Below are 56,891 nucleotides of genomic sequence, written 5' to 3'. Positions count from 1 at the left end.
GTGCGATCGAGATCCCCGGCGGCATCCTGGTGCGCGGACGGGGCCTGCGGCGTCCCGCGCCCGGAGGCCCGCCCCCCGAGTTCGGGCTCTACCTCGGCTCGGACCGCCTGCGGCGGCGCCATGAGGAGGCGCTGCCGTGGCCGCACCAGTGGCTCCGCTGGCCCGACTTCCTGCTGCCCCTCGACCGGCAGGCCGCGGCCGCGGCCGTCACCGGCCTGCGCGAGCAGGCCCTCGCCGGCAGGCGGGTCGAGGTGGCGTGCGGCGGCGGCGTGGGCCGCACCGGCACGGTTCTCGCCTGCCTGGCGACGCTCGGGGGCCTGCCTCCTGGCGAGGCGGTCGCCTGGGTGCGCGCGAACTACCACCGCCGGGCGGTCGAGACGCCGTGGCAGCGCCGCTGGGTCGCCTGGTTCTCCGGGAACACCCCGCCCGCGTCCGATTTGTGACGCCACATCATCAGCGGGACGGAAAGAACCACCGAGGCGGACGAGAAGAAATACCGGTCGAGAATGCCGGTAAACCGCTCCACAGCCTGATGCGACCCTCTCTCGACATAGCGTCTGACCTGCGAGGACGGCATCCATAACCGCTCGGCATCGATAACGGATAGAGCAATCTGCTGATTGTTCTCGTTATATCCCGAGCATGGGTAATGATCGCCTTATTAATCTTCGGAGCGTTTTCCTGACGAATGGGACGCACCCTCAAACGTCCCGGGGAAAGGAGCTCCATGATCTCCCGAGCACGGCGCCTGACCATCCCCCTCGCCGGAGCGCTGCTCGCGTCCGGCGTGGTCGGCGCCACCCAGGCGGCCCCCAGTGCGGCCGCCACCACAGCCGCCGGCGGCGGCGTGACCACGGTCCACGCGGGATCGGGTGACGTCACCACCAAGGCCGCCTCCGGGTCGACGAGCGCGGCGGTCGCGTTCTGGTCGCCGGACCGCCTGCGGGCCGCCAAGGACTACACCGAGGATCTCGGCAACTCGGTGAAGGGCTTCGGCAAGGTCAGCAAGGCGACGCCGGACGGCAAGGCCGGCACGGTCCCGCCGATCGGCCAGGAGAAGGGCAAGGCCGGCACGTCGAAGCAGGTCAACCTGCCCAACACGGTCGGCCGGGTGTTCTTCACGCTGCCCGGCAAGAACCCCCTCGACCCGAAGAGCTGGAAGTACTGCTCCGGCACCTCGGTCCAGGGCAAGTTCCACAACGTCGTCGCCACCGCGGGGCACTGCGTCTACGACCCGGTGACCAATCAGTTCTACGACAACTGGGTGTTCATCCCGTCCTACTGGGACGGCAACCAGGCGTGGGAGGGCAAGGCGCCGTACGGCATCTACCCGGCCACCTGGTTCCAGGCGCACGACGACTTCGTGGTCAAGGAGGACTACGACTACGACTACGCGTTCGTCAACGTGGCGTCCGGCTTCAAGATCAAGTGGGAGAAGGTCGGCAACACCTACAAGGCGACGAAGACCCCCGTGGGCCGGCTCGGCGACAACGTCGGCGGCCAGGGCTTCACGTGGAACCGCAGCACGAAGGTCAAGGTCTTCTCGTTCGGCTACCCGGCCGGCCCCCACCCGGACGGCGACCGCCCCTTCACGGGTCGCACGATGAAGTGGTGCTACGGCCAGAGCACGCCGATGCCGGCCGCGCCCAAGTACAACATCCAGGAGCACATCGGCTTCAAGTGCGGGATGACCGCGGGCGCGAGCGGCGGCCCCTGGCTGCTGAACTACAAGAGCAAGAGCCGTACGGGCTACCTGAACGGCATCAACAGCGTCGCCTGGGACACGGACGGCAACGACCGCTACGACAGGATCTCCTCGCCGTACTTCAACGGCGAGACCTACGACGTGTACAAGGTGGCCGCCAACCGGTGGACGTCCTGACGCGCGCCGCCTGACCGCACGGCCATTCGGTCGGGCTCGGGGGCCCGGTGGCACCGCCACCGGGCCCCCTTCCGTTCCTCCCCTTTACGCTGCCCGTACGGACAGCGCGGTCAGATGTCGAATACGCCGTCGCCGACGGACCGCTTCTCGCAGCTGCTGGCGAAGGTGCGCTGGTACCAGACGTACCTGCCGTCCCAGATGCCGTTGGCGGTGACCGTGACCGGATCCCAGATGAGCGGGCAGACGAGGTTCGGGTCCGCCTTGAGCCGGGCCGGGTCGCCCTGGACCTTCTCCAGGGTCTGGCAGGCCTCCACGGCGCTCGGATGGGTGCCGGTGACCGGATCGCAGGTCAGCAGCGCGAACCGTTGCGCGGGACGCGGCTGCTCGCCGCGGCTTACTGTCACAATCAGTGTGCGGCCGGCCGCGTCGCGCGCGGTGGTCGCCGTGTTCCCACCCGCGTGCGGCGTCCAGGCGGGACGCGGCGGAGGAGGAATGTGAGTGAGCGCGGACGGACCGGCCGCGATCACCGTACCGGCGAGTAGAGCAAGGAGTGGCTTCATGTCGATCCCCCCGTTTCGGCTGGTCGTCAGCCTCGCCAGGGGAGCGCCCCCGTTCAAGCGCCCACTCCGCGCGCTGGGTCAAATCTGACGTCCCGTCATTCACCCTGGTTCCACTGGTTTCATAACGAGCTGGCCAAGAAGCTGTGCCGCAACCGTGTGGATCTGGAAAAATCACCCCTTACCATCCATTTCCCCACGTTGAGAGGTCTCCGGTGGCCAGGCAGCTCGCACTCCTCCTCGGCGGCGTCGCCGCCGTCGCGAGTGCCGCCGCCATGCTCTGGACCCAGGGAGCCTCCCTCCCGGCCTCGGCCGCCGCGCCGCGCACGGCCCCGGCCTCCGCCGTGTACGAGGCGGCCTCGACGGCGATGCCGGCCGCCGGCCCGTCGAAGAACGGCGTGAGCGCGTTCCCGCTGGCGCCCACCGACGCCGACATGCAGCGGGTCGCCGCGTACTGGAGCCCGGAGCGGCTCAAGCAGGCCAGCAGCTACGAGCCGAGCACGAAGCCGTCGCCGCCGGGGAAGAGCGCGTCCAAGAGCCCCGCGAAGGCCGAGGTGAAGGGCCCGGCGAGGGGATCGGCCACCACGTCGGCGTTCGAGGTCCCCAAGGGGCCGGCGACGGCCTCCGGCCGGGCCCCCCTGAGCGCCCCGGCCCCCACCGCGCCGCCGATGGTCGGCAAGGTCTTCTTCAAGGTCGGCGAGAAGGAGTACTGGTGCTCCGCCTCGGCCGTCCACTCGCGGTACCACAACCTCGTGGCCACCGCCGGGCACTGCGCGTACGCGCTGGGCCAGGACAGGCCGGTCGAGAACTGGATTTTCATCCCCTCCTACCACGACGGGGTCACCAACGCCGGGATCTTCGTCGGCAACACCCTCTACATGCAGGAGGACTTCGCGGGCCAGGGCGACTTCGACCGCGACTACGCCTTCGTCACCGTGCACCGCGGGTTCACCTGGCAGGCGTACAAGGACGGCGCCCAGGTGAAGTACCGGGCGGTGAGCGCGGGACGGCTGGAGGACAAGGTGGGCGCCTTCCAGTTCTCCTCGAACAAGCCGATCGGGCGGCCCGTCGACGCCTTCGGCTATCCCGCCGGGGCCAACCCCGACGGCAGCCGCCCCTACGACGGGCAGACGGTCAAGAGCTGCGCCGGGACGACCGAGAAGAAGTTCGTCAGCGCCCCGACCTGGCAGCTCGAGCACGGCGTCCGGCTGCCGGGCTGCACGTTCACCTCCGGCGCGAGCGGCGGCCCCTGGGTGGTCGGCTACGACGCCGCCAAGCGCACCGGCTACCTGATCGGCGTGACGAGCCTGACCTGGAACCTCAACGGCGGCGGCAAGCTCGACGCGATCTCCGCGCCCTACTTCAACACGCTCACCCAGCGGGTCTACCTCCAGGCCGCCCGCCAGTCGACGAGCTGACCGTCTCGCGGCGCCAAGAGGATTAGACGTAGTCGATCGCGCCGCGGTGCCATCGAATAAACGTGATCCTCGTCACATTCCCCCTGTCGGCTGCCACCCTTGGTGATCGCGTTCTGACTGACGGATCACGCGAGGCGACCTGCGCGATCGTCACAAGACGATCTCGAAGCTGACATCGGTTGTGGAAGATCACGGAAAAGTCACGGCCCGCTGTGTGCGATCACCAGGTAAAGCAGGCGTAAATCGGGAGGGTAGTGTCTTGACTATCCCTTTACTGACCAGTGGGACGCGTGGGGCGTCTCACGACAGCACAGGAGTTTCATGAACACCCGAGTCAAGCGCCTGATCCTCCCCCTCGGGGGCGTAGCGGCCGCCGGCCTCATCGGGGCCACCCTGACGGTGCCGGCACAGGCCGCAGGCGACACCGCCTCGGACCCGCTGGCCACCAGTGGCATCGCCGCCAAGAACGTGGTCGCCTACTGGCTGGGCCAGAAGGCGGCCAACCTCGTCAACGCCTCGCCGTACGAGACCCAGGTCGTCGCCAAGCACATCTCCACGGGCGGCCCCTCCGCGGACAGCAAGCCCGGCACCGTCCCCGCCATCGGCGACGAGAAGAAGTCCGGCGGCACGTCGAAGAACGTCAACCTCCCCCGGACCACGGGCAAGGTGTTCTTCCGCGGCGCCGACGGCCGTCCGCACTGGTGCACCGCCACCTCCGTGCAGTCCCACTACCGCAACCTGGTCGCCACGGCGGGCCACTGCGTGTACGACACCAAGAGCAACAAGGCCACGCTCGACCGGTGGGTCTTCATCCCCGGTTACTACCAGGGCAAGGCCCCGTGGGGCATCTACGTCGGCAAGCAGGCGTTCACCCACTACGACTTCGACGTCTACGAGGACGGCGACCGCGACTACGCCTTCGTGACCGTTTACAACGGCCTCAAGGCCGGCCACGGCAGCAACCTCCGCGACACCGCCGAGTGGAACTGGAAGCAGGTCGACAAGGCCACCTACGACAAGTACGACCGCCACATCCGCGCGGCCAAGGGCGGCAAGTACTACATCCTCAAGTTCGTCGACGCCGGTCGCCTCGGCGACAACGTCGGCGGCCAGGGCCTGGCCTACAACCAGAAGCTCGGCAAGTCCGTCTACGTCTTCGGCTACCCGAGCGGGTCGCACCCGGACGGCAACCACGCCTTCACCGGCCAGACCCTCAAGTGGTCGTACGGCAAGACGTTCGCCGCCAAGGCCCCGTCCGTGAAGGCGGAGGAGCTGGTGGGCGTGAAGTCCTCCTTCACCGGTGAGGGCTCGTCGGGCTCGGCCTGGCTGCTCAGCTACAAGAACAGCCGCCGCCTCGGCTACCTGAACGGCGTCACCAGCGGCGTCTCGGACACCGACGGCAACAAGCGGATCGACACCAGCGTCTCCCCGTACTTCGACGGCGAGCTGTACGGCGTGTACAAGGCCGCGGCCGGCGTCTGGTCGGGCTCTATCGCCTAGGGACACGACCCCCGTTCCCAGCACCCCCCGAAAGGGCCCGGTCGCCTCGCGCGGCCGGGCCCTGCCGCGTTCCAGGGCATTGGAACGAGCACATTAGACGTAGCCCATCGGGAATCGGTGCCATCCACATTGTGTGATTTACATCACATCGGATGGTCATGACCGGGCGCACGGCGCCGTGGTCTCGACACGACGGTGGCGGTTCGTGGACCGTGACCACCTGCGCGAAATCACGAGACGATCTCGCATCCGACAAGTCCTGTGAAATGTCACAGAAAAGTCACGCCTCGCAGGTGCCATAAAAGGTCGGATAACACCCCACCACCTGCAAGATCGTCGCAGTAGTGTCCTGACATCCCTTTACTGACGCATGGGACGCATGATGCGTCTCACGACAGCGCAAGGAGCACCATGAACACCCGAGTCAAGCGCCTGGCACTCCCCCTCGGTGCCGCCGCCGTCACCGCCCTCGTGGGCTCCAGCCTCACGGCACCCGCGCAGGCCGCCGGTGACACGTCCTCCGACCCGCTGGCCACCACCGGCATCGCCGCGTACAACATCGCCGCCTACTGGTTCGCCGAGGAGTCGGCCAACCTGATCAACGCCTCGCCGTACGAGACCCAGGTCTCCGCCAAGCACATCTCCACCGGCGGCCCGGCTCCCGACAGCAAGCCCGGCGTGGTCCCGGCGATCGGCGACGAGAAGAAGTCGTCCTCGAAGTCCAAGAACGTCAACCTGCCCCGGACGACGGGCAAGGTCTTCTTCCTGGGCGCCGACGGCAAGCCGCACTGGTGCACCGCCACCTCGGTCCAGTCGCACTACCACAACCTCGTCGCGACGGCCGGCCACTGCGTCTACGACACCGACTCCAACAAGACCACGTTCGACAAGTGGGTCTTCGTCCCCGGCTACTACCAGGGCAAGACGCCGTGGGGCGTCTACGTCGGCAAGCAGGCGTTCACCCACTACGACTTCGACGTCTACGAGGACGGCGACCGCGACTACGCCTTCGTCACGGTCTACAACGGCCTCAAGGCCCCGCACGACGGCATCCAGAAGGACAACTGGGACACGGTCGGCACCTGGAAGGAGGTCGACAAGGCGACGTACGACACGTACGACCCCTACGTCCGCACGGACAGGGACGTCCTCGACCTCGACAAGGACGGCAACAAGAACGAGGCGTCCGGCGGCCACTACTACGTCTTCAAGTTCACCGACGCCGGTCGCCTCGGCGACAACGTCGGCGGCCAGGGCCTCGCGTACAACCAGAAGATCGGCAAGAAGGTCTTCGTCTTCGGCTACCCGAGCGGCTCCCACCCGGACGGCAACCACGCCTTCTCCGGCAGGACCCTCAAGTGGAGCTACGGCAAGACGTTCGCCGCCAAGGCCCCCGCGGTCAAGGCCGAGGAGCTGGTCGGCGTCAAGTCGTCCTTCACCGGTGAGGGCTCGTCGGGCTCGGCCTGGCTGCTCAACTACAAGAACAGCCGCCGCCTCGGCTACCTGAACGGCGTCACCAGCGGCGTCGCCGACACCGACGGCAACAAGCGGATCGACACCAGCGTCTCCCCCTACTTCGACGGCGAGACCTACGGCGTCTACAAGGCCGCCTCGAACGTCTGGTCCGGCTCCATCGCCTGACCGGGCACGCGGTGCGCGGCGTGAGGAGGCCGCGCACCGGCTGAACGGGAACTCCACCCTCACAGGAAGGCCCGGCCGCTTCGGCCGGGCCTTCCTGCTGCTTCTCAGGGCGCCGCGGGGCCATTTCCCTCGCCCGGCGCGTACGGCATCCCCTGGCCCGCCCCACCCCCTCGCCGCGCGGCCTCTCGGACCGTCGCCGCGGACGCCTTTCCGGCCGCCCCTTTCAGTTTCCCCGGTCAGTGCGGTTTCCCGATGTCGCCCCACCCCTTTCCGCTCCCGGAAGGCGCCGCGTCGGAAAAATTCTCCGCCTCCGTGTAAACCGGCGGGCCAGGTCGAGCGACTGGGGCCCGGCCGCCACTGCCAGGGCGAAACGCCTGGTCATCGGGGGTTCGCTGAGCGTTTTCTGTGTGACCTTCGTCACAGTGCGGACCTTTGCCAGGGCATCCACAAGGAGTCAGCAAACGCCGGAAAACGTCCGGAACTGCGGCAATGGTCCGATTGCGAAATGACAGCCGAGGCTTCCGCCCGTCAACCCGCGCCGCAGCCTCGTCTCCCGCCGATCGCCGCCTTCGGCCAGCCCTTAAATGCCGATTTTTTGAGCTATGTTGCTCCCGATCCCTTTCCTGACGCATGGGACGCAAGAGGCGTTCCACGACAGACCAAGGAGCACCACAATGAAGCGCACCATCGCCTTCGGTGGCCTCGTCGCCACCGCTGGCCTCCTGGCCGGGGGCCTCGCCGCCCCGGCTCAGGCCGCCGGTGACACCGCCAGCGACGCGCTGGCCAACAGCGGCATCGCGGCCTACTCCGTGGCCGCCTACTGGAAGGCCAACAACGCGGCCAACCTGATCGGCGCCACGCCGTACAACGTCGAGACCAAGACGGTCGCCAAGCACATCAGCAAGGGCGGCCCGGCTCCCGACAGCAAGCCCGGCATCGTGCCGGCCATCGGCGACGAGAAGAAGACCGCCGCCAAGTCGAAGAACGTGAACCTCCCGAAGACCACCGGCAAGGTGTTCTTCAAGGGTGCGGACGGCAAGCCGCACTGGTGCTCGGCCACCTCTGTGCAGTCGGCCTACCACAACCTGGTCGCGACCGCCGGTCACTGTGTCTACGACACGGAGTCCAACGCCGCGACGCTGGACAAGTGGGTCTTCATCCCCGGTTACTACCAGGGCAAGACCCCGTGGGGCATCTACGTCGGCAAGCAGGCGTTCACGCACTACGACTACGACGTGTACGAGGACGGCGACCGCGACTACGCGTTCGTCACCGTGTACAACGGTCTGAAGTTCGCGCACGACGGCGTCGTCCGGCCCTTCACGGACAACCCCGGCGGGTGGAAGGAAGTGTCGGCCGCGACCTTCGCGAACTTCCCCCGGTGGTTCCGTGACTGGGACAACAACGGCACCTACTGGTGCAAGCACGACGACAAGTACTACGTCTGGGCCTTCGAGGACGCCGGTCGCCTCGGCGACAACGTCGGCGGCCAGGGCCTGGCGTACAACCAGAAGGTCGGCCAGCCGGTCTTCGTGTTCGGCTACCCGAGCGGGTCGCACCCGGACGGCAACTACGCCTACTCCGGCAAGACCCTCAAGTGGAGCTACGGCAAGACCTTCGCCGCGCAGGCCCCCGCCATCAAGGGCGAGGAGCTCGTGGCCGTGAAGTCCTCCTTCACGGGCGAGGGCGCGCTGGGCTCCTCCTGGCTGCTGAAGTACAACAACGGTCGTCGCCTGGGCTACCTGAACGGTGTGACCATCGGCGTCTCCGACACCGACGGCAACGACCGTTTCGACACCAGCGTCTCCCCGTACTTCGACGGTGAGCTCTACGGTGTCTACAAGGCGGCCTACCCGCTCTGGTCCGGCTCGATCGCGGTTCCGTTCGAGTCGCCGGTTCTGCACTAGTAGTACCGGTTCAGACGTCGCACCTCTGAACCGGACAGCTTCACCCGGAAGGGCCCGGCCATCGGCCGGGCCCTTCCCTTTTTCCCGGGAAAAATCTCTCGCGCGCCGGTAAACCCGAACGGCCCTTTGAACGACGCTGCGCCTTTTGCCGGACCCTTAGACGGGACGCGGCGCAGACTCGTGCCATACAAAGGGTGTGATTTGCATCACAGGCGTTCGCCGCCAAAAGCAGCCGGAGCATGGGCACGGTCCACGACGGAAAGACAGCAGACGGGCCGCCAACTGCCTTTACTTCCCCTTTAACGGGTTGACTCCACAGGCTTGCGGCATGTCATTCAGATAACGCGACGGTCTCGGGGCCTGCGGGGTCAGGGGAGATCACAAATGGGGCATCACACCCCGATCACCGCGCTGTATGTTTCTCCCGATCCCTTTCCTGACGCATGGGACGCAAGAGGCGTTCCACGACAGACCAAGGAGTTCCCCATGAAGCGCACTCTCGCCTTCGGTGGCCTCGTCGCCACCGCCGGCCTGCTGGCCGCGGGTCTTTCGGCCCCGGCTCAGGCTGCCGGTGACACCGCCAGCGCCCCGCTGGCTTCGACGGGCATCCAGGCCAAGAACATCGCCGCGCTGTGGCTGGCCGAGAACGCGGCCAACCTGGTCAACGCCACGCCGTACAACGTCGAGACCAAGACGGTCGCCAAGCACATCAGCAAGGGCGGCCCGGCTCCCGACAGCAAGCCCGGTGTGGTTCCGGCCATCGGCGACGAGAAGAAGACCGCCGCCAAGTCGAAGAACGTGAACCTCCCGAAGACCACCGGCAAGGTGTTCTTCGCGGACGGCTTCAAGTGGGTTGCCGGCCCCCGTGGCCACTGGTACCCGCAGGCCGTCAACCCGCACTGGTGCACCGCGACCTCGGTTCAGTCCGCGTACCACAACCTGGTCGCGACCGCCGGTCACTGTGTCTACGACACGGAGGCCAACAAGGCGACGCTGAACTACTGGGTCTTCGTCCCGGGTTACTACCAGGGCAAGACCCCGTGGGGCATCTACGTCGGCAAGCAGGCCTTCACGCACTACGACTACGACGTCTACGAGGACGGCGACCGCGACTACGCGTTCGTCACCGTCTACAACGGCATCAAGATGCCGCACGACGGCTTCGCGGGCTACTGGCAGCTCATCAAGGACGGCAAGTGGGACGAGCTGAAGTCGTACGCCGACTTCAAGGAGACCGACAAGGCCACCTACGACGCCTACAAGAAGGAGGGCGTCCTGCCCGCCTTCATGAAGGACGGCAAGTACTACGTGTACAAGTTCGCCGACGCCGGCCGGCTCGGTGACAACGTGGGTGGTCAGGGCCTTGCCTACAACCAGAAGATCGGCCAGCCGGTCTTCGTGTTCGGCTACCCGAGCGGCTCGCACCCGGACGGCGACCACGCCTTCTCCGGCAAGACCCTCAAGTGGAGCTACGGCAAGACCTTCGCCGCGCAGGCCCCGGCCATCAAGGCCGAGGAGCTGCAGGGCGTGAAGTCCTCCTTCACCGGTGAGGGCGCGCTCGGCTCGGCGTGGCTGCTGAAGTACAACAACGGCCGTCGCCTGGGCTACCTGAACGGCGTGACCATCGGCGTCTCCGACACCGACGGCAACGACCGTTACGACACCAGCGTCTCCCCGTACTTCGACGGCGAGACCTACGGCGTCTACAAGGCGGCCTACTCGCTCTGGTCCGGCTCGATCGCCTAACTCTCTCTCTGAGAGACCACGCGGTCAGCTCCTGTTCGACCCGAATGGCCCGGCTCTTGAGCCGGGCCATTCGGCGTTTTCCGGCATTGTCCGCCGAAAAGAGGGCCTGCTTTTCGTCAGGTCCGGGAAACGCGCGGAGGTAAACCTCTCGGCCTCCCTAGACGTCGTCCCCGGAATCGCCGCCATGCCGTTTCCGCGGGTGAGGTCGATTCAGCGGGACGGGTGGCCGCAATGGTGCCGCAGAAAGCCTGTGAAGCCATTCATCAATGGCCGGAGCTGCGGCGATGAACCGTTCCAGGAAGGTGACCGTTAGCTTTGCCAACGGTCATCGAGACAAAGAGAGCGTCACGACGCGGGCCGGTCCCACGACGCGGAGAAAGAGGGCCTACCGGACGCGAGCGCGTGCCGGCGGCCCCGCTCCCGTCAACACGCCGGGGTCGCCGACGTTCATCCGTTCCACCCCGAAGGGCCCGGCTTCCACAGTCGCGGCCCTTCGGCGTTCCCGCCCGCGGAACGCTCCACCGGAGCGCCTCCCCGTCGAGCCATGACGGCCGAAGCGGAGAAAGTTAGACGGAAAAGATGCCGATTCGGCTCCCTGATCTTGATGTGATTTACATCACATCGCGGACCTCGGAATTCGATCATCGATGATCCGGCAGCTAGGGACCACTACGCCCCCGAACTGCACACTCATCCTGGATCGCGGTGCTTCGACCTCCCTGGAAGCACGGTAACGGCTCGATAACGACCGATGGACCGGTCCCCCGGCTCGCCCGATCGTCGTCGAACTCCAAGGTTCGCCCGCTATGTTCCCAGCGATCCCTTTCCTGACGTTTGGGGCGCATGAGGCGTTCCGCGACAGACCAAGGAGTTTCAACCGTGAAGCGCACCCTCGCATTCGCTGGCCTCGTGGCCACCACCGGCATCCTCGCGGCGGGCCTGGCCGTCCCGGCGCAGGCGTCCGGCACCGTCTCCACCGACACCCTCGCCACCTCGAACTACGCCGCCCAGCAGGTGGCCGCGTTCTGGTACGGCCAGCGTGCCGCCAACCTGCAGAACGCGACGCCGTACAACGTGGAGACGGCCGTCACCACCAAGCACGTGTCGACCGGCGGGCCCGCCGCCGACAGCAAGGCCGGTGTGGTGCCGGCGATCGGCGACGAGAAGAAGTCGTCCAGCACCTCGAAGAACGTCAACCTGCCCAAGACCACGGGCAAGGTGTTCTTCCAGGGCGCTGACGGCAAGCCGCACTGGTGCTCGGCGACGTCCGTGCAGTCGACCTACCACAACCTTGTGGCGACGGCGGGTCACTGCGTGTACGACACCAAGTCGAACAAGGACACGCTGAACTACTGGATCTTCGTCCCGGGCTACTACCAGGGCAAGACCCCGTGGGGCATCTACGTCGGCAAGCAGGCCTTCACCCACTACGACTACGACGTCTACGAGGACGGCGACCGCGACTACGCGTTCGTCACCGTCTACAACGGCGTCAAGCTCGACACCACCAAGACCGGGTGGGTGAAGAAGTACACCGACGCGACCGCCGACGACAAGGCGGCGGCCGACGCCAAGAAGGCCGGCTACCTCAGCTGGACGGGCAAGGACGGCGTGCGGTACGTCGAGTACCTCCCGCTGGCCGACGCCGGTCGTCTCGGCGACAACGTCGGCGGCCAGGGCCTGGCCTACAACCAGAAGATCGGCCAGCCGGTCTTCATGTTCGGCTACCCCGACGGCAAGCACCCCGACGGCAACCAGGCCTTCACCGGCAAGACCCTCAAGTGGAGCTACGGCAAGACCTTCGCCGCGCAGGCCCCGGCCATCAAGGCCGAGGAGCTGCAGGGCCTGAAGTCCTCCTTCACCGGTGAGGGCTCGCTCGGCTCCTCCTGGCTGCTGAAGTACAGCAACAGCCGCCGCCTCGGTTACCTGAACGGCGTGACCATCGGCGTCTCCGACACCGACGGCAACAAGCGGTACGACACCAGCGTCTCCCCGTACTTCGACGGCGAGACCTACGGCGTCTACAAGTCCGCCGCCTCCACCTGGTCCGGCAAGATCGTCTGATCTCCTCGGAGATCGTGCCGATCATCGGCGTGACCGGACAGGGCCCGGCTCATTCGAGCCGGGCCCTGTGCCGTTCCCCGTCCTTCCGGCGTGAGATCGCCGGAAGTGGACGCGAGCCGGCCCGGCATGTGTATGCTTCCGACTGATCAGAGGGCTCCGGCGCGTGCGCCGGAGCCTTCGGCGTATCCGGGGCCGTTAGACGCGCGAGGGCCGGTTCCGGTGCCACAGGAGAGGTGTGATTTAGCTCACACCACTACTTTCGCTCCTGCCACAGAAGTCCCAGGGTTTTCCCAGGCTTCACTGTCCGTATCTGACCCGTGATCTGCGCATACGTCGGTCAAGTCAGCAAAGATCCGTCATGTCGGTCAATGTCACGGAACGATCACGCCGCTTCAGGGGTGCTCGGCGGCAGCTCGAACGGCTTCCGCAGCCGAAGATCGCCCATGTATGGTCCTGGCCATCCCTTTACTGACGCATGGGACGCATGAGGCGTTCCACGACAGACCAAGGAGTTCCCCCATGAAGCGCACTCTCGCCTTCGGTGGTCTGGTCGCCACCTCCGGCCTGCTGGCCGCCGGCCTCGCCGCCCCGGCCCACGCCGCGGGTGACGTCGCCAGCGACCCGCTGTCCGCGACCGGTATCGCCTCCCAGGCCGTCGCCTCCTACTGGTACGGAAACCACGCCGCGAACCTGATCGGCGCGACCCCGTACAACGTGGAGACCATGGTCACGTCGAAGCACGTGTCGACGGGTGGCCCGGCTCCCGACAGCAAGCCCGGCATCGTGCCGGCGATCGGCGACGAGAAGAAGACCGCCAGCAAGTCGAAGAACATCAACCTTCCCAAGACCACGGGCAAGGTGTTCTTCGAGGGCGCCGACGGCAAGCCGCACTGGTGCTCGGCCACCTCCGTGCAGTCCGCCTACCACAACCTGGTGGCGACCGCTGGTCACTGTGTCTACGACACGGAGTCCAACGCCTCCACCCTGAAGAACTGGGTCTTCATCCCGGGTTACTACCAGGGCAAGACCCCGTGGGGCATCTACGTGGGTAAGCAGGCCTTCACCCACTACGACTACGACGTCTACGAGGACGGCGACCGCGACTACGCGTTCGTCACCGTCTACAACGGCCTCAAGACGCCCCACGACGGGATCGGCGACAGCAAGGACGCCAACGGCAAGGTGATTCCCGACTGGTACGCCGTCGGGGACTACAAGGAGGTCAGCGAGCAGGACGCTGCCGCCTACGCCAAGGCCGGGTACTACAACGTCTACTACACGACGGACAAGGACGGCAAGAAGCACTGGTACACCTGGAAGTTCGTTGACGCCGGTCGTCTCGGCGACAACGTGGGTGGCCAGGGCCTCGCGTACAACCAGAAGGTGGGCAAGCCCGTCTTCGTGTTCGGCTACCCGAGCGGGTCGCACCCGGACGGCAACCACGCCTACTCCGGCAACACCCTCAAGTGGAGCTACGGCAAGACCTTCGCCGCCCAGGCCCCGGCCATCAAGGGCGAGGAGCTCGTCGGCGTCAAGTCGTCCTTCACCGGCGAGGGCGCCATCGGTTCGTCGTGGCTGCTGAACTACAAGAACACCCGCCGTCTCGGCTACCTGAACGGTGTGACCATCGGCGTCTCCGACACCGACAAGAACAACCGGATCGACACCAGCGTCTCCCCGTACTTCGACGGTGAGCTCTACGGTGTCTACAAGGCGGCGTACTCGCTCTGGTCCGGCTCGATCGCCTAACTCCTGGTCTTCCAGGACAACAGCGATCGGCGGTCAGGGGTCCAAACCCTGACAACCTGCTTCACACAGGGCCCGGCTCTCCAGCCGGGCCCTGTGCCTTTTCCGGGCCTGTCGGCATGCTCCGCCTACCGCGGCCGTGGGCGTCCTGACACGAGGCGCCGCGCGCGAACGCCGCAACCCCGACGCACGAGAGCCGACTTCGGTGCCCGCAGATCCCTGTGATTCCGGTCACACCAATAATCACAAAGGCACCAGATGCCCCCAAACTCCCAGGATCCTCCCAGAGTTCCCAGGAGCGTTTCTGTTCTGTGATCTGCAAGGACGATCACATGCGTCACAGTGACGTCACTAAAAGCAATGATCACGATCAGATCTCACAGCTTCACGTGTCCGTTCCGAGGCGAATCGGCGGGTTCCTGCGCCCAAGATCGCCCCTGTATGGTCCTGACCGTCCCTTTACTGACGCATGAGGCGCATGAGGCGTCTCACGACAGACCAAGGAGCTCCACCGTGAAGCGCACCCTCGCCTTCGGCGGCGTCGTCGCCGCCACCGGCCTCCTCGCGGCGGGCCTGGCCGTCCCGGCGCAGGCGTCCGGCACCGTCTCCAGCGACAACCTGACCACCACGAACTACGCCGCCCAGCAGGTGGCCACGTTCTGGTTCGGTCAGCGTGCGGCCAACCTCCAGCAGGCCACGCCGTACAACGTGGAGACGACCGTCTCCTCCAAGCACGTCTCGACCGGCGGCCCGGCCCCCGACACCAAGCCGGGTGTCGTCCCCGCCATCGGCGACGAGAAGAAGACGACGAGCACCTCGAAGAACGTCAACCTGCCCAAGACCACGGGCAAGGTGTTCTTCATCGGCGCCGACCACCGGCCGCACTGGTGCACCGCCACCTCCGTGCAGTCCTCGTACCACAACCTGGTCGCCACGGCCGGGCACTGCGTGTACGACACCGCGAGCAACAAGGCCACGCTCGACAAGTGGGTCTTCGTCCCGGGCTACTACCAGGGCAAGACCCCCTGGGGCATCTACGTCGGCAAGACGGCCTTCACCCACTACGACTACGACGTCTACGAGGACGGCGACCGCGACTACGCCTTCGTCACCGTGTACAACGGTGTCAAGCTGGGCGCGGACCAGTACAAGTGGGTGAAGTACGACGACGCCACCGCCGAGCAGAAGGCGGCGGCCGACGCCAAGAAGGCCGGCTACCTCGTCTGGACGATCAGGGGCGTGAAGTACATCGAGTACATCGCGCTCGAGGACGCCGGTCGCCTGGGCGACAACGTCGGCGGCCAGGGCCTGGCCTACAACCAGAAGGTCGGCGGCTCGGTCTTCGTGTTCGGCTACCCGAGCGGGTCGCACCCCGACGGGACCTCCCCCTTCACCGGCAAGACCCTCAAGTGGTCGTACGGCAAGACCTTCGCCGCGACCGCGCCCTCCATCAAGGGCGAGGAGATGGTCGGCGTGAAGTCCTCCTTCACGGGTGAGGGCTCGATCGGTTCGGCCTGGCTGACCCAGTACAAGAGCACCCGCCGTCTCGGCTACCTGGACGGCGTCACCGCCGCCGTCTCGGACACCGACGGCAACAAGCGCATCGACACCAGCATCTCCCCGTACTTCGACGGCGAGACCTACGGTGTCTACAAGTCGGCCTCCGCCACGTGGTCCGGCAAGATCGCCTGACGTCGCGGCACTCGCGCTGACTGATCGCCTCACACAGGGCCCGGCCTCCTTCCCGCCGGGCCCTGTGCCTTTTCCGGACCGGTTCCGCGAACCGTTTCCGAAGTGAAACCCATGCGCTGTATGTTCCGTTGCATCCCTTTACTGACGCATGGGGCGCAGGACGCGCTCCACGTACAGCGCGAGGAGTCCCGTTGAAACGCATCCTCATCCCCGTGTGGGGTGTGGTGGCGACCGCCGTGCTGCTCATGTCGGGCACGCCGGCCCCCGCTCAGGCATACGACATCTTCGTCACCCGGGTCCTGTCCACACCGGCCGAGGCCGGGACCACCCTGGCCTACTGGCTCAGGGACGACGGCCGCGCCCTCACCGAGGCGGCGCCGTACACCCTGACCACCCGGATCGCGGCGCTCCCGGCGGCCGCCCCCGTCCCCGACGGCAGACCCGGCCTCGTGCCTGCCGCCGGTCAGGAGGGCAGGGCGCCCGTCACGTCCAAGAACGTGAACCTCCCCAGGACCACCGGCAGGGCCTTCTTCGTCGGCTCCGGCGACCACCCGTACTGGTGCGCGGCCACCTCCGTGCAGTCCGACCACCGCAACCTGGTCGCGACAGCCGGTCACTGCGTCTTCGACATCGCCTCAGGCACGGCCTTCCGGCGCTGGATGTTCGTGCCGGGCTTCGCCGGCGGCGGCGCGACCCCCTGGGGCGTCTACGTGGGCAGCCAGGCCTACACCCACCACGACTTCGCCGCGTACCGGGACCTCGACCGCGACTACGCCTTCGTCGGCGTCCTCAACGGCGTCACCCCCACCCGCGTGCGCCTGCCCAGCCTGTCGCGGTACGCCGCGTTCGCCGGGGGCCTCAAGTACCGGGTGACCGGCGCGGGCGTGACGAGCTACGTCGGTGTGCGGCTGACCGACGCCGGCCGCCTGGGCGACAGGGTCGGCGGGCAGGGCCTCGCCTACAACCTCCGCGTCGGACGACCCCTCGCGATCTTCGGCTACCGCTCCGGACCCGGTACGGCCGCCCGGTCGGCGGGCACGCCGTTCGCGGCCCAGGACCTGTCGATCAAGGCCGAGGAGCTGGTCGGGATCCGGGCCGCGGCCCCCAGCGTGTCCGGGTCGTCCTGGCTGGCCGGCTACCGGAGCGTGCGCGGCCTCGGCTACCTGAACGGGCTGACGATCGGGCAGTCCGGCGCCACCAGCCTGTCGCCGTACTTCGACGGAGAGCTGGCCGCCGTTTACGGCGTCGCGCGCGGCATCTGGACCGGCTCCGTGGACCTGCGTCAGGACCTGTGAGAGCAGCCGCCGGGGGGCGCGGGTGCACGCGCCCCTCCCGGCGGCTGACGAGCGCCCGAATTAGCCCCTTTTTGGCAATTCCGACAGCCCATAGCCGCCCTCGGCCCACCTAAAACCCGAAAAACCCAAATTCCCCTTGAGTCTTCTTATTTCCGGCTTATCGACAGGTGCCCCGGTGCTGTAGGTTCCTGACATCCCTTTACTGACGCATGGGGCGCAAGTGACGTCCCACGTACAGCGCGAGGAGCGAACCCCTCATGAAGAAGCGCATGCTTCTCCCCCTCGGCGGCGCCGTCGTCGCGGCCGGTCTCACCGCCGCCGCGGCGGTACCCGTGCAGGCGGCCCCGACGACGTCCACCGCGAAGCTGAGCTCGGCTGCCGGCGCGGCGGACATCCTCACCTTCTGGACCGAGGACAACGGCGCCAACCTCAAGGCCGCCGACCCGTACGGCGTGGAGCACAAGTCCGTCCCCAAGCTCGTGTCGAAGGGCGCCCCCGCGGCCGACGGCAAGCCGGGCGTGGTCCCCGCGATCGGTGACGAGAAGAAGAGCACCGCCAAGACGAAGAACGTCAACCTGCCGAAGACGGTCGGCCGGGTGTTCTTCACGATCGGCAACGACCTGTACTCCTGCTCGGCCTCGTCGATCCAGTCGCAGTACCGCAACCTGGTCGCCACCGCCGGCCACTGCGTCTACGACCTCGACGGCAACGGCGCGACGGTCAAGCGGTGGATCTTCATCCCGGGCTACTACGACGGCAAGGCCCCCTGGGGCATCTACGTCGGCAAGCAGGCCTTCACCCACTACGACTTCGACGTCTACGAGGACGGCGACCGCGACTACGCCTTCGTCACGGTCTACAACGGCATCGGCTGGGACCACGAGAAGAAGGTCTGGGTCGACCTCGGCGCGCTGGGCAAGAACGTCGGCGGCCAGGGCCTCGCCTACAACCAGAAGGTGGGCGCTCCCGTCTTCGTGTTCGGCTACCCGGCGGCCCCGCACGACGACGGCGACTACGCCTGGTCGGGCGAGAAGCTCAAGTGGTGCTACGGCAAGCCGTTCTTCCCCGTCGCCGAGGCCTCGGTGAAGGTGGAGGAGCAGATCGGCCTGAAGTGCGCCATGACCGGCGGCTCCTCCGGCGGCCCGTGGATCCTGAAGTACAGCAGCGCCCGCCGCGTCGGCTACATCAACGGCGTCACCAGCCTCGGCGGGGACACCGACGACAACGGCCGCAGCGACCTGATCACCTCGCCGTACTTCGACGGTGAGACCTACGGCGTCTACAAGGCCGCCTACCCGCTGTGGTCGGGCTCGATCGTCCGCAAGGACGGCTCGCTCGGCATCACCGAGGCCCGCTCGGAGTAGCGGCACCCCTCATCGCGAGGATCGCTCGTCGAAAGGGGCCCGGCCGTCGCGCCGGGCCCCTTTTCCCGTCGAGGGCGCCGGGTCCCCCGAGCGGACCCGGCGCCGCGCCGTATAGCCGCGCCGTATACCCGTCCGGTGCGTCACACCGCCGCGGGCGCTCTCGCCTCGGCGGGGGCGGCGATCCGTTCGAGGACCTCCGCGACGTCCGGCTCCGCGGCGTACGGCGCGAGCCTGCGGCGCATGTCCCTCACGTACGTCGTGGTCCTGGCCGACTGGATGCCCCCGGCGAGGTCGAGGGCGGAATGGGCCGTCGCGCAGGCCTCCTCGATCTCGCCCTGCTGGACGAGGGCCGAGGCGAGCAGCGACAGGTTGAACATCTTCCCCCGCACGTAGCGCCCGTCCATCCGCAGGGACCGCCGGGCGTGCCGTACCGCCCTCGCGCCGTCGCCGAGGTCGCGCAGGCAGTGGGCGACCTTGGCCGACATGTACGCCTCGTCGAAGTAGCCGATCCACGGAGGCTCCTCCGTGGGCGAGCGGCGGTCGAACGCCACCTCCGCCTCGTGCAGCGACGCCCCGCAGGCGGCGGCGTCCCCCAGCCGGGCGTGCGCGTGCGCCTCCAGCACCCGCGCCTCTGCCGCCAGGGAGAAGACGCCCGACCGCTGCGCCGCCGCCGCCGCGGCCCGGGCCAGGTCGAGCCCGTGCCGGGGGTGCCCGATGTAGACGGCCTGGTGGCTCATGCCGGCGAGGATCTCGCCGCCGAGGCCGTGGTCGCCGGCGTTGCGGGCGAGCCCGAGCGCCTGGATGAGGTAGCGCTGGGCCAGACCGTGCTGCTCCAGGTCGTAGGTCATCCAGCCGGCGAGGCGGGTCAGCTCGGCCGCCGCGGTGGCGAGCGCCCGGCCGGTGCCCTCGCCGTACGAGCCGTCGCGCAGGAGCGGCGTCACGGCGGTGTGCAGGTAGCGCACGACCGGGCCGCGGATGCTGCCGCCGCCGAACCGGTTGTCCAGTTCGCTGAACGAGCGGGTGACCTCCCTGATCGCCGCGACGTCGGAGACGCCCACCCGGCGCGGGCCGTCCGCGGACAGCCGCTCCCGGGGTGCCTTCGTCAGCCAGTGGACGATCCCGGCGGAGCCGGCTCCCAGGGCGAAGGTGGAGTCGAGCAGGAACCTGCGCCGCTCGACATCGGCCTTCCACAGTGCTGTCACGCTTGCCACACCCTCCTCCCACGTATGGGGGAACTCCTGTCCGAGGTCGGAGGGGACGGCGCCGCACGACATGCCGAGGTCCTCGGCGGACACCTGCCGTCCGAGCCGCAGCGAGAAGATCTCCGCGAGCAGCGCGGGGACCGGCTCACGCGGGCGTCGTCCGCCGATCCAGCGCAGCACCGAGCCGTGGTCGTACCTCATCCCCCGCAGCCCGCGGGCCGAGCCGAGCCCGTTCAGCCGGCGCGCGAGGCCGGCGCGGGAGAGCCCGGCCTCGGCGAGGTGCTGCTGGAGCAGCCGGTTGGGGTCGCGTCGCATCCCTCTCCTCACCAGGACAGGCATAGCCGATAGGTAACGGAGAGCTTTCTTTATAGCACGGACCGTGAACCCCTAAAGGGATTCCCAAGCCTTCGCGGACGCGACAGGGCCGTGACCCGCCCTGAATGTGGGGGTCACGGCCCTTATCGGAACAGCGTGCGCCGAGACTCGGCGCCGTACGGAGCTACTTGCGGGCGACGCCGTCCTCGCGCGCCTGCGCGGCGACGGCGGCGCTCACGGCCGGGGCGACCCGGGCGTCGAACGGCGAGGGGATGACGTAGTCCTCCGCGACGTCGTCACCGATCACGGACGCCAGCGCCGTGGCGGCGGCGACCTTCATGTTCTCGGTGACGGTCCTGGCCCGGACGTCGAGCGCCCCGCGGAAGACGCCGGGGAAGGCCAGCACGTTGTTGATCTGGTTGGGGAAGTCGGACCGGCCGGTGGCCACGACCCGGGCGTAGCGGGCCGCCACGTCGGGCTCGACCTCGGGCGTCGGGTTGGACAGCGCGAACACGATGGCGTCCGGCGCCATCGAGGCGACGGCCTGCTCGGAGACCGTCGACCCGGACAGGCCGATGAAGACGTCGGCCCCGGCCAGGGCCTGCTCGGTCGACCCCTTGTGGCCCACCCGGTTGGTGTCGGCGGCGAGGGCCTCCTTGACGGGGTTCAGCCCCTCCCGTCCCGAGTAGAGGACGCCCTTGGAGTCGGAGACCGCGATGTCGCCGATGCCGGCGCCGAGCAGGATGCGCGTGACGGCCACGCCGGAGGCGCCCGCGCCCGCGACCACGGCGCGCAGGTCGCCGAGGGACCGCCCGGTGAGGCGGGCCGCGTTCTGCAGGGCGGCCAGCACCACGATGGCGGTGCCGTGCTGGTCGTCGTGGAAGACGGGGATGTCGAGCAGATCGCGCAGCCGGTTCTCCACCTCGAAGCAGCGCGGGGCGCTGATGTCCTCGAGGTTGACGCCGCCGAACGACGGCGCGAGCCGCACCACGGTCTCGACGAGCGCGTCCACGTCGGTGGTGTCGAGGCAGATCGGCACCGCGTCCACGTTGCCGAACTCCTTGAACAGCAGGGCCTTGCCCTCCATCACGGGCATGGCGGCGGCGGGCCCGATGTCGCCGAGCCCCAGCACGGCGGTGCCGTCGGAGACCACGGCCACGACGTTGGAGACCCAGGTGTAGTCGTTGACGAGGTCGTGGTTGTCGGCGATGGCCGTGCAGACGCGGGCGACCCCCGGCGTGTAGGCGAGGGACAGGTCGTCCGCGTCGCGGACCGGAACGGTGGAACGGACCTCGAGCTTTCCGCCGCGGTGCAGCGCGAAGGCGGGATCCAGGTCGAGAGATGCCAAGGAGACAGGTGAGACGGTCACAGCGACCCCAGTGTCGAAAGGACGAATTCCTTCGGTAGACGCCGTCAAGAGCACGAGAGCCCAGGCTTCGGTAGCCGCCGGAGGCCGTCGTCGTTGACGGTCGTCTCTTGAGGGGGTTACGGGGGTCACCCGTCTCCTGATTGTGCCACATCATGAGACACCCGCCGCTGTCACCTCCGACACACATCGTTCACGGTACGAGTGTTCCCCCTGGCCCGGCCGCGTGTAATACTCGTACCAACTCGTGACCTCTTACCTTCCTGGGCGTCCCCGTGGACCTGACCTCATATGCCGAGCTGGCCGTCCTCCTGGTGAACCTGGGCGACGAGTGCGGGAACAGCGCCACTGTGCGGAAGCTGCTCGAGGAGACCGGCCGCACCGAGGCCGCCGCCCGGCTGACCCGGCGCGACGTCGACGCCCTGTGCGAGCTGCGCGACGAGCTGGCCGAGGTCTTCCAGTCGGCCTCGGGCGGCGACGAGGACGACGTGGTCGAGCGGCTGAACGGCCTGCTGGTCCGTCACCCGGTCCACCCCCAGATCAGCGGCCACGACGGCCAGGCCTGGCACCTCCACCTCACCGAGGGCGGGCGGGTGGCCGACACCCTCGCCGTCGGGTCGGTCATGGGCCTGGCCAGCGTGGTGACCGGTCTCGGCGTCGACCGGCTCGGCACCTGCCAGGCCGCGCCCTGCCGGAACGCCTACCTCGACACCTCGTCGAACCGGTCCCGCCGGTACTGCTCCGAGCGGTGCGCCAGCCGGGCGAACGTCGCCGCCTACCGCGCCCGCAGGCGGGCGCCGGAGAGCGCCTGACGCGGCCGCGCCGCTCCGCCGGAGGGCCTCGCACGACGAGGACCGGCTCCGGCGGGGCGTTCTACCGGGAGGGACGGAACCGGGCGGTGGGCCGGGGCCAGTAGCGCAGGACGACCCGGCCGACGATCTCGGTCTCGGGGACGGCTCCGAAGTCCCAGCTGTCCTGCCGGCCGGGGGCCGCCTGGTTGTCGCTCTCCAGCCACCAGCCCTCGCCGGTGAGCCGCCACGCCCGCTTGACGATCAGCCCGTGCGGCCGCCTGGCGACCACCACGTCCCCCGGGCGCACGGCCGCGCCGCGCCGGACCAGCAGCCAGTCGCCGGGCCTCAGAGCCGGCAGCATCGAGTCGCCGGAGACATGGACGGCCGTGAGCACATCCCCCTCCGCGTACGAGTTGGGACCCGAGTAAGGTCGGTCTTGGACAGTGCTGTCACCAGCATTCCTAAGGAAGGATTCCGATGCTCGCACGACTGCTGCGACCGAGGCACGAGGCTTCCGCTCACTGCGACCTGCCCTGTGGAGTCTATGACCCGGCGCAGGCCCGCATCGAGGCCGAGTCCGTCAAGGCGATCATGAAGAAGTACGCCGAGAACGAGGACCCGGTCTTCCGCACCCGCGCGCTGATCATCAAGGAGCAGCGGGCCGAGCTGGTCAAGCACCACCTGTGGGTGCTCTGGACCGACTACTTCAAGCCCCCGCACCTCGAGCAGTACCCCCAGCTCCACCAGCTCTTCTGGGACGCCACCAAGCTCGCCGGCGCGGCCGGCGCCAAGGGCACGATCGACGCCTCCCAGGCCGACGAGCTGCTCGCGAAGATCGACGAGATCTCGAAGATCTTCTGGGAGACCAAGGCCGCCTGAGCCTCGCGTATCCCGGGCCCCGCACGGTCGGTCACGACCGCGCGGGGCCGGATCGTATAGACGGGCCGGGAGGAGCCGGGGAATGGCGAGGTGCAAACCCCCGCGATTCCCTGGATTAGGTACGACGGAATTTACGAGGAGTTACCACCAAGGAACACCACAATCGGCGCGCCCAAGCGGAGCAGCGATCGTCGAGTGGCGGTAGGTTGCAGTCAGCGGCAGTCAGCCGGCTCGAAGGGGCGAGGAGGAACGTGACCGAGGAAACCGAGACGCCTGCGGTGGATCTGACCGGGATTCGCGATGCTGTGAGTGTCCGGCTGCCCGCCGTGAGCGCCTATCTCTCCGTGCTGCGCACGGCCACAGCTGGGCTCGCAGCCCGGCTGGACTTCACTCTCGACCAGATCGAGGACCTCCGCATCGCGGTGGACGAGGCGTGCGCCATGCTGCTGCGGCACGCCGTCCCCGGCACCGACCTCCTCGCCGAGTTCGAGCTGACCGGCCAGGAGATGACGGTGCGCGTCGAGGTCAACACGCTCGGGGTCAGCTCCCCCAACCGGGAGGACTTCGCCTGGATGGTGCTCACGGCCCTGGCCGACGACGTGGACGCCACGTCGGAGCACGCCGATCACATGGCCATCGTGCTGCGCAAGCGCCGGAGCACGGCGAGGCCCGCGTGACCGAGAGGACGAGTGCCATGGCCTCCGGCGACTCGGCCGTGCCGGACCGCGTGCGCGCCCGCACGCTCTTCGCCGAGCTGTCGGAGCTGACGCCGGACGACCCCCGGCGTCAGCGCATCCGGGACGAGCTCGTCGAGCTCCACCTGCCGCTGGTCGAGTACCTGGCGCGCCGGTTCCGCAACCGGGGCGAGTGGCTCGACGACCTCACGCAGGTCGCCACGATCGGCCTGATCAAGTCGATCGACCGGTTCGACCTGGCCCGCGGGGTGGAGTTCTCCACCTACGCGACGCCGACGATCGTCGGCGAGATCAAGCGCCACTTCCGCGACAAGGGCTGGGCCGTCCGCGTCCCGCGGCGGCTGCAGGAGCTCAAGCTGTCGCTCACCAAGGCGATCAGCGAGCTGTCCCAGCGGGAGAGCCGCGCCCCCACGGTCGCGGAGCTCGCCGCGCACCTGGGGATGACCGAGGAAGAGGTCCTGGAGGGCCTGGAGTCTGCCAACGCCTACTCGACCGTGTCCCTCGACGCGCCGGACTCGGGCGACGACGACGCCCCCGCGGTGTCCGACTCGCTCGGCATCGTGGACGAGTCGCTGGAGGGCGTCGAGTACCGCGAGTCGCTCAAGCCGCTGCTGGAGCGCCTCCCGCCGCGGGAGAAGCGGATCCTGCTGCTGCGCTTCTTCGGCAACATGACCCAGTCGCAGATCGCGACCGAGCTGGGGATCTCGCAGATGCACGTGTCCCGGCTGCTGGCCCGGACACTGGCGCAGCTGCGCGAGGGGCTCACCGCCGAAGACTGACGACCGTCGACCGGCAGCCCCCCGCCGGTCGGCCGGCTACCGCGACCGCCCGTCCGGTGTGCCGTCCTCGCCCACCAGGGCCTGCGTGGACGGCGGCGCGAGCAGCGCGACGAGGGCGACGACCGCCCCGGCCACCAGCGGCACCCCGTACCCGTACTGCCCGGACTGGATCAGCGTGATCGCCACGGGCAGCGCGAAGATCTGCGCCACCACCGAGGGGCCGCGGCTCCATCGGAGCACCTGCCACAGGCCCCAGGCCACCCACAGCAGCCCGGCGCCGGCCAGCACGCCGAAACCCGCGACGGCGATGGAGCTCACCAGGTCGGCCGGCTTCCCGGCGACCGTCTCGACGGCGACGTACCCGCCCAGGGCGAGGGCCAGCAGGCCCTCCGCGGCGACGACGGCGGCGGCCACGACGAGGGTGGCGGGCCGCCCGGCGGAACTGCTGATCACACCGCCCAACCCTACCTGGACGGACGCCGGGTCCCTCCCTGAGGCGTCGCCCGGCGGAAGCGGTAAAACGTTCGTTAACCTTCAGGCATGCGGGCACTTCTCCTCGTGAATCCGAAGGCGACCTCGACGCACCGGCGCACACGTGACGTGCTGATCCGGGCGCTCGGGGCGGCCATGGACCTCACCGTGGAGGAGACCGCGTACCGGGGGCACGCCACGGCCCTCGCCGGGACGGCCCACGCCAAGGGCTTCGACGCGGTGGCCGTCCTCGGCGGCGACGGCACGATCAACGAGACCGTGAACGGCCTGCTCGACGGACAGCCGGAGGTCGACGCGAGCGGGCGTCCCGCGCTCGTCGTCATCCCCGGGGGCAGCGCGAACGTGTTCGCCCGGGCGCTCGGACTGCCGAACAACGCGGTCGAGGCGACCGGCGCGGTGCTGGAGGCGCTGCGCGAGGGACGGCGCCGGACGATCGGGCTCGGGCAGGCGATATGGCACGACGAGGTTTCGGGCCCCGATGGCGGGGCAGGAGCGGGCTCTGACCACACAAGGTCCCGATATTTCACATTTTGTGCTGGGTTGGGGTACGACGCGGAGGTCGTCCGCGCGGTGGAAGGCCTGCGGAGCGCGGGCCTGCGGGCGATGCCCGCCCTCTACGTGAACACGGCGGTCCGCCACTTCTTCGTGACGGACCGGACGCGTCCGGCGCTGCGGCTGAGGCGTCCGAACCGACCCGACGAGGATGGGATCTTCATGGCGATCGTGTCGAACACGGCGCCGTGGACCTATGCGGGGCCGCGTCCGATCAATCCGACGCCCTGGGCCGGCTTCGACACGGGGCTCGATGTGCTCGGACTGCGCAAACTGAATCTGCCGACCGTGCTCGGGTTCGTTCGGCAGATCATCGGGGAGCGTTCGGCGTTGCCGAGGGGTAAACGGCTCGTTCAGTTGCATGACGAGGACGAGTTCACCCTGCTGGCCACGCGGCCGGTCGCCTTTCAGCTCGACGGCGACTACCTGGGAGAACACGAATGGGTGGTATTCCGCGCTATCCCGGATGCGTTACAAGTCCTGGTCTAGCCTGTTACAAGTCGTCATAGTGTGACGCATCCGACAGCTATGGCAGGCAAAACCTTGTCCCAAACCTCTTGTGTGCTGTTGTAGAGGCTGAAAAGCTGACTACGACGTCGGAACGTAGGACCTTTACCTGGGCCACCGCCCCGGTGAAGGACCCCGGCGATCACGCGACAGCCCGGCCCCCCAACCCTGGATCCGGGCAAAGTCTCGCGGTAGCTAGTGAAAGAGTTCACAAAGTTGACGGCCAGCGGAGCCCGCAGGCTCCACCTGACGAAGGAGTGGAACGCATGGACTGGCGCCACCGCGCTGCCTGCCGTGACGTGGACCCCGAGCTGTTCTTCCCGATCGGGAACACCGGACCGGCGCTCATGCAGATCGAAGAGGCCAAGCAGGTCTGCCGCCGGTGCTCGGTATCCGAGTCCTGCCTGAAGTGGGCCCTGGAGTCCGGGCAGGACGCCGGAGTCTGGGGTGGGCTCAGCGAGGACGAGCGCCGCGCCCTCAAGCGCCGTACGGCCCGCGCCCGCGCCCGCGCCGCCGTCTGACCTCCTCTCCGCCCAACCGACGAAATCGGTGAATGCCCACAGACGTGGGGCATTCACCGACGCGCCTGGAGCGCTCAGGCGGACTGGATGGGGATGCTCACGGTGACCTCCGTGCCCCCGCCCTCCCTTTGCGAGATTCCGAGCCGGCCCGACAGCTCGCCCACGATGAGCGTCCGGACGATCTGCAGCCCCAGGCTCCCCGTCGCCTCCAGGTCGAAGCCCTCGGGCAGGCCCTTGCCGTCGTCGGCCACGACCACCTCCAGCCGGTCGGCGTCCCGCACCACGACGACCTGCACGTTCCCCGACGAGTGCGAGAACCCGTGCTCCACCGCGTTCTGCAGGAGCTCGGTCAGCACCATCGCGATCGGGGTGGCCACGGCCGCCGGGAGCACGCCGAAGCTGCCGACCCGCTTCGGGGTGACGTGCGCCACCGACACCTCCGCCGTCATCGCGATCACGCGGTCGGCGATGTCGTCGAACTCGACCATCTCCTCCGGCATCTGGGCCAGGATCTCGTGCACGATCGCGATCGATCCGACCCGCCGCACGGCCTCGGTCAGCGCCTCCTGCCCCTCGGGGTTGTTGAGCCGACGCGCCTGGAGGCGGAGCAGCGCGGCCACCGTCTGCAGGTTGTTCTTGACCCGGTGGTGGATCTCCCGGATCGTCGCGTCCTTGGTCAGCAGCTCGCGCTCACGGCGGCGCAGCTCGGTCACGTCGCGGATCAGCACCAGCGCGCCGATGCGGCCGCTGCCGACGATCAGCGGGATCGCCCGTAGCTGGACGACCGTCCCGCCGTTCTCCACCTCGGTCTCCCGCGGGGCCCGGCCGCTCGCGACCAGCATCAGGTCCTCGTTGATGGGCTCGTCCGAGTAGCACAGGTCGGCGGTCGTCTTGCCCAGGTCGGCCCCCACCAGGTCGGCGTGCAGCCCGAGCCGCCGGTACGCCGACAGGGCGTTGGGCGAGGCGTAGGTCACCCGGCCGGCCTTGTCGAGGCGGAGCAGGCCGTCGCCCACGCGCGGCGACCGGACCAGGATCGGCTCCTCCTCCGCGAACGGGAACCGCCCCTCGGCCACCATCTGGGCGAGGTCGGACGCGCTCTGCAGATAGGTCAGCTCCAGGCGTGAGGGCGTCCGCGCCGACGACAGGTTGGTGGAGCGCTGGATGATCCCGATGAAGTGGCCGCCCTCACCCCGCCGTACGGGGATCGTCTCCTCCCGGACCGGGACGCCGCTCGACCAGTCGGGGTCGCCCTCCCGGCAGATGCGGCGCTCGTTCCACGCGATGTCGATGAGCGGACGCTCCCCCCGCGCCACCGGCATCCCCACGACGTCGTCGTGGTACACGGTGGGACCGGTGGTCGGACGCATCTGCGCCACCGCCACCCAGCCGGTGCCGGACTGGTCGGGGACCCACAGGATGAGGTCGGCGAACGACAGGTCGGCGAGCAGCTGCCAGTCGGACACCAGGGAGTGGATCCAGTCCAGGTCCTTGGAGTCGAGCGCGGTGTGACGGGACACCAGGTCGCTGAGAGTCGGCACGTGTGCATGATGCGACGCAATCCCGTCCGAACGCGAATCGACCTTCGCCACCTGGCAGGATGCACTCCATGACACGGGCGATCGACAGACTGCGCACGGCCGCGGCCGAGCGGGAGGCCGCCGGCCTGCGGCGCGCGCTGCGCCCCCGCACCCCCGACCACGACGGTCTGCTCGACCTGGCGAGCAACGACTACCTGGGGCTGTCGAGGGACGAACGGCTGATCGAGGCCGCCGTACGGGCGACCCGGGAGTGGGGCGCCGGCTCGACCGGATCGCGCCTGGTGACCGGGAGCACCCTCCTCCACGCGGAGCTGGAGGACCGGCTGGCCGCGTTCGCCGGGGCGGCCCGGGGGCTGGTGTTCTCCTCCGGCTACCTGGCCAACCTGGCGGCGGTCGCGGCCCTCGGCCGCGGCGGGCTGGTGGTCTCTGACGCCGGCAACCACGCCTCGATCGTCGACGCCTGCCGCCTGTCGCGGTCCCGGGTGGTGGTGACCCCCCACGGCGACGCCGACGCCGTGGCCAAGGTCCTCGCCGAGCGCGCCGAGGAGCACGCGCTCGTGGTCACCGACGCCGTGTTCTCCGTGGACGGCGACCTCGCGCCGCTGCGCGACCTGCACGCCGCCGCGGAGCGCCACGGCGCGCTGCTCGTGGTCGACGAGGCGCACTCCCTCGGCGTCGTGGGCGACGGCGGCCGCGGCGCGGTCCACGAGGCCGGGCTGGCGGGCCGCCCGGACGTTGTGAGAACGATCACGCTGTCGAAGTCTCTCGGCTCGCAGGGCGGGGCCGTCCTCGGAGCCCGCGAGGTGATCGAGACGCTGGTCGACACCGGCCGGTCGTTCATCTTCGACACCGGGCTCGCCCCTGCCTCCGCGGGCGCCGCCCTGGCCGCGGTCGAGATCCTTGAGACCACCCCTGACCTGCCCGAACGCTCCAGGGCGACGGCTCGTAGGCTGGCGGCGACGGCACGCGACCTGGGCCTGGAGACCTCCGAGCCCGCCGCCGCCGTCGTACCGGTCGTGCTCGGCCCGCCTCTGCTGGCGCTGTCGGCGGCGGCTCTGTGTGGCGAGCTGGGTGTGCGCGTGGGATGCTTCCGCCCACCATCGGTGCCCTCCGGACGGTCGTGTCTCAGGTTGACCGCACGGGCCGATCTGGGGTCCGATGATCTCGCGGTGGTCAGGGACGCCCTCACCGCTGTGGCCGAGGTGAAGGTGGACAGGTGACGGAGCGCAGCGACGACACTCCCCGGGTTCCCAAGTACTACGACGTCAAGCGGAGCCTCCTGGAGCTGACCAAGAGCCTGCCGGCGGGCAGCGCCCTGCCGCCCGAGCGGACCCTCGCCGTGCGCTTCGAGACCTCGCGGACGACCGTGCGCCAGGCCCTGTCGGAGCTGGTCGTCGAGGGCAGGCTGCTGCGGATCCAGGGCAAGGGCACCTTCGTCGCCCAGCCGAAGGTCGCCCAGGTGCTCCAGCTCACCTCATATACCGGCGACCTCCGCACGGTCGGCCTCGAGCCGGACACGAAGATCCTCGACATCAGCTACATCACCGCCGACGAGGCGCTCGGACGCCGTCTGGCGATCAACCCGGGCGGGCGGGTGCTGCGGATCCACCGCCTGCGCCTGGCCAACGGCGAGCCGATGTCCATCGACACCACCCACCTGTCGGCGCGGCGCTTCCCCCGGCTGCGGCGCGAGCTCGAGGTCCACTCCTCTCTCTACGAGACCCTGCACAACGCGTACAACGTCCGGCTCACCGACGCCGAGGAGGTCATAGAGACCGTCCTGGCCACGCCGTACGACGCCCAGGTGCTCGGCGTGGACGTCGGGCTGCCGATGCTGCTGCTGACCCGGCACGCGTTCGACGCCGACGGCAACCCGGTCGAGTACGCCCAGTCGCTCTACCGGGGTGACCGGTACAAGTTCGTCACCCGCCTGCGCCGCCCCTGACCCCCTCCCCCTTCACGGCTCCCGCCCCGGCGGCCGCCGACCGCCGTCCCCCGACACCCCGTCGCCGGCGCTCCCCCCTCCCGCGCCCGCCCGCCGTCACGCCCTACGCTGCGGGGGATGAGCATTCTCGTTGTCACCGGAACCGACACGGGCGTCGGGAAGACGGTCGTCACGGCGGCGCTGGCCGCGCTGGCCCGGGAGCGCGGCGCGGCCGTCGCGGTCGTCAAGCCGGCGCAGACGGGCGTCGCCGAGGGCGAGCCGGGCGACCTCGACGAGGTGATCCGGCTGTCGGGGGTCACCACGACGTTCGAGCTGGCCCGCTACCCCGACCCGCTGTCGCCCGCGGCGGCCGCCCGGCTGTCCGGCCTGCCGCCGCTGTCGCCCGCATCCGCCGTCGCCCGCATCCGCGAGCTGGCCGAGTCGAACCGGCTGGTGCTCGTCGAGGGGGCGGGCGGCCTGCTCGTCCGCTACGACGAGGAGGGCGCCACGGTCGCCGACCTGGCCCGGAACCTGCGGGCGCAGGTCCTCGTCGTGGTCCGGGCCGAGCTGGGCACGCTGAACCACACGGCGCTGACCCTGGAAGCCATGGCGGGCCGGGGCCTCGACCTGGCCGGCGTGGTGATCGGCTCCTGGCCGGCCGAGCCCGGGACGGCCGAGCGGTCCAACGTCGCCGACCTGGAGATGCTGGCGGCCCGGCCGCTGTCCGGCGTGCTGCCCGAGGGCGCGGGAGCCCTCGGGCAGGAGGCGTTCGCGCGGGCCGCGCGGGCGGGGCTCGCCCCGGCGCTCGGAGGGGTGTTCGATCCTGCCGCGTTCCGAGCGACCCTTAAGCTTCCCTTGTGACCCGGGACCCTTACGTCGTGACCGAGACCAGGGAGCGCAGTGAACACTGACATCGTGGAGATCGCCCGCGTCCAGGTGCTCGAGGAGGGCCGGGGGCTCGACGCCGCCCAGGCCCTCGAGTGCCTGACGCTGCCCGACGACCGCCTGCCCGAGCTGCTCGCCCTGGCGCACGAGGTGCGGATGAAGTGGTGCGGCCCCGAGGTGGAGGTCGAGGGCATCGTCTCCCTCAAGACGGGCGGGTGCCCGGAGGACTGCCACTTCTGCTCGCAGTCGGGTCAGTTCACCTCGCCGGTGCGCGCGGCCTGGCTCGACATCCCGTCACTCGTCCAGGCGGCCGTCGAGACCGCCAGGACCGGCGCGACCGAGTTCTGCATCGTGGCGGCCGTGCGCGGCCCCGACCGGCGGCTCATGGACCAGGTGCGCGAGGGCGTCAAGGCCATCCGCGAGGCCGTGGACATCAACGTCGCCTGCTCGCTCGGCATGCTCACCCAGGCGCAGGTGGACGAGCTCGCCGAGATGGGCGTGCACCGCTACAACCACAACCTGGAGACGGCCCGGTCCCACTTCTCCCACGTCGTGACCACGCACAGCTGGGAGGAGCGCTGGGACACCTGCCAGATGGTCCGCGCGGCCGGCATGGAGCTGTGCTGCGGCGGCATCGTCGGCATGGGCGAGACGCTGGAGCAGCGGGCCGAGTTCGCCGCGCAGCTCGGCGAGCTGGAGCCGGACGAGGTCCCGCTCAACTTCCTCAACCCCCGGCCCGGCACCCCGTTCGCGGACCACCCGCTCGTCGAGGGCCCCGAGGCGCTGAAGACGATCGCGACGTTCCGGCTGGCCCTGCCGCGGACCATCCTGCGGTACGCCGGAGGGCGCGAGCTGACCCTCGGCGATCTGGGGACGCGGGAGGGCATGCTCGGCGGCGTCAACGCGATCATCGTGGGCAACTACCTGACCACGCTGGGCCGGGCTCCCGAGCAGGACCTCCAGCTCCTCGCCGACCTGCGAATGCCGATCAAGGCGCTCTCCCAGACGCTCTGACGATCCCCGCCCCTTCTCGGGGGCGGTGGCCGTGCCGCACCGGCGCCCGTCACGTCCCGGTGCGGCACGCACTGGAACATAAATAAGGGACATCTGCCGAAAACCTTCGCGCTTCCCTCGCCGTACCAGCCGAAATTCACGGCCGCACGTGTTACGGACGGGATGTGAGGGGCAGGGACAGGCGGACCACAGCGCTTCTGTCCGGCCACGTGACTGACTGGTAGGTTCACCGCATGGAGTCCCCCAAGCACGCGGGCGACGTCGCCGTCGCCGTCTCCCAGGCCTATGGCGTCGACACGATGTTCACCCTCTCGGGTGGGCACGTCTTCCCGCTCTACGACGGCGCCGTCCACCAGAACATGCGCATCGTCGACGTACGCCACGAGCAGAGCGCGGTCTTCGCCGCCGAGGCGACCGCGCGGCTGACCCGCAGGCCCGGCCTGGCGGTGCTCACGGCGGGCCCGGGGATCACGAACGGCGTCTCGGGGGTCGCCACCGCCCACTTCAACGGCTCGCCCGTCGTCGTGCTCGGCGGCCGCGCGCCGCGCTCCCGCTGGGGGTCGGGGGCGCTCCAGGAGATGGACCACCCGCCACTGTTCGAGCCCATCACCAAGCTGGCCTTCACCGGCTCGGGGGCCGACTCCATCGGGCAGGACGTCGAGATGGCCTTCCGCACGGCCCTCGCGCCCCACCGCGGCCCGGTCTTCCTCGACTTCTACATGGACGACCTGTTCTCCCCCTCGACGGGGGAGTACGAGGCCGAGACGCTCACCCCGTCCCCGCTCGAACCCGACCCCGAGGCCCTCGCCGGGATCGCCCGCCTCATCGCCGAGGCCGAGCGGCCGGTGGTCGTCCTCGGCTCCGACGTGTGGATGGAACGGGCCGAGGAGACGGCGCGCGACTTCGTCGAGGAGTGGCGCCTGCCCGTGATCCCGAACGGCCAGGGCCGGGGCATCCTGCCGGCCGGGCACGACCTGCTCGTCACCCGCGCCCGGGGGCTCGCCTTCGGCCAGGCCGACCTGGTCATCGTGGTGGGGACGCCGCTCGACTTCCGCCTCGGCTACGGCTGGTTCGGCGGCAAGGACGGCGCGCCGCTCGCCAAGGTCGTCCACATCGTCGGCGCCCCGTCCCAGCTCGCCACGCACACCGGCCTCGCCGGGTCCGCTGCGGCCGACCTGTCCCTCGTCCTGTGGGGTCTCAACGCCGCCTGCGCCACCGCGGGGGTGGACCCGAAGGCGTACGCCGCCTGGACGGACACCCTGTCGGAGAAGGCCGCGGCCGCCATCGCCGAGGACGCCCCGCTGCTCCAGTCGACGGCCGACCCGATCCACCCCATGCGGATCTACGGCGAGCTGGGCCGGCTGCTGGCCGACGACGCCGTGGTGATCGGCGACGGGGGCGACTTCGTCTCCTACGCCGGCAAGTACGTCGAGCCGCGCCGCCCCGGCAACTGGCTCGACCCCGGCCCGTACGGCTGTCTGGGCACCGGGCTCGGCTACGCGGTGGCGGCCCGGCTGGCCCGGCCGTCCTCGCAGGTCGTGCTCCTGCTGGGCGACGGCGCGGCCGGCTTCTCGCTCATGGACGTCGACACGCTGGTCCGCCACCGGCTGCCCGTCGTCATGGTCTGCGGCAACAACGGCATCTGGGGGCTGGAGAAGCACCCCATGCAGATGCTGTACGGCTACGACGTCGCCGCCGAGCTGCAGCCGCAGTGCCGGTACGACCAGGTGGTCACCGCCCTGGGCGGCGGCGGGGAGCTCGTCACCTCGCCCGAGGAGATCGGCCCCGCGCTGCGCCGGGCGTTCGACTCCGGCGTGCCGTACATGGTGAACATCGCGACCGACCCGCGGATCGCCTATCCGCGCTCCACGACCGGCGTCTGACCGCCCGCCCTCCGGAGGGGCCCGCGCCGCCTCAGCCGGCGGCGGGGCTCCCGGACGGCGAGGGCGAGGGGCTGGGCGACGGCGACGAGCAGACCTTCCTTGGGACCGTGATCCGCACCACCGAGCCGTCCGGCTTGAGCGTGCCGGCGGCCGGAGACTGCGCGGAGACCGGGCCGAGGCACTCACCCGTGCCCGGCCGGCTGACCGCGGGCTTGAACCCGAGCTTGGCCAGCCGGGCGACCGCCGCGTTCTCGGTCAGCCCGGTGACCAGCGGCACCTTCACCTGACCCGTCGTGTCGCTCGGCGAGGGGGAGGGCGACGGGGAGCGGCTGGGAGACGGACTCGGCGAGGGGCTCGGCTTGCGGCTCGGGCTGTGCGAGACGTGCACCGGCAGGCTGGGCGTGATCGTCCTGCTCACCCGCGGGGTGGGCTTCGTCACGGTCGGGCTCGGCGACTCGGGATCACCCACGGACAGCGGCGGCGCGGGGGTGGTGGGCGTGACCCCCGACCCCGCGGAGGCCATGTTGATGCCCGCCACGGCGAGTCCCGCCACGACGGCGACGCCCGCGACCCCGGCCGCGATCGCCCCGCCGCGTCGCCTGCGCGGGCGGGCGGCCGCCGCCCTGCGGGCCGTACGGGAGCCGGGCTGCGGCGGGGTGGCCACCGTGGGGGCCGGGAGGCCGTTGCCGTCGTTCCAGGCGTCCCTCGTGACCCGGTAGGTGTGACCGGTGGCCGGGGGACCCGCGTCGCCGGCGGTCGAGAGGTAGGCCTGCTCCGGGTAGGGCTCGGAGAACGCCTGCTCGGCCCGCGCGCCCAGGTCGAGCGCGGCCGCCATCCCCGCCCGCCCGTACGCCGCGGAGGTGCCGGTGTCGGGGGACGCGCCCGCGGGGAGGATCGACTGACGGGCGGCCTGGTGCATGGCGGCGGCGGACGGCCAGCGGCGCGCCGGGTTCTTCGACATGGCCCGCTCGACGACCGCCCGGACGGCGGGCGGCACATCGGCCGGCAGGGGCGGCGGCTCCTCGCGGATGTGCTTGAGCGCGATCGTCACCGGGGTGTCGCCGTCGAAGGGCCGATGCCCGGCGAGGCACTCGTAGGCCACCACGCCGAGGGCGTAGATGTCGACGGCGGGGGTGACCGGGGCTCCCTCGGCCTGCTCCGGAGCGCAGTAGGCCGCCGTGCCGAGGACCATGCCCGCGTCGGTGAGGCGGCTGTTGGCGTCGGCCCGGGCGATGCCGAAGTCGGTCAGGACGAGCGTGCCGTCCGGGCGGACGAGCAGGTTGCCCGGCTTGATGTCGCGGTGCACGATCCCCCGGTCGTGCACGGCCTGGAGCGCCGAGGCCGCCTGGGCGATGAGCTCCATCGCGGGCTCGGGACCGATGCGGCCGAGCCGCGCCAGCAGGCGGTCGAGCGGTTCCCCGTCGACGAACCGCATGACGAGGTAGGCGGTGGGCCCGTCGCCGGGGACGTCGGTGACGCCGTAGTCGTACACGTCGACCACGCCGGGGTGGTTGATGGTCGCCATCGCCCGCGCCTCCCCCTGGAAGCGGACGGCGAAGCCCGGGTCGTCCAGACGGCCGGGGAGCAGCACCTTGACGGCGACGGTGCGCGCGAGGACCGTGTCCTCACCCCGCCACACCTCGCCCATTCCCCCGGCGCCGAGCCGGGCGTCCAGCTGGTAGCGCCCAGCCAGGGTCGTCCCTCGCGCCACCATATGCGCCCCGTACCCCCTAAGTCACTCCGACCCCCGAAGGTGTCCCAAGAAAGCAGGTTTGTGTCGCGGGAAGATAACGACAGGGTCACGAAAGCCTGAAGGGGAGCGCGCTCCCCCAGCTCTTGGGGGTCGGATGTCGAGCCTATCTGTTACCCGTCCGTAGTGCCGTGCTGAGAGCAGGTGGCCGACCAGCTCCGCGGGGTCACCTGGACGACCATGCGGCGACGGCAGCTCGGACAGTACCGCGGCGGCTCCATCGTCCTGGCGGCGCGGCAGGCCGCGTGATCACCGTCGTCGGCCGGCAGGCCGCAGTGATCGCAGTAGAGGTCCACAATGCATCACCCTAGCCGGTGCGCGCCCGCGGAACCCGTGAAAACGGCCCCTGGCCGTCCCCGCGGGGCCGCGGACGGATGAGCCGGCAGGCCAAGGAACAACGAGCCGGCAGGCCTCGCAGGCGCGGGCCAATAGGCTGACCCGCATGAGTCTCGCTCCCGGCCTGCGCGCCGAGGTCCTGATCATGGTCGAGCGGGGGGACACCGCCATCCGGGTGGGCAGCGGCGACGTCCCCGTCCTCGGCACACCGCGCCTGCTGGCCTTCGCCGAGGCGACGACGGTCAAGGCGGTGCAGCACCATCTGGAGCCCGGCCAGACCTCCGTGGGCACGAAGATCCGGCTCGACCATCTGCGGCCGAGCCCGGTGGGCATGCACGTCGAGATCGTCACGGAGCTGACCGAGGTGGACGGCAGGCGGCTGGTGTTCTCCGTGACGGCCGTGGACAAGACGGGAGCCGTCGTCGCCACCGGCACGATCGAGCGCGTGGTCGTCGACCGGGAGCGCTTCCTGTCCCGCCTCTGACGCCGCGCCCGAGACCGCCCCTCGGCCCCGCCCAGCCCGGAGACCGCCCCTCGGCCGCGCCCGGACACCGCCCGGCACCGCCCGGCACCGCCCGGCACCGCCCGGCACAGCCACACCGGCGGGCCGGGGTGAGCGGCGTCCGGGATCGGCCGCGCTACTCGATGACGGCGATGAGGTCGCCCTCCTGGACGACGTCGCCCTCCGCCACCTTGAGCTGGGCCACCCTGCCGGCGTCCTCGGCGATGACGGGGATCTCCATCTTCATCGACTCGAGGATGACGAGCGTGTCGCCCTCCTCGACGGCGTCGCCCTCCGCCACGACGATCTTCCACACGTTCGCCACCATCTCGGCGCGTACCTCGGGCACCGCGGAACTCCCATCTATAGGTTCAGCAGATCGGGCTCATCTCATACGGGAGACGAGCCCGGTGTCGTAGTCCCCGCTCACGAAGTCGGGGTGGTCCAGCAGTTCGGCGCAGAACGGCAGGTTGTTCTTGGGCCCCTCCACGCGGAACGCGGCGACCGCCTCCCGCCCGCGGGCCAGGGCCTCCTCCCGCGTCTCGCCGTACACGCAGAGTTTGGCCATGAGCGGGTCGTAGAACGGCGTGACCGTGTTGCCCGCCGTGTAGCCGGAGTCGACGCGGATTCCCTCGCCGGACGGCTCCTCCCACACGTCGATCTTGCCGGGGCCGGGCAGGAACCGCTTCGGGTCCTCGGCGTACACCCGGAACTCGATGGCGTGGCCCCGCGGCCGGACCTCCAGGCCGTACACCTCCCCGGCGGCGACGCGGATCTGGTGCTCCACCAGGTCGAGCCCGGTGACCAGCTCGGTGACGGGGTGCTCCACCTGGAGGCGGGTGTTCATCTCCAGGAACACGAAGTCCTGCGCGTCGGCGTCGACCAGGCACTCCACGGTGCCGGCGCCGCGGTAGGCCACCGCCTCCCCCGCCCGCACGGCCGCGGCCAGCATGCGCTCGCGCAGCTCAGGGGTGAGGCCGGGGGACGGGCTCTCCTCGACGACCTTCTGGTGCCGCCGCTGGACCGAGCAGTCGCGCTCGCCCAGCGCCACGACCGTGCCGTCGGCCAGGCCGAGGATCTGCACCTCGACGTGGCGCGCCCGCTCGATGTACCGCTCCAGCAGGATGGCCGGCCCGGCGCCCGAGCCGCCGAAGCGGGCGGCCGCGCGGGACGCCTGCTCGAACGCCTTGGCGAGCGAGGCGTCGTCGCGCGCGACCCCCATGCCGATGCCGCCGCCGCCTCCGGCCGCCTTGACCATGACGGGGTAGCCGATCTCCCGCGCGGCGCGGGCGGCGGCGTCGAGGTCGGACACCGGCTCCCTGGTGCCGGCGGCGACCGGGACCCCGGCCTCCTCCATCAGGTTGCGCGCGTTGATCTTGTCGCCCATCCGCTCGATCGCGGCGGGGTCGGGGCCGATCCAGACGAGGCCGGCGTCGACGACCGCGCGGGCGAACGCCGCGTTCTCCGACAGGAAGCCGTACCCGGGGTGGATCGCCCGCGCGCCGGTGGCCCGGGCGGCCTCGATGACCTTGGCGGTGTCGAGGTAGCTCTGGGCGGGTGCGGCCGGGCCGAGCAGGACGGCGTCGTCGGCCTCGGTCACGAACGGCAGGTCGGCGTCCGCCTCGGAATGGACGGCGACGGCGCGCAGCCCCATGCCCCTGACCGTGCGGAGGACGCGGCGGGCGATTTCCCCGCGGTTGGCGACGAGAACTGAGTCGAGCACGCAGCCAACTCTAGGGTGATCCACCGGCCCCGCCCCCCGCCCGTTTCCGACTGAACACGAAGGGCGATTCTGTAGGGTCGCCACAACATCGCGGCGCCCGGCGTGCCGTTGAAGGCCCTCCGGTGCGACGTCTGCTACAAGTGCGTGACATCCGTGCAGCCGATGTGACAGGGGCCGCTCACAGGCGGGTCACGAGCACGAGCCGGTCGACGACGCGGGCCATCGCCTCGACGACCGCGGGGTCGTACTCGGTGCCGCCGGCCAGCCGGAGCCGTTCCAGCGCCGCGGCGGCCCTGTCCCGGTCGGTCGACCCGCTGATCAGGTCGTCGTACGCGTTGGCGGCCTTGATGATCCTGCTGGCGGCGGGGGGACCCTCGGCGACCGTGTCGCACTGCCGCCGGACGATCTCGGCGACGGCGTGCAGGACGCCGGTCTTGCGGATCACCTCGGCCCCCAGCTCGGCGATGCGGCGGGCCTGGACGGGGTCGGCGAGCACGGTGGCCCCGCCGGGGATCGGGTCGCGCAGGGAGAGCTGGCCGATGTCGTGCATGAGCGCCGCGTACTCCAGCTCCAGCAACTGGGGCTCCGACATGCCGAGCTCCCGCCCGATGGCGAGGGAGAGCTGGCTGACCCGGCGGGAGTGGCCGGGCTCGACGTAGCCGCCGACCTCGGTGACCCTGCTCAGCGCCCGGACGGTCTGCAGGTAGGTCGCCCGGATCCCCGCGTACTTGCGGAAGGCCACCTGCGTGACCAGCAGCGGCGCGGCGAACGCCGGCAGCGCGGTCATGTCCATGCTGTGCGAGGCGAGCGCGAGCAGCATGCCGGAGGCCGCGACGGCCGCGCCGAGCGGCGCGCCCATCCGGATCTCGTCCCGCAGCGCGACGCCGAACGCGGTCCTGACCTGCTCGGCCCGCAGCATGGCCGCGATGACGACGTCCGCCGTCAGCATGACCGTGACGAGCACGGCCATCACGCCCAGGGCGAGCCACCAGTCGCCGTGCTCCCCCGGCCGGTCACGGGAGCTCTCGAACAGGCTGTGCGCGAACGGCCGGTACGCGAAGGCCAGCAATGACCCGGCGAGCAGCCGCCGGGCCATGGCGTCGAGACGCGGCGGGCGCCCGACCGCGACGTGCGGCAGGCCGCCTGCGATCATCCCGACCGCCATCACGGCGACGACCTGGAGCGCCGAGTGCCTGGCCTCGGCGCCACCCACGTCGAGCAGCAGCGCGTATCCCAGCGCGGCGGCCGTGGACACCGGGGCGACCTCGCGGTTGCCCGGCATGGTCAGCCGGGCGAGCTCCCCTGCCGCGATGAGCGCGCCGAAGCCGACCGCCACGCGCGGCGCCTCGAGGCCCACGGCGGCCGTGTGCGAGATGGCCGCGACCGTGAGCATGCCGGCGGCGCAGATCAGCAGGAGCTGGCCCGAGTCGAGGCCCTGGGACGGCCGCACGGCGGCCAGCCGGCGTTCCCTCACCGCTCGGACACCACCTGGATAGGGGCCGTCGGGTCGTCGTGGTCCTTCATCGTCGTCTCGACCGGAAGGTCGCCGGGCGGGACGGGCACGGTCTCCGGCGGGTGCCAGCCGTCCCGGCCGAGCGCCTTGACGAACGCGCTCACCATGAGCGGGTCGAACTGTGTGCCCGCGTTCTTCTGCAGCTCCGCCACCGCGAACTCGATCGTCTTCGCCTTCCGGTACGACCGGTCGGAGGTCATCGAGTCGAACGCGTCGGCCACCGCGATGATCCGCGCGAACTCCGGGATCTCCGGGCCGGCCAGGCCCATCGGGTAGCCCTTGCCGTCGTGCCGCTCGTGGTGGTGCATGATCCCGGCGTACGCCTCGTCGAGGAAGTCGATCCCGCGCACGATCTCCAGGCCCCGCATCGGGTGCAACTGGATCGCGGCGTACTCCTCCTCGGTGAGCCTGCCCTCCTTCTGCAGGACCTTGGTGGGCACGCCGAGCTTGCCCACGTCGTGCAGCATGCCGGCGTACCGGATGGCCCGCAGGCGCTCGGTGCCCATGCCGATCTCCTCACCGATCATGGAGGAGGCGGCCGAGACCCGCGTGCAGTGGCCGCGCGTGTAGTAGTCCTTCGTCTCCACCGCCTGGCACAGCGCCGCGATCGTCGCGTCGTACGACCGCTGCTCGGCGTGGTAGTGGCCGAGCGCCCACCGGGCCACGAACAGCGGCAGCAGCACGAGCACCGTCGAGATCGACTCCACTGTCGACCACAGCGCGGCGATCAGCAGACCGAAGATCGCGTAACCGACGTACGACGCGAGGAACTGCACCACCGAGCGCAGCGACACCTGGTCCCTGCCGACGACCGCGGCGAGGTTGAGCATGATGGCGGTCAGCACGAAGTTGATGGCCACGAACGCCGCCGTGGCGGCCGCGTACGGCACGAGGATGCCGGGGAAGTCGGACACGTGCGGCAGGCCGAGCGTGCCGCCCGCCCGCTCGTACGCCCAGCCCGCGGCGTAGCCGCAGATGGCGTACTGCCCGCCGTTGAACAGGCGCTTCACGAGCGGGAGCCCGGGGCGGACGCTGAACACGGCGGTCAGGCCGACGAGCGCGGCCCCCTCCGGCCCGACCAGCACGACGGCCGCCAGGGCGGCGGAGTAGCTGACCGAGACCGCGACCTGCGGGACGTTCAGCAGGGTCGGGACCGATTCGCAGAGCAGGAAGAGGAGGGCGAGCACCAGCAGGGTGGACCAGTCGACGCCGGTGAGGGCGGGCGGCATGAGGGTGCCGCGCGCGAGCAGGAGACCGGCGGTCCCCACGAGTGCGACGAAGTAGACCTTGGCAGGCCACGGCAGTTCCCGCAATGCGGCCACCTTGGGTGAGGAAGGAGAACCGCGGACCCGCCGGCGCCCGGCGGGCCCACGGACATGACCTAGGTCCAGGAGATCCCCGGTGTACCGGCGAGCACGCCCCCGAGGGCGATCACCGGAGTGAGCAGCGTCAGCGCCACCAGCAGCCTGACGACGGTCTTCCCGAGCATTGCGCCGCCTCCACGTCGATTCGCCCTTCAGGCTACAGAAGGCCGCATCGCCGGTCAGGTGTGTCGCGCCTTCGCGGCCAAAACGTAATCAAGCCATCACAGCGCGTGCAATTGCACTGGTTTGGCGGGGGATGCCGGGACGCGTCAGCGGGCCTCCCGCGCCCACTCCACGGTGGCCTTCAAGCCGGACGCGAGATCGGTGCGGGGGCGCCAGCCGAGCCCCTCCAGGGCGGGGGCGGGGTCGACGGCCATGGCCGGCAGGTCGCCGAGCCGCGGCGGCTCGAAGTGGGGCTCGTCGGGGGCGCCGGCGGCCGCCGCGACGAGCGAGTGGAGCTCGCGGTCGGTCGTCTGGACCCCGGTGCCGAGGTTGAACCTGCGGCCGTCTCCGCCGGGGCCGCAGGCGCGGGCGAAGCCGTCGACCACGTCCTCCACGAAGACGTAGTCGCGGGTCTGCGCGCCCTCGCCGTACACGACGGTCGGGCCGCCGGTCAGCAGTGCGTCGGTGAAGATGGCGACCACCCCGGCCTCGCCCTCGGGCGACTGGCGCGGCCCGTAGACGTTCGACAGCACGAGCGTCGTGTACTCGAGCCCGTGCAGCGCCCGGTAGGTGGCGAGGTACAGCTCGCCGGCCAGCTTCGAGGCGGCGTACGGCGAGCGGGGGTCGGTGGCGGCGTCGCCGGGGACCGGGATGGCGGCCGGCCTGCCGTAGACGGCGACGGAGGAGGCGTAGACGACCTTGCGGGCGCCGGCCCGGCGGGCGACCTCCAGGACGTTGACGGTGCCCTCGACGTTCGTGCGGGCGTCCGCCAGGGGGTCGGCGACGCTCCTGCGGACGCTGATCTGGGCCGCCAGATGGCAGATCGCCTCGGGGCGCCACCGCTCGGCGATGCCGGCGAGAGCGGGGTCCCTGACGTCCATCACGTGAAGGGGGGCGGCGTCGTTGCGGTTGTGTCCCGACGACAGGTCGTCCACCACGGCGACCTCGTGGCCGTCCGCCAGCAGACGGTCGACCAGGTTCGACCCGATGAAACCCGCTCCACCCGTGACCAGTACCCGCATGTCCCGCCCTTCCCAGCGATGTAAGGGCAGATCCTAGTGGGGCGGCTACTCGGTCAGCTCGGCGCGGACCTGTTCGATGCGGGTCAGGACGCGGGCCCGGAGGTCCTCGGGCATCGGGTCGCAGCCGCAGTGCTTGGCCACGAGCCGCTTGACGGCCTCCTCGAGGCCGTACTCCTCGAGGCAGGGCCCGCACTCGTCGAGGTGCTGGCGGATCTCCGCGCACCGGCCGCTGTCGAGCTCGCCGTCCAGATAGGTGTAGACGCGGTCCAGGACCTCGCTACACGGCGTGTCGTGGTGTCTCCCGCAGCTCATGACCCCTCCTCACCGGGCGACTCGTCGAGGCCTCCGCCGCGGGAGTCCGGCCGCACGAGTCCGCGGTCGCGTGCGTAGTCCTGGAGTTGGTTCCGCAACTGCCGGCGTCCCCGGTGGAGGCGCGACATGACGGTCCCGATCGGAGTGCCCATGATCTCGGCGATCTCCTTGTACGGGAAGCCCTCCACGTCCGCCAGGTAGACGGCGATGCGGAACTCTTCCGGAAGAGCGGCGAGCGCGTCCTTCACGTCGCTGTCGGGAAGGTGCTCGAGCGCCTCGATCTCGGCGGACTTCAGCCCGCTCGAGGTGTGCGACTCGGCCCGCGCGAGCTGCCAGTCCTCGATCTCCTCGGTACCGGCCTGCTTGGGCTCCCGCTGCTTCTTCCGGTAGCTGTTGATGAAGGTGTTGGTGAGGATGCGGTAGAGCCAGGCCTTCAGGTTCGTTCCCGCCTGGAACTGGTGGAACGACGCGAAAGCCTTGGCGAAGGTCTCCTGCAGGAGGTCCTCCGCGTCGGCTGCGTTACGGGTCATCCGGAGCGCGGCCGAGTAGAGCTGGTCGAGATACGGCATGACGTCGCGCTCGAACCGCTCGCTGCGCTGCTCCAGAGTCTCCTCGACTGTCTTGGAGACCGGACCCACCCCCTTCGGAACGCCGTACCCAGCCGAGGATACCGGCCCGGGGACAGCGAACCCGTCGAGGGCTTCTGGCAGCACCAACGTCTTCACGCACATCTGCAACAGGGCGGGCGTAGAGTCTGTTCCCGGTGCAGTTTCAGGTGACGAACGACCCTGTGCGGGGAAAAAACCATGCACCGGCTGGTAGCCCGGAAACCGTGTTTTCGCTATCTCATGCGATCTTCCGAGATAGCCAGAGTCCAGGAGCCGCTCGTGCTGCCCATTCCGGCCAACGAACTCAACGGCTCGGGCACGCTCGGGCCGTACTGGACCTTCTACCACGCGGTGGTCGCCGAGCAGTTGCGCCAGTGGCTCCCCAAGCGTCCGTCCCTGCTGCTGGACCTGTCGGGCGGGCGCGGGCGCTGGCCCGCGCAGGCGGCCCGCGCGGGGCACCGGGTGATCGAGGTCATGGACTTCCGCCGGCCGGCCGACCCCTGGCTGCGCGACGCCTCCGACCGCATCCAGAAGGTGCGCGCCGACGACCTCGGGTTCCTGCCGGACGGCTCGGTCGACGGCGTCATCGCCGAGGAGCGGGCCCTGTCCGTGGAGATCATGGCCGAGTCGGTGATCGACGACGTGGCCCGCGTGCTGAAGCCGGGCGGCCGGGCCCTGCTGTGCGTCGACTCGCTGGTCCTCGGGATGGCGATCCTGGCCGAGCAGAACTACTGGGCGCACCTGTGCCAGACCGGCGAGGTCATGCTCATCCCCTGGCCGGACGGCAGCATCACGCGGTGCTTCACCAGCCAGCAGGTGCGCGAGCTGGTCACCGGCGCCGGGCTGGAGGTGGACTGGATCCGGCCACGGACCGTCCTGTCCCCCTCCACGGTCGACCACGTGCTCAGCTCGGAGAGCCGGTCGCTGTCGTGGCTCGTGCGGACCGAGCTGGAGACGCGGGCCGACGGCGACGACACGGTGGGCATCCACCTCGTGGCCGGCGTGCGAAAGCCCGAGTGAACGCCATCGCGGCGGCCCCCCGCCCCTCTACCTGCGCCGCTCCACGCGCGCCTGGCACTGCACGCAGCGGGCCGCCTCGGGGCGGGCCTCCAGCCTGCCCTCCGGGACCGGCCTGCCGCAGTCGACGCACTGGCCGTAGCCCCCGTCGTCGAGCCGTTTGAGCGCCGCGAGCACGGCCGTCCGCTGCCGCTTCGCGGCGTCGATCATCGCCTGGGTCCTGTCGGCGTCGGTGAGATCGGCGCCCGCGTCCGCGGCGGACCTGTCCTGAAGGGCGACCGGATCCCCCTTGAGCACGCCGATGGACCGGTCGAGCTCATGGAGCATGGTTTCCAGGCGCATACGCGCGGTCGCGTCGTCCACGAATCCGCACCTCCGGGAGTGGGGGGCACCCGCCGAGGAGCCCCGGCCTCCTGGCAGGTCAGCAGCCGTTCACGGGGCGTGAACCGCTTTGTTCACCGGATGCCCACTTCGCGACCTACTTACACCATTGGACTTTCACGAGGAGGACGCCGCGGCCTCTCCCTCGTCCTCGATCGGCTCGATCAGCTCGGGGCCGTTGTTGCGGACGTCGTTCACCGTGGTGGACACGGGGTAGACCGCGAGGCGGTCCGGCCCGGCGGGCACCAGGAGCCGCGCGGGGTCGGAGACCCGGGGGTCGAGCCACTCGCCCCAGTGGTCGCGCTCGATCATCATCGGCATGCGGTCGTGGATGCGGCCCAGTTTGTCCTCGGCCGTGGTGGTGATGACCGTGCAGGTGCACAACCACTTGAGCGGGTCGTCGTCGTCGCGGGCCGGGTCCTTCCAGAACTCGTACAGACCCGCCATCGCGAGCACACCGCCGTCGGCCGGGTGGATGAAGTAGGGCTGCTTCTTCTTGGACTCCAGCGTCATCCACTCGTAGTAGCCGTCGGCGGGCAGCAGGCAGCGACGCGACGCGAACGCCCTGCGGTAGGACGGCTTCTCGCCGACCGTCTCCACCCGCGCGTTGATCATGCGTGAGCCGACGGACGGATCCTTGGCCCAGCTCGGCACCAGGCCCCACCGGACCGTGCGCAGCTGCCGCACCGGCCGGCCGGCCGCCTTCCCGTCCTCGTCCTTCGGGACGCGGCACATCACGGCGTAGACGTTCTTGGTGGGGGCGACGTTGTAGTCGGGCCGGAGCTCGGAGTCGGGGACGCCGTCCAGCTCCACCTCGAACTCCTCCAGCAACTCCTGCTTCTTGCGCGCTGACGCGTACCTCCCGCACATGTCCTCAAGACTGCCATTTCCCCGCGGCCCGCGCGCCCCCGCGATCGGGACGCCCTACGGGAAGGGGCTGCCGATAAGCTTGTGGGCATGGCCTCTCCGCAGTCCGCGTCCGGCGGCGCCGAGCCCCGTGACGCCCACGCAGACGGTTCCGCCGGCGTCGCGCACTGGCCCGCGCCGGTCGCGTCCGGACCGGTCCGCGCGACCGTCCGGCTGCCGGGATCGAAGTCGGTGACCAACCGCGCGCTGCTGCTCGCCGCGCTGGCCGACGCCCCCGGCGCCGTACGGCTGGCCCTGCGCAGCCGCGACGCCGACCTCATGGCCGCCGCCCTGCGCGCGCTCGGCGCGGAGATGGCGCCCTCGAACGAGACGCCGTCCGGGGTGGACTGGGCGGTCACGCCCCATCCGGTCAGGGGCGGCGTGTCGGTCGACGTCGGCCTCGCCGGCACGGTCATGCGGTTCGTGCCGCCGGTCGCCGCGCTCGCCGACGGCCCGGTGTCCTTCGACGGCGACGCCCCCGCGCGCAAGCGGCCGATGGGCCCGATTCTGGGCGCGCTGCGCGCGCTCGGCGCGTCGGTCGACAACGACGCGCTGCCGTTCACGATCCGCGGCCCGGTCGCCGGCGGCGAGGTCGAGCTCGACGCCTCGGTCTCCTCACAGATGATCTCCGGTCTGCTGCTCGCGGCCGCGCGCTTCGACAAGGGCGTGACCGTACGGCACAGCGGGCCGCCCGTGCCGTCGATGCCGCACATCGAGATGACCGTGCACATGCTCCGCCAGGCCGGGGTCGAGGTCGACGACTCCGAGGCCGACGTGTGGCGGGTGCAGCCCGGGACGATCCGGGCCCGGAACGTCACGGTCGAGCCCGACCTGTCCAACGCCGCCCCCTTCCTGGCGGCCGCGCTCGTCACCGGGGGGACGGTCGTCGTCCCCGATTGGCCCGAGGAGACGACGCAGGGCGGCGACCAGTTGCGCCATCTGCTCGCCGAGATGGGCGCGTCGGTCACCCGGGTGCCCGGAGGGCTGCAGGTGACGGGCGCCGGCCGGGTGCGCGGCATCGAGGCCGACCTGCGCGACGTCAGCGAGCTGACCCCGACCGTCGCCGCGCTCGCCGCGCTGGCCGACGGGCCGTCGCGGATCAGCGGCGTGGCGCACATCCGGGGGCACGAGACCGACCGCATCACGGCGCTGGCCACCGAGATCAACCGTCTGGGCGGCGACGCCTCCGAGACCGACGACGGCCTCGTGATCCGTCCGCGGCCGCTGTCGGGCGGGGTGTTCCACAGCTACGCCGACCACCGGATGGCCACCGCGGGCGCCGTGATCGGCCTCGTCGTGCCGGGCGTCGAGGTGGAGGACATCGCGACCACGGGCAAGACCCTGCCGGAGTTCCCCCGCATGTGGGCCGAGATGCTGGGCAGCACCGGGTGACGGACGGCCGCCCGGTGGACCCGACGGCGATCCGCGCGCACGCGCGCGCGGGCGGCCACGCGAGACGATCGGGGCGCGGGCACTGAGAAAGCGGCAGTACGACGAGGACGACGTCAGGGTCAGACCGGGCAAGGGGTCCCGGCCCCGGACGCGGATCCGCCCTGCCCACAGTGAGGCGGTCGAGGGGTTCGTCGTCGCCGTCGACCGCGGCCGGTACACCTGCCTGGTGGGGCGCGACGAGGTGGCCCTGCCGTCGTCCGGGGGTGGCGGCCGGCGCGGGCGGGACGCCGAGCCTGTCCTCGTCGTCGCGATGAAGGCGCGCGAGCTGGGCCGTAAGGGCATCGTGGTCGGCGACCGGGTTGCGCTGGTCGGCGACGTGTCCGGACGGCCCGACACGCTGGCGCGGATCGTGCGGGTCGAGGAGCGCACCTCGATGCTGCGGCGCAGCGCGGACGACAACGACGAGGTCGAGCGGCCGGTCGTCGCCAACGCGCACCAGCTCGTCATCGTCACCGCGCTCGCCGATCCCCCGCCGCGCCCCCGGATGATCGACCGCCTGCTGGTCGCGGCCTTCGACGCGGACATCGAGTCGCTGCTGTGCCTCACCAAGTCGGACCTCGCGCCGGCGGACGAGCTGGTCGCCTTCTACGCGCCGCTCGGGGTGCCGTACGTCGTGGTGAGCAAGGGCGGCCCGCTGGACGAGCTGCGCGAGCGCCTGACCGGCCGGATCAGCGTCCTGGTCGGCCACTCCGGGGTCGGCAAGTCGACCCTGGTGAACTCCCTCGTGCCCAACGCGGGGCGGGCGGTGTCGCACGTCAACGCGGTGACGGGCCGGGGCAGGCACACCTCGACCTCGGCGGTGGCGCTGAGGCTGCCCGAGGGCGGCTGGATCATCGACACGCCGGGCGTGCGCAGCTTCGGGCTGGGCCACGTGGCGGTGGAGAACGTGCTCGTGGCCTTCCCCGACCTCAACGAGGCCGCGGTCGCCTGCCCGAAGGGCTGCACGCACCTGGGCGACGACTGCGCCCTCGACCGGTTCGTGGCCGAGGGGCACGCCGACCCCGCGCGGCTGGAGTCGCTGCGGCGGCTGCTGACCAGCCGCGAGGGGTCCGACGACGACTGACCCGGCTCAGCGGTTGGGCCGCAGGGTCCAGGAGACGACGACCTCCGAGACGACCACGCCGGCCGAGTCGCGGACCGCGACCTCCACCTCGAACTCGGGACGCCTCCCGTCGTCGAGCTCCGCGACGATCGCGGCGCGCTCGCCCCGCAGGACCGCCTCGGCCGTCACCTCGCCCCTGGCCAGCTTGACGTAGCGGATACGGGCCTCGGTCGCGAGCGGCACGGCCCGGGAGAGCTGGTCGCCGAGCGCCGACAGCATGGCCGCCCCGGAGGCCGACTCGGCAAGCGAGAACAGGGCCCCGGCGTGCGGTCCGCCCACGTGGTTGTGCAGATCCTCCCGGTCGGGCATGCGCGCGACGGCCGTACCGGAGTCGATCGAGTCGAACGAGATACCGAGCAGCCGCGCGAAGGGCACGCTGCCGAGCATGAAGGCGCCGATGTCCATGCCCGGATGTTACCGATCAGTACGGTCCGGGGCGATCCGGGCCTGATGCCGGAGGGGCCCGGCGCGATACCTTGGGGCCTGTGATGGGATACAGCGACGATCTGCGGCTCGCCCACGTGATGGCGGACGCCGCCGACGACATCACGATGCGCCGGTTCAAGGCCGTGGACCTGAAGGTCGACACCAAGCCCGATCTCACCCCGGTGAGCGACGCCGACCGGGCCGTCGAGGAGGCCATCCGCGGCACCCTGCGCCGCGCCCGCCCCCGCGACGCGATCATGGGCGAGGAGTACGGCATGACCGGGTACGGGATGCGGTCCTGGATCGTCGACCCCATCGACGGCACCAAGAACTACGTCCGCGGCGTCCCCGTCTGGGCGACGCTGATCGCCCTCATGGAACGCGGCAAGGTGGTCGTCGGCGTCGTGTCGGCCCCCGCGCTCGGACGCCGCTGGTGGGCCGCGAAGGACGGCGGTGCCTGGACCGGCCGCAGTCTGACCAAGGCCAGCCGCTGCCAGGTGTCGTCCGTCGGCCGGCTCGGCGACGCGTCCCTGTCGTACTCCGACCTGGAGGAGTGGGAGAAGGGCGACCGGCTCGACGGCTTCCTCGACCTCACCCGGGCGGTCTGGCGCAGCCGCGGGTACGGCGACTTCTGGTCCCATGTGCTGGTGGCCGAGGGCGCCGTCGACATCTCCGCCGAGCCCGAGCTGTCCCCGTGGGACATGGCCGCCCTCACCGTCATCGTGGAGGAGGCGGGGGGCGCCTGCACCGCGCTCGACGGCACGCCGCCCCTCGACGGCGGCAGCATCGTCTGCACGAACGGCCTGCTCCACGGCGAGGTGCTCAAGCGCCTGGCCCGCCCCTGAACGGCTCTCAGAGCGCGAGGACCTCGGAGGCCGCGGTGAGGAGACTGCCCCGGTAGGCCTCGCCGTACAGGCAGACGTGGACGGCGAGCGGGTGCATCTGGTGTAGCGGGACCCGCCCGCGCCAGCCGTCGGCGAGCGGCGCCGCCTCACGGTAGGCCCCGAGGATCGTGTTCAGGTGCGGCGCGCCGAACAGCGCGAGCATCGCGAGGTCGGTCTCCCGGTGGCCGCCGTGCGCGGCCGGGTCGACCAGCACCACGCGGCCGCCCGACCACAGCAGGTTGCCGCTCCACAGGTCCCCGTGGAGCCGGCTCGCCGGCTCCGGCGGCCCCGCGACCTCCGGCGCGTACACGCACGCCTCCTCGACCAGGGCGACGTCGCCGGGCGACAGCGCGCCGCGGTCGCGGGCGAGCCGGACGAACGGCAGCACCCGGCGGGAGACGTAGAACGACGGCCAATCGGGCGCGGGGGCGTTGTCCATCGGCAGCTCGGCGATCATCCCGGGCCACGGCGCCCCGAACTCCTCCGCCCCGGCGGCGTGCAGGGCGGCCAGCTCGCGCCCGAACCGCTCGGCGGCGTCCGCGGCGGCGCTCCCCGTGTCGATCCACTCCAGCACCAGCCGGTCGCCGTCCGCCTCGACCACCTCCGGGACGGCGACGGCCCCGGGCTCGGCGAGCCAGCGCAGCCCGGCAGCCTCCGCGGCGAAGTCGGCGCCCTGCTTCACGAACACCCTGCGGCCGTCGTCGAGCACGGCCTCGTGCAGGCTCCAGTCGTGGCTGCGGCCGAGGTCCCTAGTGATCCTCAAGGTGTTTCGCCAATCCCTCCGCGGCGGCCTCCACCATGCGGAGAACGTCGAGGAAGCCCTGCCGCCCACCGTAGTAGGGGTCGGGGACCTCGGCGCCCTCCGGCGCGGCCGGGTCGAAGGACCGGAACAGCCGCACGTCCGCGTCCGGGGGCGCGATGCGGCGGAGGGCGCGCAGGTTCTCCCGGTCCATCACGAGGATCAGGTCGCGCTCGGCGAACCACTCCGGCTCGAACCGCCGCGCCCGGTGAGCCGAGCCGTCGTAGCCGTGCTCGGTCAGCGTCGCCAGCGCCCGCTCGTCCATCGGCTCCCCCGCGTGCCACCCGCCGGTGCCCGCGCTGTCGACCTCGACGTCAAGGCCGCGATCGGCCAGCGTACGGCGCAGAACGATCTCGGCCATCGGTGACCGGCAGATGTTCCCCATGCAGACCAGACATACGCGCTTCATGAACCGATCCTCCCCCATAAGCGTCGTGACCTGGCCGTTATCTGTCTCACGCCCCAACGAGAGTGACCGTGGCCGTTCACCACTCGTTCACCTTTACCAGGGTTTGAGGTCACCTTTGCTCCTTACTGTCCCTGCTGTTGAAGTGACATAGGGGAGGAACAACCGTGAAGTATGCAGGCCGGCTCGCCGCCGTTGCCGCCATCGCCGGCGTGCTGTCGCTCGCCGCATGCGGGACCGACAACAACAACGACCCGGGGAACAGCACCTCGACCGCCGCCGCCCAGGGAGACGACAGCGGCCTGAAGGGCACCATCAACGCCGCCGGTTCGTCGGCCCAGGCGAACGCCATCGCGGAGTGGAAGAAGAACTTCCAGTCGCAGAACCCCGGCGTCAGCGTCAACTACCAGCCGAGCGGCTCCGGCGCCGGCGTCCAGTCCTTCATCCAGGGCACCGTGGCCTTCGCCGGCTCCGACTCCGCCCTCGACGACGCCAAGGGCGAGCCCGCCCAGGCCGACGCCCGCTGCAAGACCGGCAAGGCCATCGACCTGCCCATGGTCACCGGCCCCGTCGCCGTCGTCTACAACCTGCCGGGCGTGGACGGCCTCCAGCTGTCGCCGAAGACCATCGGCGGCATCTTCAACAGCAAGATCACCAAGTGGGACGACCCGGCCATCAAGGCGGACAACCCCAACGCCAAGCTGCCCTCGACCGCGATCCAGGCGTTCCACCGCTCGGACGAGTCGGGCACCAGCGCCAACTTCACCAACTTCCTCAAGGCGACCGCCGAGTGGCCGTACGAGCCCGCCAAGGCGTGGCCGGCCGAGGCCCAGGGCCAGGGCGCCAAGGGCTCCGACGGCATCGCCTCGGCGATCAAGAGCACCGAGGGCGCGGTCAGCTACGTCGAGCTGTCCTTCGCCGAGAACTCGCAGCTCCAGAAGGCCAAGGTCGCCAACGGCTCCGGCGAGTTCGTCGAGCTCACCCCGGACAGCGCCGCCAAGACCGTCGAGGCCGCCCAGATCGTCGGCACCGGCAACGACCTCAAGCTGAAGATCGACTACGCCACCCAGGCCGCGGGCGCCTACCCGATCGTCCTGGTGACCTACGAGATCACCTGTGAGAAGGGCCTGTCGGCCGACGACTCGAAGCTGGTGAAGTCGTTCCTGACCTACACCGCCAGCGACGAGGGCCAGCAGGCGCTGACCACCCTCGGCTACGCCCCGCTGCCGGCCAGCCTCCTCACCAAGGTCCGCACCGCCGTCGAGGCCATCTCCTAATCCAGATGGCGACATCACTCCACAGCAGGGAGAGCGGACCGGCCGTGCGCCGGTCCGCCTTCCGGCGCAGCCGCGGTGACGCGCCCTTCCGCTTCGTCTCGATCGCGGCCGGCGTCTTCCTGCTGGCGCTGATGGCCGCGATCGGGGTCTTCCTGGTCGTCAGGGCCGTCCCCGCCCTCCAGGCGAACACCTCCCACTTCCTGACCGAGCTGACCTGGCAACCGAACTCCGCGAAGCCGGTGTTCGGCATCGGGGCCCTCGCGTTCGGAACGGTGGTGAGCTCGCTCCTCGCGCTCGTCATCGCCACCCCCGTGGCGGTGGGCGTCGCGCTGTTCATCTCCCACTACGCGCCCCGCCGGCTCGCCTCGGTCCTGGGCTACGTGGTCGACCTGCTCGCCGCCGTCCCCAGCGTGGTGTACGGCTTGTGGGGCGTCACGTTCCTGGTGCCGTTCATGCTGGGGCCCTCGTCGTTCCTGAACGAGTACTTCGGCTGGATCCCGCTGTTCGGCGGCGACCAGGTGGTGGGCAGGAACATGCTCACCGCGTCGCTCGTACTCGCGATCATGATTCTCCCGATCATCGCCGCGATCTCCCGTGAGGTCTTCCTGCAGGCCCCCAAGATGCAGGAGGAGGCCGCGCTGGCGCTCGGCGCGACCCGCTGGGAGATGATCCGGATGTCGGTGCTGCCGTTCGGCCGGCCCGGCGTCATCAGCGCCGCGATGCTGGGCCTCGGCCGCGCGATGGGCGAGACCATCGCGGTCGCCCTCATCTTCCCGGCGACGTTCAACATCACCCTGCGCGTCCTCAGCCCGAACGGCAACAGCATCGCGGCCAACATCGCCAACGGCTTCGGCGAGGCGACCCCCATCGGCACCGGCGCGCTGATCGCCTCGGGTCTCGTCCTGTTCCTCATCACCCTGCTGGTGAACATGGGCGCCCGCTTCGTCATCGCCCGCCGCAAGGAGTACTCGAGGGCCGCCGCGTGACCGTACAGACCGGAATCCACTCCATCTCGGCCGCCAGGCGAGCCAAGGACAGATTCGTCCAGGTGCTCGTCTACCTGTCGTTCGCGCTGGCCGTCATCCCGCTGCTGTCCGTGCTGTGGCTCGTCGTCGGCAACGGTCTCAAGCGGTTCGACCTGACGTTCCTCACCCACTCGATGCGGAACATCGGCGCGACGGACCCCGGCGGCGGCGCCTACCACGCCATCATCGGCACCCTGGAGCAGGTGCTGCTCGCCTCGCTCATCGCCGTGCCGATCGGCCTGCTCACCGCCGTCTACCTCGTCGAGTACGGCAACGGCGGCCGGCTGTCGCGGATCATCAGCTTCTTCGTGGACGTCATGACCGGCGTCCCCTCCGTCGTTTCCGGCCTGTTCATCCTGGCGTTCTGGATCCTCATCCTCGGCATGACGTACTCCGGCTTCGCCGGTGCGCTGGCGCTGTCGATCCTGATGATGCCGGTGGTCGTCCGGTCCGCGGAGGAGATGCTGCGCCTCGTCCCGCACGAGCTGCGCGAGGCGTCGTACGCGCTGGGCGTGCCCAAGTGGCGCACCATCGTCAAGGTCGTGCTGCCCACCGCCTTCACCGGCATCGTCACCGGCGTCATGCTCGCCGTCGCCCGCGTGGCCGGCGAGACCGCGCCGCTGCTCCTCACCGTCTTCATCACGGACTCCATCAACACCGACCCGTTCGACGGGCCGCAGATGGGTCTGCCTCTGTACGTCTTCGATCAGGCGCAGCGCCCGACGAACACCGCCATCGACCGCGCCTGGACCGGCGCCCTCACGCTGATCCTGATCGTCATGCTGCTCAACCTGGTGGCGCGCCTCATCGCGTGGTGGCGTTCGCCCGCCAAGAGGGGGTCCTAGACAATGGCCAAGCAGATCGAGGTCTCCGAGCTCGACGCCTACTACGGCTCGCACAAGGCCATCGAGGGCATCTCGATGACGATCGAGCCCCGCTCGGTCACCGCGTTCATCGGGCCCTCCGGCTGTGGCAAGTCCACGTTCCTGCGTACGCTCAACCGCATGCACGAGGTCATCCCCGGCGCCCGCGTCGAGGGAAAGGTGCGGCTCGAGGACCAGGACCTCTACGGCCAGGACGTCGACCCCGTGTCGGTCCGCCGGACCATCGGCATGGTGTTCCAGCGGCCCAACCCGTTCCCCACGATGTCGATCTTCGACAACGTGGCGGCCGGGCTCCGGCTCAACGGCCGGTTCAGCCGGTCGGAGCTGGAGGGCGTCGTCGAGGACTCCCTCAAGGGCGCCAACCTCTGGAACGAGGTCAAGGACCGGCTCGGCAAGCCCGGCGCCGGCCTCTCCGGCGGTCAGCAGCAGCGCCTGTGCATCGCGCGGGCCATCGCCGTACAGCCGCAGGTCCTGCTGATGGACGAGCCCTGCTCGGCGCTCGACCCCATCTCCACGCTGGCGATCGAGGACCTGATCTCCAAGCTGAAGCAGGAGTACACGATCGTCATCGTGACCCACAACATGCAGCAGGCCGCGCGGGTCAGCGACAAGACCGCGTTCTTCAACCTGGCGGCCCAGGGTCAGCCCGGCAAGCTCGTCGAGATGGACGAGACCTCGAAGATCTTCACCAATCCTGCCGAGAAGGCGACCGAGGACTACATCACAGGGCGCTTCGGCTGACACGCGCATTGGAGGACCCGGGTGACGGCACCCGCAGTGGAGGGGGACACTCGGTCGGCGCCCATGCTCCTGGTGGCCGATCCGGACGCCGGTCTCGTACGGCAGCTCTCGGCCGCTCTGCAGGCCGAAGGAGTCGACGTGACCGGCGTGCCGGACGGCGCCCAGGCGCTGCTCCAGGCCGGAGCGCTCCGGCCCGACGCCGTGCTGATCAGCGCGTCCCTGCCGATCGTCGGCCCCGTCGACTTCGTGCGCGCCGTACGGCTCGCACGAACCGTGCCGGTGCTGCTCGGCATTGATTTCGGGAGTGATGCCGAGCAGGCGCTGCAGGCCCTGGAGGCGGGGGCGACCGCCTGCGTCGCCCGGCCGTACCGGGTGCCGGAGCTGCTGCCCCTGGTCCAGGCCGCCTTCCGCCGGCAGGACGCGAACCGCACCGTGCTGACCATCGGCGACGTCGAGCTCGACGTCACGGCGTACCAGGTGAAGGTCGGCGGGCGCGTCGTCCACCTGCCGCTGCGCGAGTTCGAGCTGCTGCACTACCTGATGCGCAACGCGGACAGGACGGTCACCCGCGAGCAGATCATGCGGAACGTGTGGCACTCGAGCGACGGCATGTCGACGAACACCATCGCGGTCCACGTGAAGCGGCTGCGGGCCAGGCTCGGCGACCTCGACGACGCGGTGATCCAGACGGTTCGCGGAGTCGGGTACCGCCTCATCTCCGGCTGACCACGGTCGGCGGCGTCAGGGGGCGTCCACGGGCGGCGTCCACGGGCGGCGGGCGTCCTCGGCCGGGGGCCGGGGCGGCGTCGGGAGGAGCGTCAGCGGGTCCGGAGGACCTCCAGGCCGAGCCACCGGGCGAGGTCCTCGATCTCGCGGCCGACCTCCTCCGTCATCGCCGCGGTGAAGGGCACATCCTCGTGGATCGCCTCGACCCGCAGCACCCCGCCCTTACGGTCCGCCTTCGCGTCGAGCTTCCCCACCAGCCGGTCGCCGTACAGGATCGGCAGCGCGAAATATCCCCACCGGCGCTTCGCCGCGGGCTTGTACATCTCCAGCTGGTAGTCGAACTCGAAGAGCTCGACCGTGCGCCTGCGGTCATGGACCAGCCGGTCGAACGGCGACAGCAACGCAGCCCGGCCATCGAAGGGCAGGCCCAGCTGCGACGGATCGACGCGCCACGTGCCCTTCACCCCCTCGACGACCGCCGGCTCTCCGGCATCGCCCACGTCCGCCGGCTCGACAGGCACCTCCTGCGTCCGGGCGCGGGCGATCCCGAGCGAGCGGAGTCTTCGCTCGTTCCGGATGCGCAGCGCCTCGTCGACCGGGACCACCGGGTCGTCGGGATAGACCCGCTCCGCCAGGTCCCACAACCGCTCAAGGCCACTGCGGCCGGCGATGGCAACCTCGCCCCGCAGCGCCATGAACTCCAGCAACTGCGTCACATTGCGGTCGTTCGTCCACCCGGTCGACGTCCACGGCACCGCACAGGTGTCCGGCAGCTCTCGCGACGGCAACGGCCCGGACGCCCCGAGCCGTGCGAGAATGTCCAGGCGGCACGCCTCGTTGGCGCGCACCCAGTCCCGTCGGTGTTCCTGCCATCCGGTCAGCGTGCCGGCCCCCGGCCACTCGGCCATCTGGCCGCGGTACAGCGCCATATCCTCCGCAGGCCGGATCAGCGCCTTGAACTCGATCAGCTCCCGCTTCTCCAGCGCCGTCGTAAGGTCCGCCGGCCTGTACGACGATCCGAGCCGGCTCCACGCCACCAGATCCACGTTCGGCGCGACGGCCGCCGTCGGGTCGAGCTGCAACAGTGTCAGATGACGCACCACGTCGAGCAGCGCAGCCGGTCGCGAGCTGTCGAGCAACTGCGCGCGCACAGCGATCCGGCGCGCCTCGGTACGCGAAAGCTCATGGACGGTCACCCCCCGAGGGTAGACGGCCGCTCATCCGTTCAAAAAGCGATGTCCGGTCGTTTGTTGATCCGCGTTGTGCTGTGTTGCATCCGCGGCCGAGACGAATGGGCGGGTGGTCCTTGTGCCGGTGGCGACACCGTGTTCGTTGTGCGGGGCGCCGGGGTGGTGGTTGTGCGGAGGGGCGAGGTGCTGGTTTGCGCGGAGGCGCTGGGTGATGGTTGTGCGGAGGGA

Annotated in this window: 55 protein-coding genes (1 of these 55 running past the window's edge); 33 read left to right on the top strand and 22 right to left on the bottom strand. The window is 70.3% G+C overall.

What is annotated here, in order from left to right:
- Together MPTA5024_RS30990 and MPTA5024_RS30985 are read left to right on the top strand one after the other, a co-directional pair.
- On the top strand, positions 1-443 hold the 3' portion of the coding sequence (locus MPTA5024_RS30990) for a protein-tyrosine phosphatase family protein (RefSeq protein ID WP_036331970.1). It extends 19 nt beyond the left edge of the window; 443 of the gene's 462 nt are visible here — the last part of the coding sequence; its start codon lies beyond the left edge, outside the window; its stop codon occupies positions 441-443.
- Positions 444-727: 284 nt separating this feature from the next.
- Positions 728-1,882: a trypsin-like serine peptidase gene (locus tag MPTA5024_RS30985; protein ID WP_036331168.1), complete on the top strand. Its 1,155-nt coding sequence runs from the start codon at positions 728-730 to the stop codon at positions 1,880-1,882.
- A gap of 110 nt (positions 1,883-1,992) precedes the next feature.
- On the opposite strand, the gene MPTA5024_RS30980 is transcribed toward MPTA5024_RS30985, so the two are convergent.
- Positions 1,993-2,286: an SSI family serine proteinase inhibitor gene (locus MPTA5024_RS30980; protein WP_198167513.1), complete on the bottom strand. Its 294-nt coding sequence runs from the start codon at positions 2,284-2,286 to the stop codon at positions 1,993-1,995.
- A gap of 368 nt (positions 2,287-2,654) precedes the next feature.
- Between MPTA5024_RS30980 and MPTA5024_RS30975 the strand changes: the two genes are divergently transcribed.
- The 10 genes from MPTA5024_RS30975 (at position 2,655) to MPTA5024_RS30930 (ending at position 18,812) form a co-directional block, all read left to right on the top strand.
- Positions 2,655-3,857: a trypsin-like serine peptidase gene (locus MPTA5024_RS30975; protein ID WP_051458899.1), complete on the top strand. Its 1,203-nt coding sequence runs from the start codon at positions 2,655-2,657 to the stop codon at positions 3,855-3,857.
- Between the two features lie 321 nt (positions 3,858-4,178).
- The gene (locus tag MPTA5024_RS30970; protein ID WP_036331166.1) at positions 4,179-5,357 is read left to right on the top strand and encodes a trypsin-like serine peptidase; all 1,179 of its coding nucleotides are present in this window, start codon (positions 4,179-4,181) and stop codon (positions 5,355-5,357) included.
- Between the two features lie 411 nt (positions 5,358-5,768).
- Complete coding sequence (locus tag MPTA5024_RS30965; RefSeq protein ID WP_036331164.1) at positions 5,769-6,998, top strand: trypsin-like serine peptidase; 1,230 nt, start codon at positions 5,769-5,771, stop codon at positions 6,996-6,998.
- A 674-nt stretch (positions 6,999-7,672) separates the two neighbouring features.
- Positions 7,673-8,905, top strand: coding sequence for a trypsin-like serine peptidase (locus tag MPTA5024_RS30960; RefSeq protein WP_036331162.1), 1,233 nt, complete (start codon positions 7,673-7,675; stop codon positions 8,903-8,905).
- Between the two features lie 486 nt (positions 8,906-9,391).
- Complete coding sequence (locus MPTA5024_RS30955; RefSeq protein ID WP_036331161.1) at positions 9,392-10,651, top strand: hypothetical protein; 1,260 nt, start codon at positions 9,392-9,394, stop codon at positions 10,649-10,651.
- Positions 10,652-11,530: 879 nt separating this feature from the next.
- Positions 11,531-12,715, top strand: a complete 1,185-nt coding sequence (locus MPTA5024_RS30950) for a trypsin-like serine peptidase (RefSeq protein WP_036331159.1) — start codon at positions 11,531-11,533, stop codon at positions 12,713-12,715.
- 519 nt (positions 12,716-13,234) lie between these two features.
- Complete coding sequence (locus MPTA5024_RS30945) at positions 13,235-14,464, top strand: trypsin-like serine peptidase (RefSeq protein WP_036331158.1); 1,230 nt, start codon at positions 13,235-13,237, stop codon at positions 14,462-14,464.
- A gap of 510 nt (positions 14,465-14,974) precedes the next feature.
- Positions 14,975-16,153 carry a trypsin-like serine peptidase gene (locus MPTA5024_RS30940; protein WP_036331156.1) on the top strand — a complete coding sequence of 393 codons (1,179 nt, stop codon included), beginning with the start codon at positions 14,975-14,977 and terminating at the stop codon, positions 16,151-16,153.
- 191 nt (positions 16,154-16,344) lie between these two features.
- The gene (locus MPTA5024_RS30935) at positions 16,345-17,448 is read left to right on the top strand and encodes a trypsin-like serine peptidase (RefSeq protein ID WP_036331155.1); all 1,104 of its coding nucleotides are present in this window, start codon (positions 16,345-16,347) and stop codon (positions 17,446-17,448) included.
- A 257-nt stretch (positions 17,449-17,705) separates the two neighbouring features.
- Positions 17,706-18,812, top strand: a complete 1,107-nt coding sequence (locus MPTA5024_RS30930; protein WP_036331154.1) for a trypsin-like serine peptidase — start codon at positions 17,706-17,708, stop codon at positions 18,810-18,812.
- A gap of 140 nt (positions 18,813-18,952) precedes the next feature.
- Here the strand turns inward: MPTA5024_RS30930 and MPTA5024_RS30925 are convergent, their stop codons facing one another.
- Both MPTA5024_RS30925 and MPTA5024_RS30920 read right to left on the bottom strand, forming a co-directional pair.
- On the bottom strand, positions 18,953-20,329 hold the full coding sequence (locus tag MPTA5024_RS30925) for a hypothetical protein (protein ID WP_036331153.1): 1,377 nt from the start codon (positions 20,327-20,329) through the stop codon (positions 18,953-18,955).
- 184 nt (positions 20,330-20,513) lie between these two features.
- Positions 20,514-21,677, bottom strand: coding sequence for an NAD(P)-dependent malic enzyme (locus MPTA5024_RS30920; RefSeq protein WP_232326720.1), 1,164 nt, complete (start codon positions 21,675-21,677; stop codon positions 20,514-20,516).
- Between the two features lie 293 nt (positions 21,678-21,970).
- Here MPTA5024_RS30920 and MPTA5024_RS30915 point away from each other — a divergent pair, with 293 nt between their 5' ends.
- A complete protein-coding gene (locus MPTA5024_RS30915) occupies positions 21,971-22,507 on the top strand; it encodes a CGNR zinc finger domain-containing protein (protein ID WP_036331150.1) in 537 nt (178 codons plus the stop codon).
- Positions 22,508-22,568: 61 nt separating this feature from the next.
- Here MPTA5024_RS30915 and MPTA5024_RS30910 read toward each other — a convergent pair whose 3' ends face one another.
- The gene (locus MPTA5024_RS30910) at positions 22,569-22,880 is read right to left on the bottom strand and encodes a S24 family peptidase (RefSeq protein WP_036331149.1); all 312 of its coding nucleotides are present in this window, start codon (positions 22,878-22,880) and stop codon (positions 22,569-22,571) included.
- Between the two features lie 83 nt (positions 22,881-22,963).
- Here MPTA5024_RS30910 and sodN point away from each other — a divergent pair, with 83 nt between their 5' ends.
- The 3 genes from sodN (at position 22,964) to MPTA5024_RS30895 (ending at position 24,839) form a co-directional block, all read left to right on the top strand.
- Positions 22,964-23,365 (top strand): superoxide dismutase, Ni, encoded by a 402-nt coding sequence (gene sodN / locus MPTA5024_RS30905; RefSeq protein ID WP_036331148.1) that lies wholly within the window; start codon positions 22,964-22,966, stop codon positions 23,363-23,365.
- 251 nt (positions 23,366-23,616) lie between these two features.
- Positions 23,617-24,042 (top strand): ATP-binding protein, encoded by a 426-nt coding sequence (locus MPTA5024_RS30900; RefSeq protein ID WP_036331147.1) that lies wholly within the window; start codon positions 23,617-23,619, stop codon positions 24,040-24,042.
- A gap of 17 nt (positions 24,043-24,059) precedes the next feature.
- Positions 24,060-24,839: an RNA polymerase sigma factor SigF gene (locus MPTA5024_RS30895; RefSeq protein ID WP_198167561.1), complete on the top strand. Its 780-nt coding sequence runs from the start codon at positions 24,060-24,062 to the stop codon at positions 24,837-24,839.
- 36 nt (positions 24,840-24,875) lie between these two features.
- Here the strand turns inward: MPTA5024_RS30895 and MPTA5024_RS30890 are convergent, their stop codons facing one another.
- The gene (locus MPTA5024_RS30890) at positions 24,876-25,292 is read right to left on the bottom strand and encodes a hypothetical protein (RefSeq protein ID WP_232326719.1); all 417 of its coding nucleotides are present in this window, start codon (positions 25,290-25,292) and stop codon (positions 24,876-24,878) included.
- An 87-nt stretch (positions 25,293-25,379) separates the two neighbouring features.
- Between MPTA5024_RS30890 and MPTA5024_RS30885 the strand changes: the two genes are divergently transcribed.
- The gene (locus MPTA5024_RS30885; RefSeq protein ID WP_036331146.1) at positions 25,380-26,372 is read left to right on the top strand and encodes a diacylglycerol/lipid kinase family protein; all 993 of its coding nucleotides are present in this window, start codon (positions 25,380-25,382) and stop codon (positions 26,370-26,372) included.
- A gap of 284 nt (positions 26,373-26,656) precedes the next feature.
- On the top strand, positions 26,657-26,911 hold the full coding sequence (locus MPTA5024_RS30880; RefSeq protein ID WP_036331145.1) for a WhiB family transcriptional regulator: 255 nt from the start codon (positions 26,657-26,659) through the stop codon (positions 26,909-26,911).
- Between the two features lie 74 nt (positions 26,912-26,985).
- Here the strand turns inward: MPTA5024_RS30880 and MPTA5024_RS30875 are convergent, their stop codons facing one another.
- Positions 26,986-28,449: a sensor histidine kinase gene (locus tag MPTA5024_RS30875; RefSeq protein WP_036331144.1), complete on the bottom strand. Its 1,464-nt coding sequence runs from the start codon at positions 28,447-28,449 to the stop codon at positions 26,986-26,988.
- 68 nt (positions 28,450-28,517) lie between these two features.
- On the opposite strand from MPTA5024_RS30875, the gene MPTA5024_RS30870 reads away from it, so the two are divergent.
- The 5 genes from MPTA5024_RS30870 to MPTA5024_RS30850 all read left to right on the top strand — a co-directional run bounded on the left by MPTA5024_RS30870 (position 28,518) and on the right by MPTA5024_RS30850 (position 34,155).
- The gene (locus tag MPTA5024_RS30870) at positions 28,518-29,669 is read left to right on the top strand and encodes an 8-amino-7-oxononanoate synthase (RefSeq protein WP_036331143.1); all 1,152 of its coding nucleotides are present in this window, start codon (positions 28,518-28,520) and stop codon (positions 29,667-29,669) included.
- Complete coding sequence (locus MPTA5024_RS30865) at positions 29,666-30,394, top strand: GntR family transcriptional regulator (RefSeq protein WP_036331142.1); 729 nt, start codon at positions 29,666-29,668, stop codon at positions 30,392-30,394. Before MPTA5024_RS30870 ends, MPTA5024_RS30865 begins: the two co-directional genes overlap by 4 nt.
- Before the next feature lie 117 nt (positions 30,395-30,511).
- On the top strand, positions 30,512-31,234 hold the full coding sequence (gene bioD, locus MPTA5024_RS30860; RefSeq protein ID WP_036331141.1) for a dethiobiotin synthase: 723 nt from the start codon (positions 30,512-30,514) through the stop codon (positions 31,232-31,234).
- A 39-nt stretch (positions 31,235-31,273) separates the two neighbouring features.
- On the top strand, positions 31,274-32,272 hold the full coding sequence (bioB, locus tag MPTA5024_RS30855) for a biotin synthase BioB (RefSeq protein WP_036331140.1): 999 nt from the start codon (positions 31,274-31,276) through the stop codon (positions 32,270-32,272).
- Between the two features lie 233 nt (positions 32,273-32,505).
- A complete protein-coding gene (locus MPTA5024_RS30850) occupies positions 32,506-34,155 on the top strand; it encodes an acetolactate synthase (protein WP_036331139.1) in 1,650 nt (549 codons plus the stop codon).
- Positions 34,156-34,186: 31 nt separating this feature from the next.
- Here the strand turns inward: MPTA5024_RS30850 and MPTA5024_RS30845 are convergent, their stop codons facing one another.
- Both MPTA5024_RS30845 and bsaP read right to left on the bottom strand, forming a co-directional pair.
- Positions 34,187-35,869, bottom strand: a complete 1,683-nt coding sequence (locus MPTA5024_RS30845; protein WP_051458898.1) for a serine/threonine-protein kinase — start codon at positions 35,867-35,869, stop codon at positions 34,187-34,189.
- Positions 35,870-36,018: 149 nt separating this feature from the next.
- Positions 36,019-36,201, bottom strand: coding sequence for a biotin synthase auxiliary protein BsaP (gene bsaP / locus MPTA5024_RS44750; RefSeq protein ID WP_084370152.1), 183 nt, complete (start codon positions 36,199-36,201; stop codon positions 36,019-36,021).
- Between the two features lie 146 nt (positions 36,202-36,347).
- On the opposite strand from bsaP, the gene MPTA5024_RS30840 reads away from it, so the two are divergent.
- On the top strand, positions 36,348-36,725 hold the full coding sequence (locus MPTA5024_RS30840) for a thioesterase family protein (protein ID WP_036331137.1): 378 nt from the start codon (positions 36,348-36,350) through the stop codon (positions 36,723-36,725).
- A gap of 154 nt (positions 36,726-36,879) precedes the next feature.
- Here MPTA5024_RS30840 and MPTA5024_RS30835 read toward each other — a convergent pair whose 3' ends face one another.
- The 7 genes from MPTA5024_RS30835 to MPTA5024_RS30805 form a co-directional block, all read right to left on the bottom strand.
- Positions 36,880-37,092, bottom strand: coding sequence for a biotin/lipoyl-binding carrier protein (locus MPTA5024_RS30835; RefSeq protein ID WP_036331136.1), 213 nt, complete (start codon positions 37,090-37,092; stop codon positions 36,880-36,882).
- A 36-nt stretch (positions 37,093-37,128) separates the two neighbouring features.
- Positions 37,129-38,466: an acetyl-CoA carboxylase biotin carboxylase subunit gene (locus tag MPTA5024_RS30830; RefSeq protein ID WP_036331135.1), complete on the bottom strand. Its 1,338-nt coding sequence runs from the start codon at positions 38,464-38,466 to the stop codon at positions 37,129-37,131.
- 178 nt (positions 38,467-38,644) lie between these two features.
- Positions 38,645-39,859 (bottom strand): HD-GYP domain-containing protein, encoded by a 1,215-nt coding sequence (locus MPTA5024_RS30825; protein WP_084370223.1) that lies wholly within the window; start codon positions 39,857-39,859, stop codon positions 38,645-38,647.
- Between the two features lie 77 nt (positions 39,860-39,936).
- Positions 39,937-41,301 (bottom strand): HD-GYP domain-containing protein, encoded by a 1,365-nt coding sequence (locus tag MPTA5024_RS30820; RefSeq protein ID WP_332310641.1) that lies wholly within the window; start codon positions 41,299-41,301, stop codon positions 39,937-39,939.
- 311 nt (positions 41,302-41,612) lie between these two features.
- Positions 41,613-42,527 carry an NAD-dependent epimerase/dehydratase family protein gene (locus MPTA5024_RS30815; protein ID WP_036331132.1) on the bottom strand — a complete coding sequence of 305 codons (915 nt, stop codon included), beginning with the start codon at positions 42,525-42,527 and terminating at the stop codon, positions 41,613-41,615.
- A 45-nt stretch (positions 42,528-42,572) separates the two neighbouring features.
- Positions 42,573-42,839 carry a mycothiol system anti-sigma-R factor gene (gene rsrA / locus MPTA5024_RS30810; protein WP_036331130.1) on the bottom strand — a complete coding sequence of 89 codons (267 nt, stop codon included), beginning with the start codon at positions 42,837-42,839 and terminating at the stop codon, positions 42,573-42,575.
- Positions 42,836-43,477 carry a sigma-70 family RNA polymerase sigma factor gene (locus MPTA5024_RS30805; RefSeq protein WP_084370151.1) on the bottom strand — a complete coding sequence of 214 codons (642 nt, stop codon included), beginning with the start codon at positions 43,475-43,477 and terminating at the stop codon, positions 42,836-42,838. The genes rsrA and MPTA5024_RS30805 overlap by 4 nt, the downstream gene beginning before the upstream one ends.
- A gap of 249 nt (positions 43,478-43,726) precedes the next feature.
- On the opposite strand from MPTA5024_RS30805, the gene MPTA5024_RS30800 reads away from it, so the two are divergent.
- Positions 43,727-44,467 carry a class I SAM-dependent methyltransferase gene (locus MPTA5024_RS30800; protein ID WP_036331128.1) on the top strand — a complete coding sequence of 247 codons (741 nt, stop codon included), beginning with the start codon at positions 43,727-43,729 and terminating at the stop codon, positions 44,465-44,467.
- A gap of 27 nt (positions 44,468-44,494) precedes the next feature.
- On the opposite strand, the gene MPTA5024_RS30795 is transcribed toward MPTA5024_RS30800, so the two are convergent.
- A complete protein-coding gene (locus tag MPTA5024_RS30795; RefSeq protein ID WP_036331126.1) occupies positions 44,495-44,827 on the bottom strand; it encodes a TraR/DksA family transcriptional regulator in 333 nt (110 codons plus the stop codon).
- A gap of 135 nt (positions 44,828-44,962) precedes the next feature.
- Positions 44,963-45,715: an SOS response-associated peptidase gene (locus MPTA5024_RS30790; RefSeq protein WP_036331124.1), complete on the bottom strand. Its 753-nt coding sequence runs from the start codon at positions 45,713-45,715 to the stop codon at positions 44,963-44,965.
- 87 nt (positions 45,716-45,802) lie between these two features.
- Between MPTA5024_RS30790 and aroA the strand changes: the two genes are divergently transcribed.
- Positions 45,803-47,143: a 3-phosphoshikimate 1-carboxyvinyltransferase gene (gene aroA, locus MPTA5024_RS30785; protein WP_051458896.1), complete on the top strand. Its 1,341-nt coding sequence runs from the start codon at positions 45,803-45,805 to the stop codon at positions 47,141-47,143.
- 82 nt (positions 47,144-47,225) lie between these two features.
- The gene (gene rsgA / locus MPTA5024_RS30780; RefSeq protein ID WP_036331123.1) at positions 47,226-48,266 is read left to right on the top strand and encodes a ribosome small subunit-dependent GTPase A; all 1,041 of its coding nucleotides are present in this window, start codon (positions 47,226-47,228) and stop codon (positions 48,264-48,266) included.
- Positions 48,267-48,272: 6 nt separating this feature from the next.
- Here rsgA and MPTA5024_RS30775 read toward each other — a convergent pair whose 3' ends face one another.
- On the bottom strand, positions 48,273-48,710 hold the full coding sequence (locus MPTA5024_RS30775; RefSeq protein WP_036331121.1) for a DUF4442 domain-containing protein: 438 nt from the start codon (positions 48,708-48,710) through the stop codon (positions 48,273-48,275).
- A gap of 83 nt (positions 48,711-48,793) precedes the next feature.
- On the opposite strand from MPTA5024_RS30775, the gene hisN reads away from it, so the two are divergent.
- Positions 48,794-49,576: a histidinol-phosphatase gene (gene hisN / locus MPTA5024_RS30770; protein WP_036331119.1), complete on the top strand. Its 783-nt coding sequence runs from the start codon at positions 48,794-48,796 to the stop codon at positions 49,574-49,576.
- A 7-nt stretch (positions 49,577-49,583) separates the two neighbouring features.
- On the opposite strand, the gene MPTA5024_RS30765 is transcribed toward hisN, so the two are convergent.
- Both MPTA5024_RS30765 and MPTA5024_RS30760 read right to left on the bottom strand, forming a co-directional pair.
- On the bottom strand, positions 49,584-50,378 hold the full coding sequence (locus MPTA5024_RS30765) for a fructosamine kinase family protein (RefSeq protein ID WP_036331117.1): 795 nt from the start codon (positions 50,376-50,378) through the stop codon (positions 49,584-49,586).
- Positions 50,365-50,823 carry a low molecular weight protein-tyrosine-phosphatase gene (locus MPTA5024_RS30760; protein ID WP_036331961.1) on the bottom strand — a complete coding sequence of 153 codons (459 nt, stop codon included), beginning with the start codon at positions 50,821-50,823 and terminating at the stop codon, positions 50,365-50,367. Before MPTA5024_RS30760 ends, MPTA5024_RS30765 begins: the two co-directional genes overlap by 14 nt.
- 164 nt (positions 50,824-50,987) lie before the next feature.
- Between MPTA5024_RS30760 and pstS the strand changes: the two genes are divergently transcribed.
- Genes pstS through MPTA5024_RS30735 form a run of 5 tightly spaced genes read left to right on the top strand, consistent with a single transcriptional unit; the run spans position 50,988 to position 55,473 of the window.
- Positions 50,988-52,097 (top strand): phosphate ABC transporter substrate-binding protein PstS, encoded by a 1,110-nt coding sequence (gene pstS / locus MPTA5024_RS30755; RefSeq protein ID WP_036331115.1) that lies wholly within the window; start codon positions 50,988-50,990, stop codon positions 52,095-52,097.
- A 5-nt stretch (positions 52,098-52,102) separates the two neighbouring features.
- Positions 52,103-53,083 (top strand): phosphate ABC transporter permease subunit PstC, encoded by a 981-nt coding sequence (gene pstC / locus MPTA5024_RS30750; protein ID WP_036331114.1) that lies wholly within the window; start codon positions 52,103-52,105, stop codon positions 53,081-53,083.
- On the top strand, positions 53,080-53,967 hold the full coding sequence (pstA, locus tag MPTA5024_RS30745; protein WP_036331112.1) for a phosphate ABC transporter permease PstA: 888 nt from the start codon (positions 53,080-53,082) through the stop codon (positions 53,965-53,967). Before pstC ends, pstA begins: the two co-directional genes overlap by 4 nt.
- Positions 53,968-53,970: 3 nt before the next feature.
- Positions 53,971-54,747 (top strand): phosphate ABC transporter ATP-binding protein PstB, encoded by a 777-nt coding sequence (pstB, locus tag MPTA5024_RS30740; protein WP_036331110.1) that lies wholly within the window; start codon positions 53,971-53,973, stop codon positions 54,745-54,747.
- 21 nt (positions 54,748-54,768) lie between these two features.
- The gene (locus MPTA5024_RS30735; RefSeq protein WP_232326718.1) at positions 54,769-55,473 is read left to right on the top strand and encodes a response regulator transcription factor; all 705 of its coding nucleotides are present in this window, start codon (positions 54,769-54,771) and stop codon (positions 55,471-55,473) included.
- Positions 55,474-55,565: 92 nt separating this feature from the next.
- Here the strand turns inward: MPTA5024_RS30735 and MPTA5024_RS30730 are convergent, their stop codons facing one another.
- Together MPTA5024_RS30730 and MPTA5024_RS43970 are read right to left on the bottom strand one after the other, a co-directional pair.
- Positions 55,566-56,669 (bottom strand): DNA glycosylase AlkZ-like family protein, encoded by a 1,104-nt coding sequence (locus MPTA5024_RS30730; protein ID WP_036331105.1) that lies wholly within the window; start codon positions 56,667-56,669, stop codon positions 55,566-55,568.
- Between the two features lie 21 nt (positions 56,670-56,690).
- Positions 56,691-56,891 (bottom strand): hypothetical protein (locus MPTA5024_RS43970; RefSeq protein WP_232326717.1); only part of this gene is annotated, 201 nt, incomplete at its 5' end.

The sequence above is a fragment of the Microbispora sp. ATCC PTA-5024 genome (genome assembly GCF_000511135.2).
Lineage (GTDB): Bacteria > Actinomycetota > Actinomycetes > Streptosporangiales > Streptosporangiaceae > Microbispora > Microbispora corallina.
The sequence above is the reverse complement of the archived record's forward strand: the minus strand, read 5'-3'. Positions and strand labels throughout refer to the sequence as shown.

Bases quoted from the DNA above. Each gene is read 5' to 3' on its own strand.
- MPTA5024_RS30955 (WP_036331161.1), top strand. From the start codon at position 9,392: ATGAAGCGCACTCTCGCCTTCGGTGGCCTCGTCGCCACCGCCGGCCTG.
- MPTA5024_RS30970 (WP_036331166.1), top strand. From the start codon at position 4,179: ATGAACACCCGAGTCAAGCGCCTGATCCTCCCCCTCGGGGGCGTAGCG.
- MPTA5024_RS30880 (WP_036331145.1), top strand. From the start codon at position 26,657: ATGGACTGGCGCCACCGCGCTGCCTGCCGTGACGTGGACCCCGAGCTG.
- MPTA5024_RS30985 (WP_036331168.1), top strand. From the start codon at position 728: ATGATCTCCCGAGCACGGCGCCTGACCATCCCCCTCGCCGGAGCGCTG.
- MPTA5024_RS30815 (WP_036331132.1), bottom strand. From the start codon at position 42,527: ATGCGGGTACTGGTCACGGGTGGAGCGGGTTTCATCGGGTCGAACCTG.
- MPTA5024_RS30925 (WP_036331153.1), bottom strand. From the start codon at position 20,329: ATGCGACGCGACCCCAACCGGCTGCTCCAGCAGCACCTCGCCGAGGCC.
- MPTA5024_RS30775 (WP_036331121.1), bottom strand. From the start codon at position 48,710: ATGGACATCGGCGCCTTCATGCTCGGCAGCGTGCCCTTCGCGCGGCTG.
- MPTA5024_RS30930 (WP_036331154.1), top strand. From the start codon at position 17,706: ATGAAGAAGCGCATGCTTCTCCCCCTCGGCGGCGCCGTCGTCGCGGCC.
- sodN (WP_036331148.1), top strand. From the start codon at position 22,964: ATGCTCGCACGACTGCTGCGACCGAGGCACGAGGCTTCCGCTCACTGC.
- hisN (WP_036331119.1), top strand. From the start codon at position 48,794: ATGGGATACAGCGACGATCTGCGGCTCGCCCACGTGATGGCGGACGCC.
- MPTA5024_RS30840 (WP_036331137.1), top strand. From the start codon at position 36,348: ATGAGTCTCGCTCCCGGCCTGCGCGCCGAGGTCCTGATCATGGTCGAG.
- MPTA5024_RS30945 (WP_036331158.1), top strand. From the start codon at position 13,235: ATGAAGCGCACTCTCGCCTTCGGTGGTCTGGTCGCCACCTCCGGCCTG.
- MPTA5024_RS30965 (WP_036331164.1), top strand. From the start codon at position 5,769: ATGAACACCCGAGTCAAGCGCCTGGCACTCCCCCTCGGTGCCGCCGCC.
- MPTA5024_RS30825 (WP_084370223.1), bottom strand. From the start codon at position 39,859: ATGCTCACGGTCGCGGCCATCTCGCACACGGCCGCCGTGGGCCTCGAG.
- pstC (WP_036331114.1), top strand. From the start codon at position 52,103: ATGGCGACATCACTCCACAGCAGGGAGAGCGGACCGGCCGTGCGCCGG.
- MPTA5024_RS30870 (WP_036331143.1), top strand. From the start codon at position 28,518: ATGACACGGGCGATCGACAGACTGCGCACGGCCGCGGCCGAGCGGGAG.
- MPTA5024_RS30790 (WP_036331124.1), bottom strand. From the start codon at position 45,715: ATGTGCGGGAGGTACGCGTCAGCGCGCAAGAAGCAGGAGTTGCTGGAG.
- MPTA5024_RS30960 (WP_036331162.1), top strand. From the start codon at position 7,673: ATGAAGCGCACCATCGCCTTCGGTGGCCTCGTCGCCACCGCTGGCCTC.
- MPTA5024_RS30850 (WP_036331139.1), top strand. From the start codon at position 32,506: ATGGAGTCCCCCAAGCACGCGGGCGACGTCGCCGTCGCCGTCTCCCAG.
- MPTA5024_RS30885 (WP_036331146.1), top strand. From the start codon at position 25,380: ATGCGGGCACTTCTCCTCGTGAATCCGAAGGCGACCTCGACGCACCGG.
- rsrA (WP_036331130.1), bottom strand. From the start codon at position 42,839: ATGAGCTGCGGGAGACACCACGACACGCCGTGTAGCGAGGTCCTGGAC.
- MPTA5024_RS30845 (WP_051458898.1), bottom strand. From the start codon at position 35,869: ATGGTGGCGCGAGGGACGACCCTGGCTGGGCGCTACCAGCTGGACGCC.
- MPTA5024_RS30760 (WP_036331961.1), bottom strand. From the start codon at position 50,823: ATGAAGCGCGTATGTCTGGTCTGCATGGGGAACATCTGCCGGTCACCG.
- MPTA5024_RS30895 (WP_198167561.1), top strand. From the start codon at position 24,060: ATGGCCTCCGGCGACTCGGCCGTGCCGGACCGCGTGCGCGCCCGCACG.
- pstB (WP_036331110.1), top strand. From the start codon at position 53,971: ATGGCCAAGCAGATCGAGGTCTCCGAGCTCGACGCCTACTACGGCTCG.
- bioD (WP_036331141.1), top strand. From the start codon at position 30,512: ATGAGCATTCTCGTTGTCACCGGAACCGACACGGGCGTCGGGAAGACG.
- aroA (WP_051458896.1), top strand. From the start codon at position 45,803: ATGGCCTCTCCGCAGTCCGCGTCCGGCGGCGCCGAGCCCCGTGACGCC.